Origin of the sequence: Dysgonomonas sp. GY75 (genome assembly GCF_015234155.1) — a bacterium.
Classification (GTDB): domain Bacteria; phylum Bacteroidota; class Bacteroidia; order Bacteroidales; family Dysgonomonadaceae; genus Dysgonomonas; species Dysgonomonas gadei.
Window position 1 is genome coordinate 1 of the sequence record NZ_JADCLQ010000048.1, and the last position, 57,671, is coordinate 57,671.

The following is a 57,671-nucleotide window of genomic DNA, read 5'->3' on the forward strand; positions in this document are numbered from 1 at the left end:
GTGAATTTTACAGGCGCATCAAGGCCAAAAGCGGTGCACCAACAGCCATAAAAGCGACTGCTCGCAAGCTGGCAATTATTTTTTACCGGATGCTCAGGGATAAAAAAGAGTTTTCGCCTTTACCTCTTGACGAGTATAATCACTATTTCAAGGAACGAAGAATTAAATACGTTGATAAACAGGCCGCTAAGTATGGTTTTAGATTAGTGCCTATCGATAGCGTTTCTTAAGAGTTAGCAGTCATCAGTAACAGAATTAGCCATTAGCGGATAGCTTTTAGCTTTTAGCCGTTAGCGGTGCGAAGTGACAAAACCCGTAACTGTCAACTCAAAAAAGGTAACAAAGGTAACACATTTTGCATTCTTTGTAGGTGCCCCCTACAATTCCAAAAAGGTGACAAAGGTTACAAAAGTTACATATTTTCCCTCTCTTCTCTCCTGCTACTTTTTCCCTCTCTGTAAGTCCCCCTTGGGGAAACAACGTTCGGCAGAGCGAAGCGGAGCCAATTAGGGGGCTTATTCATTCCTTCAAAGAGCTATAAGCTAACAGCTAAAGGCTAATAGCTTACTATATAGATAAACTTTTCCGGAAAGATTCAGCTTCGCCTGCTCTAAAATCCTGTTAATCACCATTAATGATAGAATAAAAATAATTATTTCCATTTCTCTTCTAAGACTAAGGTTCCAGCTCCAACAAAATTGATATTGTAAGTCTCGAACTTATTTAAATATTTGTAATAATCTCCTCCGCTCCAATCCGGATCATTAAAGCTTATTGTGACTTGGTTTGGATCATGTTCCCTTACTACAGTCTCGTCTTTTGCGATCAGATCGTATGTAAGGAAAGCCGGCCCGCCATCTCCATTTTCGTTTTCAAAAGTACGTCCGTACACTAAAATATAAGGAGATAATTCCCCTGCTTTAATTTCAAATTCATAGCCAATATCTACCACCTGTTCTTTATCGTATAACCATGAATCGAAGGTATAGAATTTAATTGTATAAGATTCTTCCCTTAAGTCGTCTGTTATGGTGTAGTATACTCTTATCTTTTTATAATCATTTGACTCAGGGTCTTCTTCATCTCCCGGAGGCATAGCTAAAAATTCAGTAGATGACAACTGTAAGAATGTAAACGTTCCATTTGGTTCCACAGTTATTTCCCTGTCGAGTACTAAATTTCCGTCATCTATCTTTTTCAGTTGCAATGAGCCCGTTAGCGCTTCTGTCAATACATAATTGATATTCCCCTGCTCTGTATTTAATTCAGAACCATTAAAAGTTGCTTTATATTTGTCCCGGTCTTCATTTGTAGCCCATTTTATATCCAGGCTGAATTTCGTGTATTTATCATCGGAATAGGTATCTATTTTGTCTCCAAGTTTGATGAATTGAACATTCATATTGCTTGCCAGCTTCAACTCTTCCGTATAAACCGGCTCTTTGCTTCCTTTTTCAAAGACCGTCAATATTCCGGAGGGATTGGCTCTGCCTACATAGTATGTATTCTTTATTGTATCATTATTAAACAATATAGCGTAATTGTTTCTGATATTGGAAGGGGAGACAAAGTCAGCATTTAATGTATAAAATCCATCAACTGCGTCATTTAATTCTTCATCTGTACTACAACTCGTTATTGAAAGAAGGACGAGGCAGATAATACCCATCCATATTTTTTGTCTCATTTGTTTATATTTATTTTCAAACAGGGTACATAACCGATAGGTACCCACCGGTATGTACTCCTGTTTATTTGTTTATTTAATCAGAATTTGATCTTTTCATTATCCGTTATCTCACCCAGCTTCCTTGTGTTAACCAGTTAGCACCGCTACTACCTAAAGCACCTTTATATTGTGTATTGGTAAACCAGGTATCTGTATGTGAATAGTAACTTCCATCTATTGCTGCGCCACCGGTAGGTTGCAGAGCGCTTGATTTGTATGCGCCAAATGGACTAGAGAGAATCAGATTATTCCAGGCTCTGGCAAGATTGCTTACATCAGGAGTAAACGCGTTGAATTCCTGATTAGCAACTGTAGAAGAAACCACATTATTCAATAATGTGAACGAGTTGGTTGTTTCTTTGAGCACGCCTGAAGGGAATCCATAAAGTACACTGTTTACTAAAGTGAACTGTGCATTTCTACGGAAGTTAGCTGCAGACTTTAAAGCATTGGCTGCCGAACCGGATTGTGTACCGCTGATTGTAAGGTTACTTAATGTAGGATGCGTAAAAGGTTCTGCCGCTGATCCGGTTCCGTCATTATCACACTCGATACCATTAGGATCGCTGGAATAGCTCAATGAAGGATCAATAGTGGAAACGGCAAACTGGATACGCCCCCGGTAACCGAAATCGAAGTCAAAAGCATCATCGTCTGTCGCGGTAGAAACCAGATATTTAGCATCTGCAGTCCCTCCGAAAAATTCAAATGCATCATCAGCTCCGCGGTAAGCTTGTAAATGGTCTAATGTTGTTCCGCGGCCTACTCCTCCGAAAGTAAAGGCATTTAATTCATTCGCTTCTGAGATTTTAGCCCCGGCGTATTCCACACGTACATAGCGTAATGTTCCTGAATTGTCGTCAGCATCACCTAGTCCGGCTCCGCCTCCTCCGTAATACACGTCAACGCCTGAAGGCACAACGGAAGGATTAATACCTTCTATCAACTGATCGACTCTGTTAAGAGGAGCTTTCCCAAGAAGAACAAGTCCTCCCCAACCGCCTTCCTGTCCATTTTGGGCAGTCAGGATTACCGGACTGGTTAAAGTACCGATAGCGCTGATTTTTGCTCCGCGTGTTACGACTAAGGCAGAGGCCAGTTCCGGATCGGCATTATATACACCTTTCACTGTAGTTCCTGCCTGAATAGTCAGTGTGGCAGGTGCCTTTACATAGACTTTCCCGTTCAGGATATACTCATTCGTATTACTCCACGTAACATCTGAAGTGATGATTGTATTGTGAGGGATGGTTACCGTCGCTTTCGTTGCCACATTTGCAGGGCCTTCATCCGTTATCTCATTAGAGCATCCTGTAAATAAAACAGATACCACTGTTACAGCCAAGAAAAAAATAAGCTTTTTCATTTTTTTTTACTTTTAAGTGTTTTAAATTTCCCCTTTTAATTAACATTTTCGGTTTTTACTTCTAGCTGGGAAAAACGGATACGCTTTCATTTCCGGTGTAAAATGTCCGTAAAACGACCCTCTGGAAAACGCTGTTTTGTTGCTTTGCGGAAAACGATGAACATGCTTTTTTACGCATCGGTCTTTTCCTTCTTAAAGGTAAAAGCCTTTTATTTTTTTCATTGTATATTCCAGGTTTCGGCAAACGTCAAAACGGTTGATCTATTCTCCCTGCACACGCGATAAGTACCCATCTATTCTTACACCGGTGACGTCTCACCTGATGATTATTATTTACTAAAATTTATAACTTGCGCTTATTGACAGATTTATACCTTTCTTTATCCGGCTCATTATATAATCGCCTTTGTTGTAATTCATATCACCTGTCAGATCGAGGTAGTAAGTACCGCCGGTTCCGGTATCCGGATTGGGATTCTCTGCCGTATAATCTACTACCCGTGTGTTACGGTACACAATAAAATCCTGATTGAAGATGTCGGATATATTGAATTTTAATTCCAGTCGCTGGTCTTTCATCAAACGTGCTGAAAGTTGCAGGTCTAATACATCCCGTGAATTTTCATACTGGTCGTATTTTGTCTCTTCCCCCGCATACACCAGTTTACGCCCGTTGCGGTTATAGTTGACGGCAGCACCGATTATACTTCCCTCATAGGCAATTCCCAGATTGAGGGTATAGGGACTTAATCCCTGTAAGGGACGGTCACGGTCGAAGTCCGGGTTAGAATCTTCTATATTCGGATTTAATAGCTTCTCCTGATTGTACTTTACATTGGCTTCCATCCATGTATAGTTTCCCGTGAAATAGAGGTCATGCAGCAACGGAGAAATAAATCCTAATTCTTTGCGCCAGTTGAGTTCAAAACCTTTGGCCGTAGAGTTATCAAGGTTCATACTATACATTTCAAAGTTCTGCGCATCGCTTAGCATACGCATAACCATCTCCACCGGCTTGATAAATTTCTTCTGGAAATAGCTGACGGACAATACTTCACCCGGATGTGGATACCATTCTACCCGGACATCGTAGTTATGAATGCGGCTTTGTTCGAGGCCGGAACCGTTAATTACCCATACGCGGTCATCCACGTTATAATACTTTGACTGAGACAATTCCCTGAAATCGGGACGGGCAAGGGTTTTACTGTATGAGGCACGGGCATTCAGTTCGGATGTTATGCTGTATATAAGGGTCACAGCCGGCAGCCAGTCTGTTTTTTTGATAATTACGATACTGTCTTTTGGAGTCGCCCCTACTATTTTTTCTAATATCTCGGTAGTTACGGTCATATCTGTTTGCTCCATGCGTACACCTCCGATCAGCCGTAATTTTTTAAAGAAACTGAGATCACCCATCAGATAGCCGGCATGGATATCCTGGCTCCCTGTATAATAATCCGCTCTTGTCGCTTGCATACCGGAAAGCTCATAGACTAAAGGATTGCCGCCGAAGCGCTCCGGAGCATAATACTCTTCTATAGGTAGTCCTATCGCCCTGGGAGCATTGTCTTCTATCATCGCTTTCAGGTATTGTTGCTCAAAACCGGCTCTGCGGAATGCGCCCAGGTATCCGGCTTTGATACTCTGACGGTTGCCATCTATCGTAAAAGGATATTCCAGATTGGCTCCGATATTCTTTTTAGTCTCATGCAACCTGCTGTACATAATGTGTCCACTCCCCACATTAAAGCTATTTCCATAACCAGTAGCCCAGTTCCAATCGGCAAAACTGGCTCCTTCATGCGATTCCCCGACAATAGCGCCCTGAGCCATACGGTCGTCGGGGTTTGTCCGGGTGATATCATTATAAGAAGCATTCCATGAGGCAACCAACTTTCCTCCGAAGAGGTCGTGTTTACCGTCTAACTGAGTTTGCCACAGGCTACTTATCAAGGGTACGCTGTATTGTTCCACAAGCTTTTGACCTTCATAATATTTATGGATAAACCGTTGCTGGTTGGTATGATTAAACCGGTTATTGAACAGGTTGCGCCAGGTAATACTGTGTCCGAACATTCGCCAGCCGGTATTCAGCACAGCCCCTATGCTTGTGGTTGCTTTATAGCGGTATGAACCTTTACCCGATGGCTTAAAAATGCTGTCGCGGGTAATCATATGCGCTTCAAGGATCTCTTCCGTATTTTCTTCGTGACGATAAGCCAGAGCAGCCACAACCCCCAAAGAGCTTTTTCCCAGGTCTACAGGAAGCCCCGCCGTCAGGCTATAGTTCTGAAGCGGCTGCGCTGTATATTTACTTAAACCATATGTGTTTTTCTGCCCTGCATTGATGATATTCTGTGCGGTAGCCGCTTCATCTTTACCGGAATACCATTTCCGCTTATCGATTTCCCCCAGGAACCAGTCGGCTCCGAAACGTTTATTGCTGTAAAAATCTTTTCCGGTACTGATCGTATTCATCCCTGTTCCGATACCAAGGTTCAGGAATTTCTCATCCGGAACGGCCAAAGTATTTACTTCCACCAATCCTCCGGTAAATTCACCCGGCATATCGGGACTGAAAGTTTTGCTGATAGTCACATTATCCACCAAACCTGAAGGGATTACGTCAAAAGCAAAGTTGCGGCGGTTAGGCTCCGTACTGGGTAATGAAGCCCCGTTGAGCTGCACATTATTGTAACGCTCACTCATACCGCGTACAGTCACATACTTTCCGTTGTCGATGGTAACTCCCGATACACGCTTGAGCACCTGAGCCACATTATTGTCGCTGGTCTTTTTAATCATATCGGCACTGACACCATCGCTCATGGCTGCCATGTTCTTTTGTCTGGCATACAGTCCTGTTGCTGACGCTTCATTGTATGTTGCCGTTACCACAACCTCCCCTAGTTGGGTTGTAGCTTCCTTGAGTACGACGTCCAAAGGAGTTATTTTATTTGCTGTTATCTTCACGTCTTTTACCACTAATGTTTCAAAAGACATAAAGCTGATCTGAATATCCGTAGTCCCGGAAGGTATATTCGATAATTTATACTTACCGTCAGCATCTGTAGCCGTACCGATAGTCGTTCCCGGAACGCCGACTGTGGCTCCGATAACAGGTGCGCCTTTTTCATCGAGGACTGTACCTTGCAGGCTGCCTCTTGCCTTGGGTGTCGCAGTCTCAGTTGTTGCATCCTGTCGCTTTTTTATAACAATCGAATTATCCGGCATATTTTTAAATGTGAATCCGGTTGAAACCAGGCTTTTAGTCAATAGTAAATTAATATCCTTGCTGTCTCCGTCTATTGCCGGAACCTGAATATTGCTGAATGATTTGTCGTCATAAATAATATTTTTACCACTATTCGCTGCAATCCTCTCTATACGGGCTTTTAATGATTCTTCCGGTAACCGGATTTTATTATTCTGGGCGTTCAGCCATACTGGTAACCCCGTTGCTACGACCAGTAGTATTATGTACCGGAAAACTTTTACTGTTAGATACTCTTTCATTTGTTATTTTCTCTTCTTTTTTGTTACTTAGCTATATATTAGATATTTAAATTGATTCATTCTTGTATAAAATAAGACAAGGAAATGGCCGTTCTTCTTCTTAGAAAAACTCTGTTTGTAAAAAAATCCAATAATCAAAAGGGGACTATCAACTGTTATATCCCTATTGTGTGTACTATTTGTAAATGATAACTCTTTGTGGGTTTTCGAACTTATATTTCACATCGTATACTTCAGAAATGTTTTGTAAAACATTCCCAATCTGTGCATCTCTTGGATAAGATGCATTGAAATGGTTTTGATTCAGGATTCCTCCTGTAATAACTACATCTATACCGTAAATCTGTTTCAGCCTTAGTTTCAGTTCATCTACATCTGCCTGCTTCAGTACCAACCGGTTTTGCATCCAGGCTGCTGCATCCTGCCAGTTACCGGAGCTTTCATTGTATTCTCCGGTCTGTGTATCATAGGTAATTTGTTGATTGGCAACCAATGTCCCCATTTTTTTATCACCGCAAATCACTTCGACCTTGCCGGAACGTACCGAAACCTCATTTTTCCTGATTCCCTTATATGCTTTTACATTAAAAGATGTGCCTTTAACAGTGGTTTGTATATCTCCGGAATGTATAATAAAGGGTTTTTCAGGGTTCTTAGCGACCTCAAAGAAGGCTTCTCCGTCTTCAATCCATATTTCCCGCTTGCTAAGGTTATATTCTTGTTCGATATATAATATCCTGCTGTTGCGGTTAGCATGCAGGATTGTTCCGTCAGGTAATGTTATTTGTTTTATTTCATAGCTGTCTGTCTGGCAAAGCAGGCTACTAAAGTTATTATTTGAAAGGAGATTACTCTTTTGATTTGAGAATTTATCAATTGTATATATTCCTGAAAAGATAGCAATAATCAGAATAGCCGCAATTGCAGCATATTTATGCAAGTATATAAAAAGGACTGGTGTTTTTCTCTTTTTATCCGGATTATGGATACCAAGCGTTGAGAATATGTTTTCTTTAGCCTGTTTACGCCCCTCTGCCAACAGCTCTTCATTTCCTTTATAATATTCGGTGGTATCTTCCGGATTCCAGTCTTCGACTAACTTTTCACTATCCCGGTCCAATTTACCCTGAGTAAAAAGTTCGAATATGCGAGATATCAGGAGCAGTTTTTTTAAATACTCCAGATGCGATTGCTTCTTTCTGTGATCTATTTTATTCATTTCTTTATTTTGTGGGGCTATATTTTCTTTGCCGGAATTCACCCCCTTCTATAAAGATAAACGAGTCAAGCGTTGTCAGATCGGGCAACAAAACTGTTAAGTGATTGTTTCAAATTTGCAACAACAGCATATCATACTATATTACAATATTTTACCAAACACGTTCTTATCAAAAAAATATTTATTTATAATTTTTGTTTTCTTAACAGTCCCGTAATATATAAGAAATACATTTACATCCGGAATATACCAAATCATTATGACTATGTCTGATAGAGAATTGTTAGAGGCTATCGCTTTAAAAGATGAGCAAGCCTTTAATATATTTTATGATAGGTATGAGCATTTACTTTATAAATGGGCATATAACCGTACTGGGGATATTAATCTGACAAATGAAATCACACAGAATTTTTGGATAAATGTGTGGTCGGAGCCAGCTTTGATAAAAACGAATGATAAGGGATCTGCCCGCAATTTTCTGTTACATCATTATACTTACAGAATGCTTGACTATTTGAAATCTTCTTATTTTAAGCTAACTGGAAGTGAAAACCGAAAAGATATGGACGAAATAGAAACCGTCGTACATTATACACACGTGGAAGAAGAATTTGATTTTAAGGAGGTCAATAAATTGATAAACAACATACTTGAGGTATTACCCGAGATTGATCAGAAAGTTATAACCCTTATTTGGCAGGAAGAATTGTCTATCAAAGAAATTTCCGAATGCTTGAATATTGATGAAAGAACTGTCAATTATAAATCTAAAGCAGCGAATTCATTTATAAAAAAGAGACTTAGGAAACTATATAATATAAGGTATCAACAAAAAAATGAGAATAAAGATCCAGGCTTATTTAATGAAATTTCATCTGGACAATAAATGAAAACCTAAATATGACTATTAAATATAAGGATAGGATGTAATTTTTTTTACGATTACCCTCATCCGTGAAAGGTTAGAAGTACTACAGTCTGACAATAATAAAAATCCAGATAAGTTAGAATCTTTCACGTTCTTTTTAATACTACTATCATTATTAATATAATAAAAATAAATAGTTTTTTTATGAAAAGTATATTACTTATTACATTATCTCTAGCCAGTTTATTAAATTTATCGGCACAGCAAATAGCAAAAGGCTATGTATTTGAAGACGGAAATAACAATGAAACAAAAGAGAAAAAAGAAAAAGGGATTGCAAATGTTGCCGTGTCAAACGGAATTGATGTCGTGTTAACTGATTCCGAAGGTCAGTATAATTTACCTGTAGGCGATGATAATATCATCTTTGTAATAAAGCCAACCGGATATAAAATTCCTGTCAATGAATATAATTTCCCGAAATCTTATTATATGCATAAACCTAAAGGATCACCCGCCTCATTTTATAAAGGAGTAGAACCAACCGGAGAACTGCCAAAATCAATAGACTTCGGCCTTATCAAATACGATGAGCCCGAAATCTATTCTTCATTTATCTTTGGGGATTCTCAGACCTACTCAGAACAAGAAGTTGAATATTTCACAAAAGGTATTGTGGACGAAGCTAAAAACAGGAATGGGCTCAGTTTTGGGATTACATTAGGTGACCTTGTAGGAGACAATCTGAACCTCCATTTGTCATATAAAAAGGCCATACAACAAATGAGATTGCCTTGGTATAACGTCATTGGTAATCATGATATGAATTATGATGCCAAGGAAGATATACTCTCTGACGAAACATTTGAATCTAATTTTGGCCCGGCGAACTATTCTTTCAATTATGGGAAAGCGCATTACATTGTGCTGGATGATATTCTTTATCCTAACCCTGTCACAGGCAAAGGATATCTTGGAGGATTAAGAGAGGATCAACTGAAATTTGTAGAAAATGATCTGAAATTTGTACAGCCGGATCATCTCATTATAATCAGTATGCATATTCCTTTGTTTGATAGGAAAGATAAAGATGCTTTTAGAGAAGCAGACAGGCTACGATTTTACGCATTGTTAAATAATTATCCAAATGTATTGGTTTTATCTGCCCATACACATATTCAGTCTCATAATTTTATAGGAAAAGAAGATGGGCTGAATAGAGTAAAACCAATCCACGAATATAATGTAGGAACCACTTGTGGCGATTGGTATTCGGGGATACTCAATGCTAAAGGTCTGCCAACATCCACAATGCGTGATGGAACTCCCCAAGGATATGCAATTATAAATGTAAAGGGTGATAGATATACATTAGATTATAAGGTAGCCGGACAATCTGACAATTACCAGATATCCATATATAACCCTAAAGTGGTACCTTACAAAGGTAGATGGATTACATCGGGAATATATGCCAATTTCTTTATGGGATCAGATAATGATATCGTCGAATATCGTGTTGATGAAGGGACCTGGACTAAAATGACAAAAATAGAAGATTATGATCCGGCGTATTATCGTTATATGCAAGACTGGGACTACTCAAATGAAGTGAAACCTGTAAGAAGACCATCGAATCCACAGATATGCCGCCATTTATGGCGCGCTAATATCCCAAGCTCTCTTTCTGTGGGAGAACATCGTATAGAGGTTCGGGCAACTGATATGTTTGGACGGGTATTTACTCAAAACAGCAGTTATCAGATAAAAGAGCTTCCTAAATAAAAAACACTATTTAATCCGGAATAAGCGACTAATATTTAGTCGCTTATTTGTTGTATATATAAACATAGTTTATGCTAAATGATTCGACATACTTGCAATTGATATCTAATATCATGTTAAGTTTTTTTGTGTATCAGCAATGTATATTTACTTGGCTGAACTCAAAACGCCGATATTGCTTGATATTAATAATTTAACAACAATTGAATCTATGGTACTATTATTCGTGAATGAAAATTTAAATTCTAGTTTCAAAGCCAAGTTTTTTCTAAAAGAAGCTTGTATAACTCTTTGTAATGTTTTGCTATAATTTTCCAAATGTAGGAGGTACAACCGACCGGAATGACTGTTGTAAATATATTTCTATTTCTTTGTTATTGCCTCTGTCATCCTAGTTGTTACATCTAGAGAAAGATGTAATCGACAATAATCCAATTAGTAATAAGAAAATGTAAATGAAAGCCTGCCGTTTTCTTTTACTTTATATTCTGCATTATCTTTAAAGGTTGTATCTACACTCTTTTTGAGACAGTGTCAAATTTTATAGAAGCCCTTTAATTTTTTCTCAATTAATTTTTAAATAGGCCCTAAGAAAAATATAAAAAAATAGATGTTAATATAAATGAAACCTCTATCTTCGTTCTGTTCTTTAGTTTAAAATGCATCCAGCATTATATATCTTAAATTAACGCCACTAGCCGATGAATGTAGGAGAACACTTTGCTTTCGACGGGGTTGTACAGGACATACGCTCTATAGGCGAAGGACTTATCAACGATACTTTTTTTGTAGAAACTATAGGAAATAGCCCTAACTATATACTGCAGAAGAAAAACAAGAATATCTTCAAAGATATTCCTGCCATGATGGATAACATACATAAAGTTACCAACCACCTCAAAGAAAAGATTATCAAACAAGGTGGAAATCCCTTGCGTGAGGCTCTTTCAATAATACCTACGCTGGATAATAAGCTATACTATCTCGATGAAGACGGAGAATATTGGGCTGCATGTTTATTCATTGATAATACAATTGCTTATGACTACGCAGATTCCCCGGCATTAGCTGCACAAGGAGGACGAGGAATCGGTAAGTTTCAAGCCATGCTGGCCGATATGAAGGATCCGTTAGTCGATATATTACCTGGTTTTCACAATATGAAGTTCCGTTTTCAGCAATGGGATGAGGTCTTGGCGAAAGATCCGGTTGGACGCAAAAAACATGTGCTAAAAGAGATCGGATGGATAGAGAGCCGTCGCGACGAAATGCTTGCTTTATGGAACAAATTCGAAACTGGTGAACTCCCGGTACGGGTTACGCACAATGATACCAAGATCAGTAATATATTGTTTGACAAACAAGGTAATGTATTATGTGTAATAGACCTGGATACAGTTCTTAGCAGTATGTGCCTCAATGACTATGGTGATGCGATCCGTTCATATACCAATGCCGGTAAAGAAGATGATGAAAATCCGGATAATGTGTATATCAAGATGGATATCTTTGAAGGATACACGGCAGGCCACCTATCCGAGGCAATCACCTTCCTTACCCCGGCTGAAATAGAGAATTTAGCCTTTTCCGCCAAATACATTACGTTCGAGCAGGTTCTCCGCTTTCTCATGGATTACATTGACGGAGATAACTATTACAAAGTGAAGAACGACACTCATAACCTGATACGCACACATGCGCAATATAAACTACTGCGGTCGATGGACGAGAACTATGGTAAGATGTGTGAAATCGTGAATAGGCTTGTTGCTAATCTGAAAAGATAGCTTGTAAATTGGATAATAAACCTTCAAATATAACTAATAATGAGAAAAAACAATCCGGTAATCCTGTCTTTATTCTGTCTTTTATTCTGTTATACAATGACAGTCACTGCCCAAAAGCAGTTCGCCCTGAAATCTCCTGATGGCAAGCTGGAAGCCAGTATCAGCGTGGGAAAAACAGTCGAATATTCAGTGTCTCATGATGGAGATATAATGCTGGCTAAATCGCCGGTGTCTATGACCTTAACTGATGGCAGCGCCTTTGGTATTAATACCAAGCTATCCGGCTCATCCGTAAAGACTGTAAATCAAATTATTGACGCTTCTGTTTATAAACGAAATAAAATTGAGGATAACTACAATGAACTTACTCTAAAGTTCAAAGGTGATTATAATATTATATTTCGCGCCTATAATGATGGTATTGCTTATCGCTTTGTCTCTACCTCAAAGAAACCGTTTGTTATAGAAAATGAACAAGCTGAGTTTAACTTTCCTGCCGATCAGAAAGTATTTGTTGCTTATGCAAACAAACCGGAAACCACACCTCTTGAGGGCCAGTTCTCCAACTCGTTCGAGCAGCCATATCACAATATAGCTCTATCTGTATGGAACAAGAAGCGCCTCGGTATTTCACCGTTGGTAGTTGAAGGAGCGAAAGGAAAAAAGGTTTGCATTACAGAGGCTGACCTGATGAATTATCCGGGAATGTTCTTGTATCCGGCTGAAACAGCGAACGGCCTGAAAGGTGTATTCGCCCCTTACCCCAAAGATACGCGTCAGGGAGGACATAACGAACTCCAGATATTGGTCGATTCACGTGAATCATTTATAGCAAAATCCGATGGTCCTACGAACTTCCCATGGAGAGCGGTTATTGTTGCTGAAAAAGATTCGGAGCTCGCCGACAGTGATATGGTATACAAACTTGCGACTCCCTCCCAAGGGGATTATTCCTGGGTAAAACCCGGAAAAGTAGCCTGGGACTGGTGGAACGACTGGAATCTGTATGGTGTTGACTTCCGTGCAGGTATAAACAACGAGACATATAAATACTATATCGATTTTGCATCTGAATATGGCATTGAATATGTAATCCTCGATGAGGGATGGGCTGTCAACAAAAAAGCCGATCTGTTTCAGGTAATACCGGAGATCAATCTTCCAGAGCTGGTAAGTTATGCCAAAGCTAAAAATGTAGACCTTATCCTATGGGCCGGATATCATGCTTTCGACAGGGACTTGGAAAAGGTTTGCAAGCATTATAGCGAGATGGGTATCAAAGGATTTAAAGTCGATTTCATGGATAGGGATGACCAGATCATGGTAGACTTTCACCGCCGTGCAGCTGAAATGGGGGCTAAATACAAAGTACTTATAGATTTCCACGGTACATATAAGCCAACCGGATTGCAACGTACCTATCCGAATGTCATCAACTTTGAAGGAGTAAATGGTCTGGAGCAATTGAAATGGTCCGGTCCCGAACTCGATCAGGTTACCTATGATGTTACTATTCCATTTATACGTCAGGTAGCAGGTCCGATGGACTATACACAAGGCGCAATGCGTAATGCGACAAAAGGAAATTACAAAAATGTGTATAATGAAGCCATGAGTCAGGGCACGCGCTGCCGTCAACTGGCCGAATACATCATCTTCGAATCCCCTCTGAACATGTTATGTGATAGTCCATCTAACTACATGTCGGAACCGGAATGTACAGAGTTTATCGCCACCGTACCCACAGTGTGGGATAATACCATCTCATTGAATGGGGAAATAGGAAAATATGTATCTATTGCCCGCCAAAAAGGTGACACCTGGTATGTGGGTGCTATGACTAACTGGGATGCCCGCAACATGGAACTAGACTTGTCTTTCTTAGGGGAAGGCAGTTTCAAAGGTGAAGTATTCAAAGACGGGATAAATGCCGACCGTGCCGCCCGCGACTACAAGAAAGAAACAATAGATATTCCATCAGATAAAAAGCTGCCGGTATCTATGGCTCCGGGTGGAGGTTATGTAATCAAAATAACAAGGAAATAATTACACAATATACTTTGTTGCAGGGGTAGTCATAATATGGCGCCCCTGTTTTCATCAGGGCTTAAGAGATGTTTCGAAAAGCCGTGTTATCTTATACCTCAAAAAGTAACAAAGGTAACACATTTTTAGCTATTAGCTGTTAGCCGATAGCTTATGTACAAAACCTGACAAACCTGACAGTTTTCACACAATTTTTATTGTCATTTTTTCTTCTAAAAACTCCGTAACTTCATCTTAATCAGGGATGAGAGATAACGCTCGCAAAGATGCAAAGGCGCAAAAAGGTAACAACCAACGGTCACAGGAGCGAGGCGTATGTAAAGGTTACAGATATATCAGTTAACAGTCATCAACTCATAAGCAGGGGAAGCGAAGCATCCCGTAAATAAAAAGACTCCGTGCTACTCCGTTTACTCTGTGGTTAAAAATAAAAGGTAACAAAGGTTACACTATTTCACTCATTTGCTAATATGCTAATTTACTAATTAATTATTTCAAAGAACTACAAGCTAACAGCTAAAGGCTATTGCCTCTATGTATAGATAAACCTCTTATAAAAACATCATCATTTATCCATCCGAATTTAATCTTATATTTGTATAAACATTAAACCATGTCTAAACTCGATAAAGAAGATTTTACCGAAGCCGTCTATGAGATTGTCAGAATGATACCTTACGGGCGGGCAACCAGTTATGGAGCCATAGCTAAAGCCATCAGCTATCCTAATATGTCGAGGATGGTAGGGCGTGTTATGGGTGAATGCGATTCCGTTAAAAGCAGTATTCCTGCCCACCGTGTAGTCAATAGCAGCGGAGTATTGTCTGCAAAAGAAGCTTTCGGTAATTCCGGGGAAATGCAAAAGCTGCTTGAAGCCGAAGGTGTCATTGTAGTCAACGACAGGATAAAGAACTGGAAATCCGTATTCTGGAACCCGATGAAAGAAATAAATCTTTAATTCTTCAGTTTACTCACCCCGAAAGCGAATATCACCGTAAAGCAAACCAACGGAATTATAAATCCGGCAGCCATAGAATACAGATCGGCTATACGTCCCATCAGCATAGGGATAACCGCACCTCCGGCTACGGCCATCACGATAAGGGAAGATCCCTTCTCTGTATTCTCTTTCAATCCGCTTATGCCAATCGCAAATATTGTAGGGTACATGATCGACATAAAGAAATATGAAGCAAACAGGCACACCACCGATATCATGCCTAATCCCATAACCACAACAACCATCAACAAAATATTCATCGTAGCATAGATTACCAGTAGCTTTTTGGGGTTAAAGAATTTCATCATATAACTTCCCGATATTCGACCGACCATAAACATACCCATCCCTCCGAATGCGAGTATCTGGGAAGCCTCCAGATGCGATATATCGGGGCGTACCTCAATTACATAATTGATAAAGAAGCTGCCTATACCGGTCTGCCCGGCCACATAAAAGAACTGCGCCACAACAGCGAATATAAAAAGGGGATGTTTCAACAAGTCTTTATAACAGCTTTTGGCTTTTGTTGTCACCGTATTTTCAGAAATTTCCGTTTCTCCTGCGGCTATTTGCGGCAAAGGAGTGCGTATAAACAGTACGGCGATAAGCAATACAACCACCCCGATACCGATATAAGGTGTCGCCAATGCCGCAAAAGGGTCGCCTTTATCCGAAAAGATAAGTAATCCTCCCACCAGAGGGCCTAATATCCAACCCAGGCCATTAAAGGATTGAGCCAGATTGATACGCCTTGCCCCCGATTGGGCAGGGCCTAAAACCGTTGTATAAGGATTGGCTGCCGTTTCAAGGCAGGTCAGCCCACAGGCAATGACAAACAGGGCTATAAGAAAAGGTAAGAATGTCTTGATCAATGTTGCCGGATAAAAAAGGAAAGCACCGATTGCGAAGACCAGTAGCCCGAAAACAATTCCTTTTTTATAACCGTATTTCTTAATTATCAGTCCGGCGGGGATACCCATCACAAAATAACCGCCATAGAGAGCAAATTGTACCAATGCAGAGCGGGCTTTAGAGATTTGCAATATTTCCTGAAAATGTGCATTCAGCACATCCAGTAAGGCATGAGCGAATCCCCACAGGAAAAAGAGACTGGTGACAAGTATAAATGGAAACAGATAGTTTTGTCCATCCTTCCCCGTGAACAAGGAATTATTTTTTACGTTATTTTGCATGGTATGTATCGGTATTAAAAAGGTTAAGGTCTCAGACCTATTTATTACTTTTTTATCTGCAACAGTAATAGACCATTACGACCAAATAACATTGCATAAATACTTTCTATTACTTAAATTCCAAATTTATTGGAACAGATGTTTTACTTTAACTATTGTATCAGCCCATCTTTTTGTGTTTTCGGGATAATATATTTTTTGTTCAAAACTGTTTTTTACAATGTTGTGTCCTTCTTCTAAGTTCTGTATTTGTTTGTCGGCAATAGCCTGCTGAATAATGTTACCTACTGCTGTTGCTTCGGTAAGGCCTGTTACCACTTCCATATCCAATGCGTCAGCTATATATTGGTTAAGCAACTCATTACGGCTACCGCCGCCCACCACAAAGATATATTTTAGTTCCAAACCTGTACTTTCCTGCAACTTGGCCATTACAAAATAATATTTAATGGCAAGAGATTCCAGTACACAGCGAACTAATTCACCTTTCGATACGGGAATCGGTTGATTGGTGTGTTGGCAATACTCCTGAATAGCTTTTTCCATAGAAGCAGGATGAGTAAATGCAGGATTATCACTGTCTACAATGCTGCGAAAAGAAGCAGCTTTGCCACATTCGCAAAACAAATGATCATACCCACATTCTTCCCCGGCCTTCTCCCATTCGTCGATCAGTCTTTGCAAAAGCCAAAGCCCAGTAATATTTCGCATAAAGAGAATCTTATCATCTACACCGCCCTCATTGGTAAAGTCATTTTTTCGGGCTTCTTCTGTAAGGACAGGTCTGTCTGTTGTCACACCCAACAGCGACCATGTCCCCGAACTCAGGAATGCCCAGTCTTTACCATTTTCCGGAATAGCGGCTATAGCGCTGGCTGTATCGTGCGAGCCGACAGAAAACACATTGATGTTATCAGCCCCTGTCTCTTCCGCAATTTCATTCTTTAATTTGCCAATAAGATTGCAGGGGGATATGATATTTTGCATCAATGGGTATGGCAATTGCAGCTTATCAAAGACAACTTTACTCCAGTGTCGCGTCTGAGCGTCTAATAATTGGGATGTGGAGGCTATAGTATATTCATTACAGGCGACTCCCGTAAGGAAATAATTGATAAGATCGGGCGTAAACAGCAATTTATCGGCGATTGACAATACCGGGTCTTCTTTCTGTTTAAGACTTAAAAGCTGGAAAACGGTATTTATTTCCATCTGCTGAATTCCCGTAATTGCATATAGTTCTTCTACAGAGATAGATATGGATGCCATGGCAGACATACCTTCGGTACGGCGATCACGATAGCAAACGGGATTGGATAGTAAATGTCCCGATTTGTCTATCAATCCGAAATCGACGCCCCATGTATCTATTGCAATACCTTTTAATGAATAGCCTTTTTTTACCGCTAGCCGGATACCCTCCTTTATATTCGAGAACAGCGACAGGAAATCCCAATAGAGCGTATCGCCTAATTTAATGGGAGGATTGCTGAAGCGATGGACTTCATCTAACCGGACTTTTCCGTTTTCAATGAAGCCGACAATTGCCCTGCCGCTTCCTGCCCCGAGGTCTAAAGCCAGATATGCCATGGTAATGATCTAATTGATTAATATGCCAATTAATTAGCAAGTAGTATAACACTTATAACTCAGAACTATTATTTCCCGGATTTTCCCAGGATATAGACCTCCAGATCACGGATTTCTTCATCGCTCAAAGTCTGATAATTGCCTTCACCTGCACGCACAATTATACCGCAGGCAAATTCAAAAAAGACCGCTTTCTGGAAGGCATCATCAAAATCTTTTCCGCAAACTGCCTGACCATGCTTACTCATCAATACACAATCATGTTCTCTCAGAGCGTTTGTCACAGCATCCGCCAATTCTTTAGAGCCGGGACGGAAATAGGGTATTACCGGAATTTCACGACCGCAATAGCAGGGAACTTCGGCTACGACATTGAAATTCTCAGGCTTGTTTTTCATACATGAAACAATTGTGGCATATTCCGATTGGAAATGCAGCACCACATTCATATCTTTCCGCTCGCGCAATACTCCAAGATGGAAAACACTTTCCATTGAGGGTTTCGGGCCATCTATCCGCAGGCCTGTCGATATATCACATACGGCCACACTTTCTTCCGCCAGACGTGGAAGCCACGAGCCTGTACCCGATACCAGTGCTGTATTCCCTTCCACACGCCACGAAAGATTACCGCTGCTGCAAAGTTGCAATCGCTCTTTTCCGACACGATGAGCCTGTTCTATAAATTTTGCAATATGTTCTTTTGTTATCATTTTTATGTTTTATATATGAGTTACTTCAGGGCGTCTGTAAGGGAAAATATACGCTCTACAAGCTGCCATTTCTCTTCCGAACGTTGTCCTTCTCCTACGATCTGAAACTGAGATACAAATTCTTCCCATTCGGCCTGTCTTTCGTATGTAGCCAGTTTACCGAAAGAAGTATCCCAGTCGAAGTCGGGAGCTGCTTCTATTAGCATGAAAGCCATATCGTTTATCACATATATCTCCATATCCAGAATGCCGGCCTTACGGATGCCCAAAGGTATTTCCTTCCATATATTATGGCTGTTATGCCAATATTTATATTGTTCTAAAGTGTCAGGATTCAGTTTGAGAAACTGGCAGAAGCGTTTTGTCGCCCCTGCCGGTTCTTTTTTATACCCTTCTTTCAGGTCTTTCATTGCTTTTATTTTTTATAAAGAGGGCCGTATGTCTGGCATGCACGGTAATCTGCATTTTCTTTATCCATACCAAACGCGTTCCATGAAGACGGACGGTAAATATCATCAACGTTTACATTATGCATGCAAACAGGGATGCGAAGCATAGAAGCTAATGTAATAAGGTCGGCTCCGATATGCCCGCAGCTGATAGATCCATGATTAGCCCCCCAGTTATTCATCACCGAATATACATCTTTAAAATTAGGATCATCTGTCAGGCGAGGAACAAACCATGTTGTAGGCCAGCCCTTATCAGTACGTTCATCGAGTATTTTGTGCACTGCCGGATCGAGGTCTACCGTCCAGCCTTCGGCAATTTGCAATACAGGACCCAGACCCTTTACCAGATTCAGGCGAACCATTGTACAGGGCATTCCCCCACATGTCAGAAATTTGGAAGAGAAGCCTCCCCCCCTGAAATATTCACGATTAGCCGGCATCCATGTTGTCGCATTCAGACAGGCTTTTGCTTCCGCCTCTGTAATATCCCAGAATGGCTTCATCGTAGGTTTTCCATCCTTATCATTCTGGCGGCCGCTGCCATCGAGAGTTGCCGCACCCGAATTAATCAGGTGGATCATTCCTCCGGAAGCCAGACCGTCTAATTTCTTTCCTGTTACACGTTCCACAGATTCAGGACTCCAGTATGTACGTACATCTGCAAATATTTGTGCTGTATTGGTTAGTAAATAACCGAACAACATAGCAGTACCGTTCAGTGCATCATTTTCGGTAGCTAATATATAAGGGGAGCGTATGCCAGTCCAGTCGAAAGATGAATTCAGTATTGCTTCGGTAAAATCACCGTTTGCATAAAAGTCCGTCCATTGGCGTTGCCCCTGAAATCCTGCGGCAATCGCGTTGTGCCCCAGAGCCTCTTCGCCGAATCCCATTTCTTTCAGCTTCGGATTGCCTATCATCAGGTCGCGGACTATCAATGTCATTTTTACGATGAATTCCCAGTCTTTATCCCTTCCGGCCTGATCTTTTTTCAGATCGGTACGGTTGATATTATCTTCGCCTTCTTTGCAGTTAACTTTAGCCCAGACTAATGCTTTTTCATATTCTTCTTTATCGTATATACCTTCGGTCATACGGCGGATAATTTCCACTTCGTCGACCCCTTCGCAACGCATACCCAAATAATCTTCGAAGAAATCGGTATTCACAATAGAGCCTGCGATACCCATACAAACCGCTCCGATAGATAAATATGATTTTCCACGCATAGTAGCCACAGCCAGACCTGCTTTAGCGAAGCGAAGCAATTTTTCTTTCACATCAGCAGGGATTTCCGTTGTTCCTGCATCCTGGACGTCACGTCCGTAGATTCCGAATGCGGGCAATCCTTTTTGTGCGTGTCCGGCTAATACCGCCGCAAGGTATACCGCTCCGGGGCGTTCCGTGCCATTGAATCCCCAAACAGCTTTTACGGTGTGTTGTTCCATATCCATCGTTTCACTACCATAGCACCAGCACGGAGTAACGGTAATGGTAACGCCTACACCTTCTTTCCGAAATTTTTCGGCACAAGCAGCGCTTTCGGCGACACGCCCGATAGTTGAATCTGCGATAGTGCATTCTACCGGAGAGCCATCGGGATATTTCAGCGTTGAAGTCAATAAGGAGACTACGCTTTTCGCCATATTCATTGTCTGGGTTTCGAGTGATTCACGTACACCACCCATACGGCCGTCGATAGTGGGACGGATACCAATTTTTGGCCATTGGCCCTGAAATCTTTCTGTTGTCATGATATCGATTTAGATTTTAAATTATTTGTCCGGTATATCTTAGGTTTCTTCTTGCTAAGAAGGCTGATTCAGGTTATAATGCGAATTTATAAATAAATTATAAGAATGACTTTCACTTTTTCGATAGATGGATAGTATTATATCGACATATTTTATTTAAAATAATATGTTATGTATTATAAATAAGTATATTTATGATTTACTTGAATGACATTAAAGCGACACATATTTATGTACGATATTGGTGATAACCTTGATTTTATACTCCTGAACATTGGCTATTCGGAGCTCAATGCAAACTGGAACTGGAAAAATATCTATAGCCCTTTCGCCAGAATATATTATGTGAAAGAAGGAGAGGCACGTACAAAGATTGGAGGCAAATTATATACACTAAAGCCCGGTCATATCTACCTGACACCGCCTTTTACCCTGCATAATGATGAATGCGACGGCTATTTCTCACTGTACTATATCCATTTCTATGAAAGGGCGATGAATAAGGAATCGGTATTCGACAAATATGATTTTCCGGTAGGGATAAAAGCGGAATCTTTAGATTTATTATTAACAGAGAGGTTGCTAAAAATTAATCCTGAACGCCATTTAAGCAACATCGACCCCGAGTTATATGACAATCTTCCGAATTTTTCACAATATATTGCCGATAATAATAAGATACCCCGGCATTCCATCATTGAAACGCAAGGTATATTATACCAGCTGATAGCTAAGTTTTTTGCGACGGCCAAGGTTAAATCGGATAATAAAGATAGCCGGATAACCAGCGGATTAAAATATATACATGAAAATACGGATAAGGATATATCTATAGACCAACTGGCTGATATAGCCTGTATAACCAAGGATCATTTTATCAGGATATTCAAGAAAGAAATGGAATGCACACCGTTGAAATATATAAATCTGAAAAAGATAGAAAAGGCTCAACTGTTGTTACTTACTACTGATATCTCCATCAGGGATATTGCTCTCGAATTGGCGATAGATAACATTTCATATTTCAACCGGATGTTTAAACTGCATATAGGTAAAACTCCAACCGAATATAGAGCTGAATATAATAAGCAGCAGACTTTTGTAAATATCGGAGATTAACAACAATCCATATATAAATATTGACGTTAATTTCTTCTTATTTATAATATTTTCTTTTCAACCAAAAGGCAATATTTACCAACAGTATAAGTACAGGCACTTCGACAAGCGGACCGACTACGCCTGCAAAAGCCTGCCCGCTATGCAATCCGAAGACACCTATTGCAACTGCAATAGCCAGTTCAAAGTTATTACCTGTGGCTGTAAATGCTATCGAAGCATTTTTATCATAAGATGCACCCATTAATCTTCCTGCAAAGAAGCTGAGGAAGAACATGACTACAAAATAGATTAGTAGCGGTATGGCTATGCGCACTACATCCAATGGTATTTGTACGATCAGTTCCCCTTTGAGACTAAACATTAACACAATGGTAAATAATAACGCTATCAGGGTAATAGGCGAGATGGCAGGGATAAACTTATCCTTATACCATTGTTCTCCTTTGATTTTAACCAATATTAGACTGCTAAGAATCCCCATGAGAAAAGGAATCCCCAAATAGATAGCGACTGTTTCTGCTATTGTGCCTATGGATATATCCACTATCGCACCTTCAAAGCCGAATAATGGGGGTAATTTGGTAACGAATATCCAAGCGTAAAAACTGTAAAAGAACACTTGAAAGATACTGTTCAGGGCGACAAGCCCTGCACCGTATTCAGTATTGCCTTCTGCCAGATCGTTCCATACAAGCACCATTGCAATACACCGTGCAAGACCTATCAGGATAACCCCAACCATGTATTCGGGATAATCATGTAAAAAGAGAATGGCAAGTAAGAACATTAAGACAGGTCCGATAATCCAATTTAGTACTAACGAGACAGTCAGTATTCTGACATTCTTGAAAACTTTCGGCAGTTGTTTGTAATCTACTTTTGCTAATGGCGGGTACATCATCAGGATTAGACCGATTGCCAGAGGAATATTTGTTGTTCCGCTCGACATGGAATCTATGTAGCTGCTGAAAGACGGGATAAAATACCCCAATCCTACACCGATAGCCATTGCAAGGAATATCCAAAGTGTTAAGTTCTTATCTAAGAAACTCATTTTCTTTTTACTCATGACCTTTTATCTTATCGGTGTATAATTTATAAAATGCTGTTTTGATTTCATCCCTTACCCTGATATACTCGGATTGAATAAACTCGGGTGTTCCCGTAGCTTCGGACGGATCATCAAAACCGATATGCAGACGGTTCTTTACTTTTCCCGAGAATGCAGGACAGCTTTCATTTGCACCACCGCAAACGGTTATCACATAATCCCATTCATCATTCATATATTGCTCTACACTATCGGATGTATGGTGCGAAATATCCACCCCTGCATCCTGCATGACTTCTATTGCCTTTGGATTTACTTTTCCGCTTGCTTTTGTCCCTGCCGAATAAACAGACAATGAAGGATCGAATGATTGTAAAAATCCGTGTGCCATCTGGCTACGGCAACTATTTCCTGTACACAGAATTAAAATTCTCATATTGTTTATAATTTCGTGTTTATACTAACAGTTCCTATTTCGTCGAATAACGAATGCTTATCTTAAAAAAAGATCAGGATAAAACTTTTGACATTTTATAGTTTGTCATGGAAATACCAATGCAAACGGTCTGTTGTTCCAAAATAACATAGCCTTTTTTTGAGAAGAAAGGTTGGGCTGTAATACTGACATCAGCAGTTATTTCTGAAATATCTTTTAACCGTGCATATTCTTCAATCTTTTTAAGTAAGAATGTTGCAATGCCCTTCCCCTGATAGTCCTTATGGACAAACATAGAATTTAAATACCCTGACAATTTTAGGGCAGCAAACCCTAATATTGTATTGTTTTCCTCGGCAAGTATAAAGTATTGCTCATTTATCCGTTCCTCCCATACACTCACGTCTTCTCCCCTTGCAGCCCAGCATCCGACCTGTTCGGGTGTATAGTCTTTCAAATTGACCGCAAGGATAGTTGAACGGAATAACTCTTTAATAGCAGGGATATCCTTTTTTGTTGCAAACCTGATGTCCATAATATCAGCAAATATCGTCTGTTTTCTGTAATTGAGTAAAAAAAACACCAAATAGTTCTTTAGCTTTATTCCAGTTCTCGTTATTGATACAATATTTCACGGTGGGTAATGTAATTGTCCCCTGAATTAATCCTGCATCTTTTAGTTCATTCAAATGCTGAGACAGCGTGCTTTTGGCAATGGGCAAAACCTCTGACATATCGCCATGATAGCAGCATGATTGATTGGCAAGCATTTCAAGTATGGCAATACGAATAGGATGTCCTAATGCTTTAGCAAAACGGGCTAATTGTTCCTGATCGGCTGTTAATTCTTTCTTTGACATAGACTCAATATTTATTGTTCGTAAATATACGAATGTATTTTTAATCCGCAAATTAACCGACGAATTTTTATTCGAATATGGATCAATACAACTATTCTGACTTGAAATATACCATGTTTATGGTATGAAAATACCTTACTTTAGCGATTTCATAAATGCAGAATACCATATACCTTTGTATTATTGAAAATCAGATATTAAAATTATAATCTTATGGGAAAAATTGCTAAAAAATTAACAGACCTTATTGGTAACACTCCATTACTGGAGCTTTCAAATTATAATAAAAAACACGGGCTTGAAGCCTCTGTGATCGGAAAGCTGGAATATTTCAATCCTGCTTCGAGTGTAAAAGACCGTATTGCCAATGCGATGATAGAAGATGCTGAGGCATCGGGTGTTCTAAAATCTGACAGCGAACTGATAGAGCCAACCAGTGGCAATACAGGTATCGGGCTTGCTTTTGTCGCCGCAGCTAAAGGGTATAAGCTGACATTGACAATGCCGGAGACGATGAGTATCGAGCGTCGCAATTTACTGAAAGCATTAGGTGCTAATATTGTTTTAACGCCTGGTCCTGAAGGCATGAAAGGCGCTATTGCAAAAGCTGAAGAATTGCAGAAGGAAAATCCGAAAGCAGTGATCTTGCAGCAATTTGCTAACCCCGCTAACCCCGCGATTCACAAACGTACTACAGCTGAAGAAATTTGGCGGGATACGGACGGGAAGGTCGATATTTTTGTATCCGGAGTAGGTACAGGAGGTACAGTGAGCGGAGTAGGAGAAACATTGAAAAAATACAACCCGAATGTAAAGATTATAGCAGTTGAACCTGCTGATTCTCCTGTTCTGTCGGGGGGCACACCGGGACCACACAAGATACAAGGTATCGGAGCCGGTTTTATACCCAAAACATATGATGCTTCTTTTGTGGATGGAATAATTCAGGTTAGTAATGATGATGCAATACGCACAAGCCGTGAGTTGGCCAGAGAGGAAGGTCTGCTAGTCGGAATATCTTCCGGAGCGGCAGCTTATGCAGCAACTCTGTTGGCAAGGAAACCTGAAAATAAGGGTAAGAACATAGTTGTTATCTTACCTGATACAGGCGAGCGCTACTTATCTACAGTGCTGTATGCCTTTGAAGAGTATCCCCTTTAATCATGTATATAGTTAAATTGTTTGGTTATTAGATTTAGTTGAGTAATTGGCCTTATTGCCGGTTACTCATACTTATTATAGTAACTGTTATCATTGTATAAGATATTTATCTATATCTAAGTTATTAGTGCAAGGCTTTTTGATCGTTGATCATTGACTGTGAGAAGTGTTACTTTTTTAATAGTTATCGGTTACAGACTCAAAAGCTAACAGCCAATCCCGTGTTACTTTTATTACTTTTTTAATAATATATATCATATAAAAAATTATAGAGATGAGTAAGTATAAATTTGAAACCCTTCAAGTACATGCCGGACAGGAAAAAGAGCCGGTGACGCGTTCGCGTGCAGTTCCTATATATCAGACAAGTTCATATACATTCGACGATGCACAGTATGGAGCCGATTTGTTCGGTCTGCGCAAGTTTGGAAATATCTATACCCGTCTGATGAATCCGACTACAGATGTTTTCGAAAAGCGTATTGCTGCTCTTGAGGGTGGAGCCTCGGCTCTGGCTACTTCTTCCGGTCAGTCTGCACAATTCATTGCGTTAAATAATATATTGTCGGCAGGAGATAATTTTGTCACTACATCTCATCTTTACGGTGGTACATATAACCAGTTCAAATCGCAATTCAAACGTTTGGGAGTAGAAGCACGTTTTACACCGGATGACGAACCTGCTTCTTTCGAAAAGCTGGTAGACAGCAATACAAAAGCGATCTATCTGGAAACAATAGGTAATCCCGATTTGAATATACCCGATTTTGAGGCTATTGCAGCTGTGGCTAATAAACACGACATTCCATTGATTGTAGATAACACTTTTGGGGCAGGAGGCTACTTGTTCCGTCCTTTGGAACATGGGGCAACCATTGTCGTAGAAAGTGCTACCAAGTGGATTGGCGGACATGGTACTTCCCTGGGAGGTGTTATTGTAGATAGTGGAAAGTTCAACTGGGGTAATGGTAAGTTCCCGGAATTTACAGCACCTTCCGAAAGCTATCATGGTTTGGTGTTCTGGGATGTCTTTGGGGCAAATGGCCCGTTCGGTAATATTGCCTTTACTATCCGCGCCCGTGTAGAGGGGCTTCGTGATTGGGGCAATACAATCAGCCCGTTCAACTCCTTCCTCTTGTTGCAAGGTTTGGAAACATTGTCTTTGCGAGTTGAGCGCCATGTAGAAAATACGTTGGCTATTGCAAAGTGGTTGGAACAGCACCCTAAAGTGGAATATGTGAACTATCCGGGACTTGAAAGCAGTCCTTATCATAGTCTGGCTAAGAAGTATTTCAAGAACGGATTTGGCGGAGTTCTTTCCTTTAAGGTAAAGGGCTCAGGCGAAAATGCCGACAAAGTGATAAACTCTCTTGAACTGATAAGCCATTTAGCGAATGTAGGGGATGCCAAATCTTTGATAATTCATCCTGCAACGACTACCCATGAACAGTTGTCGGACGAAGAGAAAGTGGCTACGGGAGCAATACCGGGCTTACTTCGTATCTCTGTCGGCATTGAGAACGTCAATGATATAAAGGCCGATTTGGAACAAGCTTTGGCTAAGATATAAAGATAGTCAGCAAGCTAATATAAGAATAGGCTAATCCTTATCGGGTTAGCCTATTCTTATTTTATGTATGTGACTTACTAGTCTGTAATTCCTAACTTAGTTTTTACCATTTTGCTCGCATCTGTTGCATGTGAGCCTATATGTAACAACGTTGCAGCATCTAAAATATATGCATAGTTGTTCTCATCGCCAACATCTTTGATAGCTTGTCTCATTTTTTGCTGAATAGGAGTGATTAGCGTTTGTTGTTCTTTCTCAAATTCCGCTTGGCTTGTTTGAACAAAGTTTTGATACCTATCTCTTAGTCCATCCAATTGAGTTTGTCTGTCGAGAAGAATGCTTTCTGTTAAATTTGTAGTGTCCTTTTGGAACTCTTCTACTTTCTTTGTGTATTCAGCTTCTATAGCTGCTGCATTCTTTTTAATTGTTTCGCTTTTTGCTGCAAGTTTAGTTTCAACGTCTTTTAGTTCAGGCATCTTGGAAAAGATCTCATTTGCATTGATATATGCAATTTTATCCTGAGCGAACATTGACATTGGAGCTATTACTATAAGCAATAGGATTAGCTTTTTAAACATAGTTATAAGTTCTTTTAAGTGGTTAATTCTATATTATTGAGGACAAATATAAATAATTATTTTGAATATCCGAGTTTTGCCAGAACTTCATTGCTAATGTCTATTCTGGGAGAAGCAAAAATAACACTTTCTGCCGATGCCCTGTCGAGAACAAGCTGATAGCCTTTGGCTTCGGATATTTCTTTTATAGCATTATATATATCATCCTGAATGGGTTTCACCAAGGCTTCCCTCTTCTTGAAAAGTTCTCCCTCTGGTCCAAAATATTTCTTGTTCAGTTCCTGCAGGCTTTTTTCTGTCTCCACGATTTCATTTTCCCTTTTTGTCTTTTGTTCTGCAGATAGGAAAACAAGATCGGCCTGATATTTTTTGTACATGTTCTTTACGTCGAGTTGCACTTTCTCTACTTCGCCCTGCCATTTTTTAGACATTACGTCAAGTTGTTCCTGTGCGGTCTCATAACTACTTATATTTTTCAATATATATTCCATATCTATAAGAGCAAACTTTTGAGCATAGCTTCCTGCGGTTATTCCTATAAATAAAGCTAATAGTAAAAATATTCTTTTCATAACTGTTGATTTTTGATGATATATATTAGACACACAGTTTATGCATTTGTTTATTCCGGTTCCTATAAATAATGTTAATTTCCGGTTGATTAAAACTCTTGTCCGATAATAAAGTGGAATTGGCTGCCACTCTTCTCAGTTGAATTGTTGGGTGCATCAAATCCATATGCCCAGTCTATACCCATAAGTCCGATCATTGGGAGCATGATACGTGCTCCTACACCGGCAGAACGTTTAAGGTCGAATGGATTGAATTTCTTCAGGTCGTTCCATGCATTACCGGCTTCAACAAATGTCAGCAAATAGATTGTTGATGATGGTTCCAGAATAAGAGGGTATCTTAACTCAAGTGCTAAACGTGAGTATGCACTTGCCTGTGTACCTAATGATCCGTTTTCGTAACCCCGTAGTCCGATCGTTTCTGTAGCATATGTACTTGAATATCCTGACATACCATCACCTCCCATATAGAATGTTTCGAATGGAGATTTCTTATTTTTGTTGAAATATCCGACAAATCCATATTCTGTGCGGGTCATCAACACCGGTGTCTTTTGTGTATCATATAAGGAGGTAAAAGTTTTAGCTTTAAATTTCCACTTATGATATTCTATCCATTTGAATTTTTCACCCGGTTCATAGCCATATTCATCCGATTTCATGTTAGCATAATCTTTACCGTCAAAAGCAGAGAAAGGAGGAGTTATCTGCAAGCTAAGGGATATATCCGTACCACGACGGGTATATACCGGATTGTCGATAGAGCGCCTGTTCAATGAAAGATTCACACTTAGGTTGTTACAAACCCCATCTTTTACAATAAAGTATGCCCAGTCTTTCATTCTATATAACTGATAAGATAATTCGGCTTGTACAAAGAAGTAGTCATCCGGCCAGCTCAGGCGTTTACCATATCCTACCGAGGCTCCGATCATCTGGATAGATTTATTAGGGTCGGCTGCGAAACTATAGTCGCTATATCCGCTTCCGTATCCGCTTCCATACCCATATCCGTAACCATATCCATATCCGTAACCTGAGCCGTAACTATTGTTGATATAGCGGCTATTGATGTCCGTTTGTCTTGAATAATATACTCCTACCGATAAAGAGTTTGGACGCTTGCCACCAAACCAAGGATCCATAAAGGATGCGGAGTATGATTGATAGTATTTAGCATTTGTCTGAGCACTCAATGTAAGTGTCTGACCTTCTCCCTGAGGAATAATCCCTTTATATGATTTAGGATTTAACATATTCTTTAATGAGAAGTTCGAGAATTTCAAACTTAATTTTCCTATAATACCAGTCTGTCCCCATCCGGCAGAGAATTCTACCTGGTCATTTGCTTTAGACACTAATGGCAGGTTGATATCCACCGTTCCTGATTCGGGATCCGGTACAATACCCGGATTTAAGTTTTCAGGATCGAAGTGCCCTGTTTGTGCGATTTCACGCAGCGAACGCACAATGTCGTCGCGGCTATAAAGTGCTCCCGGCTTAACCCGTAATTCGCGACGTACAACATCTTCATATACACGGTCATTACCAGCTATAGTTACTTTCCGGATCGAAGCTTTCGGGCCTTCAGAGATACGTATTTCCAAATCAATAGAGTCATTGGCTATATTTACTTCCACTGGATCGGCATTAGAGAATATATAACCGTGGTTTTGATAGAAGTAGTTCATCACAGACTCTTCATTAGCAGATAATTGCTCTGTCAATTTCTTTTGATTATATACATCACCCGGCTTCATATTTAGCAATTGCTGTAACTGCCATGTAGGATAAACAGTGTTTCCAACCCATTTTACATCTTTAAGGAAGTATTGTTTCCCTTCATCCACCTTGATTTCTATATCCACTTTGTCCGGTTTCTGGGCATCAGCATAGACGGTGTCCCATGTGATCACAGCGTCCCGGTAACCAAGTTCGTTATATTTTTCTATGAGGAGTTCTTTATCTTCTTCATAGCTTTCGGATACGAATTTGGTAGAACGAAGGAAGTTTGCTATCCAAGCCTGAAAATTACTCTTGTGGCGAGTCTTTTTCATTGCTTTCTCCAGCGTTCTGGCCTTTACTTCAGTATTACCTTCTATCGTGATCTTGTTGACTTTTGTCTTGTTCTTCTTAACTACATCAATATTAAGGATAACGTGATTTTCTTTAGATAAGTCAGGCTTGTCACTTAATGTGATTTCGGCTTTGGTAAACCCTTTTTCATCGAAATATTTCTTTATGATAGTTTTAGCCCGGTCCATTTGGTTCGGTGTGATTTGCAGGTTCTTCACCATACCTATCTTGGCTTCAATATCCTGCCGCTCACTTTTTTTCATTCCGGTATATACTATGTCTGATATACGAGGACGTTCTTTCAGGTTTATCTCTAACCATATCTTATTTCCTTCAATCTTTGTAGCCAGAATTTTTACATCAGAGAATAATCCTTGTCTCCAGAAGCGTTTTACCGCATTTGTTATTTCCGGTCCCGGGATCTCAATCTTGTCTCCAACTTGTAGCTGGGCAAATCCGAATAATGTGAAGTCTTCGTACATAGGATTTACGATGCCGGAAAGCTTCATGTCTGCTATTTCGTATTTCTTACTGGTATTGTATGAGATAACGGGCAGGCTGTCCACATTCACCTGAAGGGCTTTATTCACATTTTTAATTTCTGCACTGTCTGTAATTCCCTGAGCTTTTACGGCTGTTGAAATTGAGCAGAAGAAGATAATGAATAGAAAAAATAAACTTTTTTTGAACATATTTTGTTTCGTAGTTACTTTCTAATATTTAAACCTGTTTTTATTATCTATAGTATAGAGTTGACATAGAATGATCATGATTTTCCTGAAATTTGTTCACTCGTCTTTCCGAATCGTCTTTCTCTGTTCTGGAAATCAACAATCGCTTTATATAAGGATTCTTCATTAAAATCAGGCCATAATTCATCGGAGAAAAAGAGCTCGGAATAAGCAATCTGCCAAAGAAGGAAATTACTTATGCGTAACTCTCCTCCGGTCCTTACCAATATATCAGGATCTGGAATACCTTTTGTTTCCAGATAAGATGAGACAAGGTCTTCTGTTATTGCATCTAGTTCTATCTTTCCGGACTTAACGTCAATCACTATATTTTTCATTGCTCTGGTCAACTCCCATTTAGAAGAATAGCTTAAAGCTAAGATAACGGTTGTGCCAGTACATACAGATGTGGTCTCAAGGCAATAGTCCAATGCTTTTTTAGTATCTTCAGGTAACCGGTCAATGTCTCCGATAACTTTCACCCGGACATTATTCTTAACCAACTCCGGTGTTTCATTTGCTACAGCCTGTACCATCAGGCTCATCAGTGCTTTCACTTCTTCTTCCGGACGTTTCCAGTTTTCGGTAGAAAATGTATAAAGCGTAAGATAACGGACCTCTGCTCTTGATGCGCCTTCAATAGCTCTGCGTACGGCGGAAATTCCTTCCTTGTGACCGAATGTACGGTCCAAGTCCTGCCGTTTAGCCCATCGCCCGTTACCGTCCATTATGACAGCAATGTGCTTAGGTACCCGCGTTTTATCTATTTGGTCAAGATATGACATCTGTATTTTGGTTTAATAATTAATCAATATTCAGGCAAGGACATATTCTTGCTCCAAAATCCCATGTTAAACTTATCATAGTAAGAGAATACCAGTCGTTGTTCTTAAAGGCACCTCCATTTATTTTGTAAGGTGCATCCAGACTCAGTCCATCTCCATCCTTTGTAACATCGAACGAATCACTGAATAGTTTTCTGAAAGAGAATTCAAATCCAAGATTCAGTCTGTCCTTCAATTTATATTTTACTCCAATCCCGATTGGAATATTAGCGTCAAAAAAAGTTTTGCTACCCGAGCCTAATGTAAACCCTATTCCCGTAAATATATAAGGAGATATGCGTTTAGCTCCCAAGTAACCGAATTTATCACTGTAATTGAAGAAGTTGAACTCTATCTGACTGCCCAGTTCATAAAACATACGGCTAAAAGATATTTCTTGCCCGAATGGATATTTATTCCCCGAATCACGGGTGTCACCCGAAACTTTTCCAATTACAAAATTACTCTTTACAGACCATCTCAGATCTTTGTTATATCTGAAGACAACTCCTGCCGACAGTCCCGGGTTCTGATACAATTTACTCTTATTGGCATCCCCCATATAAAAGGATGTACCGGCCATTCCTCCTATCTCATACTTATAATCATCTTGCGCTTTCAGTTCGATGAATGAGAGGGAAGAATAGATAATAATCAATAGTAAAGTAAATAATATCTTTCTTTTACCCATTTATTAATCTGTATCTGTTCTTATTTATCTAACGCAGAAAGCAGGACTAAAAGTATATCACTCAAATCTCAGAGATCTAGAGTTTTGTTCTAAGTTTATTTATTCTGCCTATCCAAACCTTTTGTATAGGGCTTGTTCCCGAATCCGGTACTCCGCCGAATACCCAGATATAATTTTCGTCATCTACAATAACCGATTGTCCCGAAGCTTTAGGTATCCTTGTGTCTAAGATCTCCTTGTTAGGAGCTGTAGTCCATTTATAACCATAGCTTAGCGTTTTGTAAAAACTATTTCCTGTCAGGGCATACATATACCCGTTGTATAAGAAAGTTACAACTCCGTCTTTTTTAGGGATTACCGGATTAGACTGATTAGATGCAACCTGAAGGCTATTGCCACTTGCTATCTTTATAGACCATGTCTTCACATAGCCCGGACTGATATTTTTCGTAACAGCTAATATGCAATTATTCAGATTACTTCTATCGTTATGAGTCAGTGATGAATATCCTGTTGTTGGGAAATCGCTATCTATCGTACCCTTAGCTACCAATGTTTTCAAATCCGTAGTTGTCGCGAACTGGTCTCCGGTGACAACAAGGAGTAAGTCAGTTGCAGCATCCAATGTAGGTATTACACCAACAATGTTTGTCACATTATTGCTTATTCCCTCTTTGCTCCATGACTTGCCGTTTATATCAGCAACATATCCTTGTTTGTTCTGATCTACAGCATAGAATTTATTGTTGAAGAATGTTATACTTTCGAGAACAAGCGTAGAAGCATCGAGTGTAGAAACAGCCTCTTTATTACCATAAGACAGGGCGTCTTCTGCTTTTTCAGGCTTGTCTGCTTTGGATAGATATACTTTATTATCAGAGCCGGTAGTGAATGTATAGAAAACAGTGTCGCCTATAAGTATCGTTTTTTGTTTATTGAAAGAAGCAGGGTAGTTAGTTACAACTTTTTCTTTCCAAACCAATGTATCCGGATCAACCTTATGTACCAATATTTTTACTGTATATTCTCTTGGATCTTGACCATTATAAGGAGTTATCCTGAATTTAGGATAGAGATAAGTAGAGAAATCTACCGAATCGGTAGTATTCCAATCAACTACGGAGTCCTTAGGGTATACCAACTCCACTTTTCCAATACCCCCGGCAGCATACGAAAGAGTAACTGCACATTTCCTCAAAGTAGTCTGGTAGGGTAGTGAGTCGGCATTGTATATCAGCCGGCTGAACTGGTCTATAGAGAACCTTGTTGTTGCCAGTGACGGATAGTTTACCGTATCTATAGCAGTATAGGGCAATGCCGCTATTTTGAAACTCGAAATCTGTGAGTCTCCCGATAATGCGGAAGTATCGTATTCAGATGAACTGTCATTACATGAACTTAGTGCAAAGACAGATAAAAAGATGAATAATAATTTAGTAATTTGCTTCAATCTCATTAGTTTAAACAGATTTATTCAGTATCAATGTGCAAAAATAGAAAGAATTTCGGCTTACGCGTCAATAAATCTAATATTTATATAATTTTATAAGTATCTGTAGTGCTTAAATGCACATATTCAGACGTCCCCCAATGCCCTTTGTTTAAGACATATCCCCTGATGTCGGGCGCCTTTACTCCTTTGCCAAAACAGGCATTTGAAGTCTCGATATATGCCTCGTCCCACATTTGTATATCTATCAGGCTTTGCAAGAGTTCACGTCCGCCTTCGACAAGGACCGAGTCTATTTTGTGACTTTTCAATATGGAGAATATATTTTCAAAGAGGCTTTCGTTAAAGTCCGTCCGGATATAAATAACGCTGTCGGATTGTTTTTCGTATAAATCCTTCTCTGTAAATATGATTGTTTTTACTTTTCCATCAAATAATTGGTAACCGGAAGGTATTCTGCCCTGTCTGTCTATGATGATCCGCACAGGGTTTTTCCCGTACCAGAAACGTGTTGTCAGAGATGGATTGTCGTTTACTGCAGTATTAGTTCCTATCATAATACCTGCTGTCTCCGCTCTTTTCTTATGAACAAGCATCCGTGAAAATTCATTCGAAATAGGGGTCGGCTGTGGCTTTTCACCATCACATCGTTCTTTATCTATAAAGCCGTCCTGGGTCTGTGCCCATTTCAGGTATATGTAGGGGCGGTTTCGGGTTTGCGCGGTAAAAAACGCTCTATTGAGAGCCTGCGCTTCTTTCTCCAATACTCCTACAGAAACCTCTATTCCTCTATCTTGCAGCATTTTTATCCCTCGTCCCGATACGGCAGGGTAAGGGTCGAGGCATGCAACAACAACCTTAGGTATCTGATTGTCTATAATTAGTTGGGCACAGGGAGGTGTCTTTCCATGATGAGAGCATGGCTCAAGGGAGACATAAATTGTAGAATCTTTTAGCAAAGCCTTATCTTTAACGCTGTTTACCGCATTTACCTCAGCATGAGCCTTGCCATACTGACGATGATAACCTTCGCCAATAATTTTGCCCTGATGGACTATAACCGCGCCTACCATCGGATTGGGGCTTGTAAAGCCTCTCCCGTTCTGAGCCAATTGCAGGCAGCGGTACATATATTTCTCTTCAACAGTCATTTTTCTGAGTTTCTACAAAATGAGAAACGCAATAATCAAAAGTATATTTTATTTCAACTATCTTTTATTCCACGATCACCGCGCAGCAATTACTTCTATCTCTACCAAAGCACCTTTAGGCAGATCCTTTACAGCAAACGCCGAACGGGCAGGAAATGTTCCGGTAAACTGTGCGTTATACACCTCGTTCATCCCGGCAAAGTTTGCTATATCATTCAACAATACAGTTGTTTTTACTATATTATCTGTTGTAAGCCCTGCTTCGGCAAGTATAGCTTTGATATTCTCGAAGGACTGTGCTGTCTGCTCTTTAATGTCTTCGGATGGAAAATCCCCGGTAGCCGGATTGATCGGTAGCTGCCCCGAAATAAATATCAAACCATTCGTTTCTATCGCCTGGCTATATGGGCCTATTGCTGCAGGAGCCTTATCTGTGGCTATTACTTTTTTCATCACTTTATATTTTAAGATTTTGTTTTTATTTCAGTCCTTTCTGGCGGATAACTTCATAGATGAGTACTCCCGCAGCCACCGAGACATTCAGTGAGCCGATAGTGCCGAATTGAGGGATTTTTACCAGATTATCGGCTATGCGAAGATTTTCGTTCGCTACACCGACATCCTCAGCACCCATCACAAATGCTATAGGGCCTGTATAATCTATCTCGGTGTAGATATCTGCTCCTCTTTCGCTGGCTGCCACAACTTTTATTCCGCTGTTTCTCAGGAATTGAATTGCTGAAGTAAGATTTGGTTCTTTGCAAACCGGGATTTTGAGCAAGGCTCCTGCCGATGTTTTCACCGCATCCGCATTTACCGTCACACTCCCTTTTGCGGGAATAACAATCGCATTAACGCCTGCCACTTCGCAGGTGCGGGCAATGGCTCCGAAGTTACGGACATCGGTGATACCGTCCAGTACGAGAATGAAAGGATCTTTTCCGTTTTCGTAAAGGAAAGGAACGATATCTTCAATCTTTTCGTAAGTGATAGCCGAAAGGAATGCGATAACACCCTGATGGTTTTTGCGTGTAAATCTGTCTAGTCGTTCGTTCGGTACACGTTGTACGGCGACATCATGCGATTTCAGCAGGGCAAGAAGTTCTTTCGACAAGTCGCCTTGTAGTTCACGCCTGATTATTACTTTATCTATTTCTTTTCCGGCTTCGATCGCTTCTATTACAGCACGTATGCCGAAAATCATTTCCTTTTCCTTCATTCTTCTTATTCTTTTATATGTGTTGCTTCTGTTTTAACAGTGGCCAGTTTACTCTTATGATATCCGTATCCCAGATATATGACTAATCCTATTGCCAGCCAGATGATGAACATGACCCAGTTGGACCAGCCAAGCTCTGTCATCAGGTATAAGTTGGTAAGAATCCCCATTACAGGCAGTAGCGAAAACTTATACTTGAATGCCGCCACCGATAATCCCAGCCATACAGCCCAGAAAACGATCAACAGCGGTTTTTCGCTTATGACTGTCCCGAAATCGGTCTTACTGACGAACAAATATACTGCAACTATGAGTAATATGAAAATGATATACTGTCCATTTATATAAGGCACCTTGAATTTCGCCTTTTTACTGTCCCCTTTATGATCGAGGAACAACACTCCGGCGCATACAAGGATGAAAGCAAAGAATGTGCCCACACTGGTAAGGTCTACAACAAACTGCATATCCAGAAATAGGGACGGCACACAAACAACTATTCCTGTAATAATAGTAGAGAAAGCAGGAGTCTTGTATTTCGGATGAATTTTTCCAAACTTAGGCCAAAGGAGCCCGTCTCGGCTCATATTCATCCATATGCGCGGTTGCCCTATCTGAAAGACAAGGATAGCGCTTGTGATCGCAATAATTGCAGTAGCGGAAATTACACCTGCAACAAAGTCCATATTCACTACCTGAAATACATATGCCAGAGGATCGTCCACCCCTAACTCTTTGTAGTTGACCATTCCGGTCAGTACCAGTGCTATTGTTACATAAAGTATGGTGCAGATACCCAGGCAGTAGAGCATGGCACGTGGCATATCTCGTTGCGGATTTTTACTTTCTTCGGCAGTGGTAGATATAGAATCGAATCCGATAAAGGCAAAGAATACAGCAGCTACTCCTCCCAGTACTCCTTGCAGACCGTTAGGTGCGAATGGCGACCAGTTTTCAGGCTTTACGAAGAAAACCCCTACTCCAATGACTAATAGTATGATGCCGATTTTGAGGTACACCAACAGGTTATTCACAAACCTGGATTCCTTAATGCCTATGAAAACAAGGAATGTGAGGGCTGTAACTACTAATCCGGCAGGTAAATTTATTAGTATTTTTGTGCCGAAAAGCTCGGGCGCATTCTGGTATGTCTGCGCTGCTTTGATGGTGTGATATGGTAAATCTGTTACACCTTGCGATACTATATTATATGCTTTATAGGCTGTGGAATACCCGATGCCAAGCCAGTCGGGCCACATGATGCCAAAACCTTCGAGCAGGGTAGTGAAATATTCCGACCAGGAAATGGCAATTACCATATTAGATACGGCATATTCCAGTATCAACGCCCACCCGATCACCCATGCGAATATTTCTCCCAATGATACATATGTGTAGGTATAGGCACTGCCGCTGACCGAGATCATGGACGCAAATTGTGCGTAACACAAGGCTGTAAACACACAGGCGATAGCTACAAATACAAAGAGAAGCGATACCGCCGGCCCTCCATGAAATGCCGCCCGCCCGATAGTACTGAAAATACCTGCGCCAACAATGGCGGCTATACCGAAAAGAGTAAGGTCCCTTACGCCCAATACTCTTTTCATTCCTGACCCGATAGAGTCTCCATCTCCGGATATACTATCGATACTTTTCTTTCTAAAAAAAGAATTTAAACTCATTCTGTTTATGTGATAATTCTAAAGAGAGTTTTCTATTCATTATAAAAGTTGACAAACTTGACACTTTTTACATAATTTCTTATTATTACTATTTTTCTGAAAACTCTGTATTACTCTTTTTTGTGTGTTTAAAAATCTCTCCCAAAACGCAAAGACACAAAAAGGTAACAAAGGTAACACATGATTCAGTTAACAGTCAACAATTAGAGTTTTACTTATTAACTCAATACTTACTACTTTAAAAAGTAACAAAGATTACACTTTTACTTTACTTTTCTAATCAATCTTTAAATCCTTAAACATTGAATCTTAAATGTAAATACAAAATATCAAAGAGCCGGCTATCGGCTAAAAACGATAGCTACACTATATAGATAAATCAATCGTATAAATATTATATACAGTTCCCCGTGTCCCAAATCCTTCCTTTTGGTGTATCAGATTTTCGTTCAGGTGCCAGCCTCCGTTTTCTGTCGATGTGCCATAATCGAAGTATGTTTTGTGAGCGAATGCTGTATTTATTATATGGTCGATAACCAAATCTATGGCTCCGAGTCTTTTACCTTCCTCTGTTGCTGCTACATACTGGACGTGTGCTACTCTTTCTGTCTCGAAGACAAGGCAGCCGCCTATTATGCTGCTACTATCTGTATTCCCGATAGTGAACAGATGTATGTTACGCGGAAATTTACTTTTCAGATAATTTATTTCAGCTAAAGAATGAACAGGCTCTGTTTCGTATTTATCTTTCAGATTCCGGGAAAGTATTTGCCAGAAACCGGAATAATCTGTAGTTTTTTTTACGGCCAAATTGTTCTTTTGGGCTTTTTTTACACCCCGTTTACGCAAGTCCGAAAATTTTGTTCTGTCCGCAAGTAATAGGGTAGAAGATATATTACACGATGTGAGTGTCGCCTTATATCTGAACAACGCGTATAAATCCTCTTCGGCAGGACGAATATGATAGATATGCGGAACAGCCTTATATATAATCTTCCTGATTCCCTGATGGCGGAATGTCGTTGTAAGATACTCGAATATGGAAAGTACATTTGCAGCAGTAGTCTTATCACCCATAATAAGACCTCCGTAGGTAAGTCCTTTGTGCGAATAAAATATCCTATCCTCCATATGTCCTGGCATTAAAGCCACCAAAACATCGTTCAGATAAAACATCAGGGAGTAATCTCTAAAACGGTCGGCATGGTATTCAATAAAGTCGCGATAGAAAAGAAATGTACCATTTTTAGAGGTGCGTACAAATTTATCCCATGCGTCCTTATATTCCGAACTATAAAGCTTAATTTTCATGCTGCCGGTATTTTTTAAATTCCGAATAGGTATGTATATAATTTTCCGCGTCATATACATCAGAGGCCAGAACAAGACAAACAACTCCGGACGAATATTCTGTTTCCGTTGCCCATATACCGGGTGGTATATACAGGCCATAGTCTGGCCGGTCGAGCACTACGTTTTTTTTAGTTGTCCCGTCATCCAGTTCTACCCGAAAACTTCCGTTTGTAGCAACCAGTACTTCGTGACAATACTTATGGGTATGCATACCCCTTGTCTGCCCCGGCGGAATATTGTATATATAAAATATGCGGTTTATACTGAACGAAATATTTTCGGCGCGATTTTGTGCTAGTGGGAGCTTAACGAGTGTACAATCTTCTACAGAGAACGTCTTTAACTGATTTTTCTCTGTTTCACCGGATAATCCGGCAGGAGAAGACGCCGATGAAATAACCAGATATACCGAGTCAGGTGAAAAGCCTTCAAACCTGCAACTCACTAGGGCTGGAATATAAAGGCCCTGAGATGGATTGTTTAGGATGTAACTTCGTTCATCGTTTCCATTATCAAGCAAGATGGTAAACTTTCCCGAGAAAGCCACTATTATCTTATCCTGGACTTTGTGTATATCGCTGTCACTGTGCTGACTGCCATATTTCCAACAGATAGATGCAATAGGAAAAGGAATATGATCTCCGGCTTGGATGAAAGAGAGACTTCCCCTCTGATCCGTGACTCCCGGTAATTCTATAAATTGTTCTCTTTTCATAGCAGTCCGGTTACGTTATCTCAACCAAGGTTCAGGATTGAGCTTGTTGGTCCCCTGCCACAACTGGAAATGCAGCTGAGAAAAGCCTGTATCCGCATCTGTATATACTTTGCCGAGCGACTGGCCTGTTTTTACCTTGTCACCTTGCTTTACATATATACTTTGTATATTTCCGTAGAATGTATAATAGTTTCCGTGACGCACAATAATACAGGTGTTGTATCCCGGTATGGCCGCGACATAAGTCACTTCGCCATTGAAGACGGATTTGGCCTCGGCTCCCGATTGCGACTGAATATCTATCCCGCTGCTCGATGTGGTAACGAAACGGCTGTGCTGATGAGAACCGAATCGTGTGGTTATGGTATAATTGCCTGTTATCGGATAAGGGAGTCTTCCCCTGTTCGAAGCGAAGTTGTTTGACAAAGCTATGTTTTCGGGTGTTGCTACGACTTTAGCTGCATCCTCTTTAGGCGGTGTCACAGTGGTTGTGGTAGATCCGCTTTTCTTCGAGGTTCTTTTTGCAGCTTCAGCGCGGGCTTTTTCAGCGGCTATACGTTTTGCTTCCCGCTCCTGACGGGCAACCTCTTCGGCTATCAATTTAGCTATCTGCCTGTCGAGGGCCTCTGCCTGCTGGCGTTTTTGAGTCAGTATTTTTTGCAGGTCTTTTTGCTTTTTCTGTGCTTCACTGACTTCTGTCTGGTAGTTTGTTTCTTCCTTCTTTAAGTTTTCCTGCTCCGTATTGCGCTGTCCTAATAAGGCTGTTTTTTCCTGTTTCGTTTTTATTAGCGCTTCTTTTCGCTCTTTTAATTTTGCACTTTTATCTTTAATTTCTGTGGCCTGTTCTTTTCTCCATTCCGAGTAGTCGCGCAGGTAACGGAGCCTCCGGTACGATTCTGTCAAAGATTTTCCGGAAAGAACAAAAAGCATTTTATTCTCGCTTTGGCGGTTTTGAAGCATTCCATCAATAGCTTTCGAGTAGTTTTTCTGCTTGTCTTTAAGCTCGGCTTCAAGTATCGTTATTTCGGATTCGATCCGTTTTTCTTCTGCATTTATACCTGTTATTTCCTGCCCCAGAAGGTCTAATACTTTTTGCCGTGAGAATATCTGGTTGGATATAAGCTGTATTCTGTCCAGTAAGGTAGTAGTGCTTCTTTTAGTCTCTTTCAGCAGTTTGTCGGTGTTCGATATTTCACGCAGGGCGTTCTTCCTTTGCTGCTCGAGTTCTTTTATTTTCGAATTTTGAGCGAAAGAACAAATGCTGATAAGGAGAATAAAGAGAAAAGCTGCTACTCTCATTTCTTTTTGATATATGTGCCTATAAGATCAGAGAAATCCACTTTGGTATATTTAGGCGATATGGAATTATCTATACTGAAACTCTTGTCTATTTCCAATTTGTCATATGTGATATTAATGTCGACACGCCTTTTTGCAACATCGACCTTAGCCTGCATGTTAGTCGGATATACCAGATTGTTGTCTTTGATGAAATCATTGTAAGACCATTGCAGGGTTATCTTTTTCTTTTCATTGTAGATCAATGTTGAAGCCACATGGTTGGTGGCATCTACAGCAAAGTTGTATAACAAATCGCCTTTTCCTTTTGTCTTCAGCATGTATACATCGTTTGCCGACGATATATCATACTTCTGAAAGTCTTTTTCAGTTACCTCCCGATTGCCCGGAATAAATAATTTGTTGGTGAATAAAGCCTGTAAATTATAAAAGTTGAAGTCGAAACCGGCTATAGCTTTCGAATCTTTGAAACGTTCTGCAATATATTGTTTTTTCATCCTGTCTACCATAAAGATACTATCAGGAGTGATGGTCAATCTCATGGCTTCTCCACCGAGTATAGGAATCCGGATCGACACCTGTAATATACTGTCCTTTACCATTTTGAATACGGCAGGTACTTTTTGGGAAGAATTACCGGCTTTGAATTCGACATTCCCTTTGGTGGTTAGCGTTTTGAACTTAACTTCCGAGAATAATGCGTCTTCAATTATACGGTTATGCGACTTTTCTTCCAGAGTTCCACCTGTGGTAATTATTTTTTTCGATTTACAACTGCTTCCTGCAAATAATGCGGATATGATGAACAGTAGTACAGCTATTTTATTTAATCCGTTTAGTCTCATTATTCAGCAATAAAAGTTTTTGTTTCTATTTTCTTCTCAAGGGTTTTAGACTTGCTATCCCCTTTTTCCTTTGCTTTTTCCCAATATTCCAAGGCTTTATCGGGTTCATTCGTTTTGTATAATACATCGCCATAGTGTTCCAGAACTTCGGCGCTAACCTCTTCCTTCTTTTCCTGGCTGTACTTTATGGCATTCTCGATATAAATTTTAGCGATGGTATAAGCTCCCTGCTCAAATAATACCCAGCCGTATGTATCCAGATATGTTGGGTTCGAAGGTTCGGCTTTTACAGTGATACTACTCATTCGTTCCGCTTTGTCGAGATCTTTTTTTACTAAAGACAAATAATAACTATAATTGTTCAGCACACCCAGGTTATTCGGATCGTAGGAAAGAGCCTTATCGTAGATAACAAATGCACTGTCGCGTTTTTCCATCTGATAATAAAGGTCTCCTATCTGTCCGTAGAAATCAGCCAAAAGCTTTGTATTGTTCTCATCTACATATACTACTCCTTTTTGCAGAGCCGCGAGCGCGTCCTTATAATTCTCTTTCATATATTGGGAGACTCCTAAATAGAAATAGAACTGTGGCTGGTCGGTGATATAGGTGAGTGCTTGTTCGCATACCTTTATGGATAAATCGATGCTGTCAGGGAAAGTGGTATATAGCATCTGTTCCCATCCAACAGGGTTGGTCGGGTTGGCTTCTGCAAACAGCTGATATTGAAAACGGGATTCCTCCTTTTTATTTTGCATCATCAAAAGATTGCCGTACATCAGGTTGAGTTTCGGTTCTTGCGGATGCTGTATCATCAGTGTATCGAACAAGGCGTTAGCTGCCTGCGTATCTTTTTGCGTCCTTTGCAGCGTACCTACATACTGCGCTAGGATTGACAGTTTAGTATCGATGTCCATTTTAGGACTAACAAGAGCTATATGTAATTCGTTTTCTGCAGCATCCTTGTTGCCCATCTGCTGGTAGTATTCGGCCATAGACGAAATGAGGTAGGGGTCGTCAGGGTCGATTGATTTGGCACGGCTGTATACCATGTACGCTTCCTGCGTTTTCCCTGCCTGTAAATATAAATCTCCGAGAAGTATTTGATACTTGATTTCGTGAGGATATTTGTCTATATACTTCTGTATTTCAGCAAAAGCTTGTTTTTCCTGCTTCATCATTGTATATAGCTGATATTTCTGGAGGCTTATTTTTTCGTTCATTCCTACTATCTGCTCCAGTTTGTCCAGTGTCGATATGGCGTTTTTCAAATTGCCGTCCATACGGTACGACTCAGATAGGTAGATATATAAATCCGTATTGTCGGGGTCTTTGGCTACTAATTTTTCGAATTGTTCTATGGCATCGCTATATTGCTTAAACTCGAGACACATGCTTCCATATGCCATATTGTAGTAATAGTTGTCGCTATCATATACTGTGGCCCTACGATAATAATCGATAGCTTTATTCTTACTTTCAATAGAATTATAGTAATTGCCGAGTTCATACAATACATTGGCATTTGTAGAATCGATAGCCATACAGTATTTGAGATAGTCAAAAACCGCATCGTATTGATTGGTCGCTTTGGCATTCATTGCCTCATAAAAGAAATAGTCGAATTTACGACTGTTGTCGACAGAAAGTTTCTCTGCAATCGGGCTGGGTATTTGACTGTTTTGAGCAAAAGAGGTAAGATTGCCTGCGATGACAAGTAAGATTAAATAAAAAACACGTACTTTTTTATGCATATCAAAAATGACGTTTCTGAATATTACTGTTTTCCTGTATGGCCAAAGCCTCCGGCTCCGCGCTCCGTTTCGTTAATTGCCTCCACCTCTTCCCAGAGTACTTGCTCATGCGAAGCTATAACCATTTGGCAAATGCGCTCACCATCGTTTATAACAAACTCATCATTTGATAAGTTGACAAGGATGACACAAATCTCGCCACGGTAGTCTGCATCGATAGTGCCAGGGGAATTTAATACCGTGAGTCCGTGCTTGAAAGCCAGCCCGCTGCGGGGACGTATCTGAGCTTCGTATCCTTGCGGTAATTCCAAATACAGGCCGGTTGGAATAAGAGTGCGTTCCAACGGCTTCAATGTTACAGGTTCCGTAATGTTTGCTCTCAAATCTACTCCGGCAGAATAAGGTGTTGCATATTCGGGTAGCGGATGGTGTGATTTATTTATAATTTTTACGTTCATCGTTTTAAAGTCATATATTTATAGTTGCTGCGAAATTAGTTAAATCTTTGCAATCTACTTAGCTAATTGATAAAAATTAAGATTTTAAAATGCTTGAAGTCATTTCGTTTCAAAATATTTTTCAAAAAAAGATTTCAAATGTTTTGTAATATTGAAAAAAGCTATATCTTTGCATCGCATTTGGGAGAAAATGCATCCCCAATAGGGGCGTTTAGCTCAGCTGGTTCAGAGCATCTGCCTTACAAGCAGAGGGTCGGCGGTTCGAATCCGTCAACGCCCACTTGAGAATCAAAGATTTACGAGAAATCGTGAGTCTTTTTTCTTTTTATACTCTCCGATTTTTCCATGGTTTTTAAAGTCAGACTTAAACCGAAAAACCATTATAAATGCTACTATTAATGCGGTTTGTTACAAGTCAAAGGCATTAAAAAACGGAGAATATCCAACTATGCTACGTATCTGCAAGCAAGGAAAGATGAAATATCTTAGTCTTGGCATATCTTTAGATCCCAAATATTGGGACTTTAAAAAGAATGCACCGAAATTCAATTGTCCCAATATCTATTATATTGAGAAAATTATTCTTGATAAGCAAATGGAATATCAAAAGCAGATATTGGAACTTCGGGCAGAAGACAAAGAATTTACAGCATCTACCCTTATCGAATCTACAAAGAGAATCTATAAGACTAAAACGATTCAAGATTTTTTTTGCAGAATTAATCGAAGAATACAAGTCTGCAAACAGGTTAGGAAATGCAAAGGTCTATAAAGACACTTTAGCTACCCTTAACTCCTTTAGAAATAATAATCTGGATATTCTATTCTTGGATATAGATACCTCATGGCTTATACAATTTGAAAAATGGTTTTTAGATAGAGGCTATACAGAAACCAGTGCTAGTTTGCGGTTTAGAACATTGCATAGTGTATTTAATAAAGCTATTGAAAGAAAGATTGTCAGAAAAGATATTTATCCGTTCGACACATTCAAAATATCAAAATTCAGCACAAAGACTAAGAAGAGAGCAATTTCTAAAAATGAAATCAAAATTATCCTACATTTAGATTTATCCAAAGAATCTAAACTGATACAATTAAGCAGAGATATTTTTACTTCCCATTCTTTGAACAAATGCGGTTAGCAGCAAAATTGTAATTCCGATGACAGAGGGTAGTCTGCAAACAGCTTTTTCGGATCAGCTTTTAAAGCCTGTTTAAATTAATGAATATTACTTGATTGGCAACAATTTTGTATTCCACTCATAATCCGATTGCCGATAGGCCTTAGGAGACTGTCCTACTGTCTTTTTAAAAATACGGCTAAAATAATAGGGATCATCAAATGCCAACTTTAAGGCTATCTGACTAATTTTCATGTTAGTACTTTTTAGCAGCTGGCAAGCTCTTTGGATCTTCAACTGATTGAAATATTCCACCGGGGCATATTGAATTTCCTTAAAAAAAAGACGATAAAAATAAGATTCTGAATAACCAAAATACGTTGCCAGATCTTTTAATGTCAATTTATTTTCTATATTTTCATACATATAGTGGGTTGCCAAACTGATAAAAAAAGTTTTCTCGGCTTTGGTATTTGAATATTTAGCCAGCCTGTAAATCGGAACATATAGAAAAGTGCTGATCAAATGATTAAAACCCAGATTGATATAAACTATAGTGCTTTCTGTAATCTCACTTTCCATCACATTTAAAAGTTCATCAAAATAGCTGATGCGGTCATTTATCCTGGAATTACCTTCTATACCAATAGGCAAAACACCTTGTAATTTTTCACAGATAGTTTCAGATTTCTTCCCTTTAAAATGTACCCAGTAGATAAACCATGGATTATCCTTACTTGAACCATATTGATGAGGTGTCTCGGCAGGAAGTACAAAAAAATGATTTTCCGGCACTATATGTTTTTCCCCATTTAATATGAACCAGCCTTCACCTTTGGTACAATAAATAAGTATATACTCTCCACACCCGGACTCTCTGGATATAAAATGATTCCCAGCTTTTGGAAAATAACCCATAGAATGTACAACCAGATCAGACGTTAAGGGATTATTTAAAGCGTCTTCCACCACAAAAAAAGGATATACAACAAGTCTTTGCCCTGTGAAGCCATGCTTTATTTTGATCATAGATTATTTATTAAAGCGACACTATAAAAATAAAAATAAAATTTATCCATATAACTCTTTATTCATATTTTTTTTTAGGGCTGTACTGAAAGTCCGAACTATTCAATTCGGAAGAACCAATTATTTTCACAGGAAAACATTCTGTTATATAGTTTGTATTCAAAGTTTATATAAAAAGATCGGCTTACACATGCTTCGTCCCCTGCGACTATCAGTTCAACCCCCGGTCGCAGTAATAGTTAATGCTTACTGGTTTCAGCTTCTCTCCAATTGTCCTGATAACCACTCAGCAGATCCACAAAGCGCTTGGTTATAAGATGAGGGCGAGTAATGGCGCTTCCCACGACCACAGAATGAGCACCGAGAAACAGCACCTTCATCGCGTCTTCGGGTGTATAAATATGACCTTCCATAATTATATAAGCTTTATCTTTAAAATCACGGCACATACGGGCAAATTCTCTCAGATCGGGATATTCTATATGTTTGGTGTCGGCTGTATAGCCATACAGGGTCGGCCCTATAATATCTGCTCCCATTTCTAAAGCCCTTAGAGCTTCATTGTAATTAGCTACGTCGGCAAATATTATAGCCTCCGGGATCTCTTTCTTTACTATCGGCAGCAACTCATAGGCGCGCCGGCCTTCGTGTGTTATTTGTTCGGTACAGTCCAATGCAATTATTTCTGCCCCCGCCTCCCATACTTGCTTTGCGGCTTCCAGAGTCGGAGTAATAAATACGTCTGTATCATCGTGCCATATCTTATAAAGTCCGATTACAGGCAGAGCGACTTCTTTCTTGATAGCCCTGATCTGATCCGGCGAATTAGCCCTGATCCCTACTGCGCCACCCCATTGGGCAGCTTTTGCCATTTTTACAACAAAATCGATAGAAAAGGTCGGATCATCATGCTGAACCTGACACGACACGATTAATCCACCTTTAAAAGATTCGATAAGTTCTCTTTTTCTTGCATCCATAATACTATATTTATCTAAGGTCTCAGACCTTTCTTTTACTTAATCACATGATTCTCTCCAGAAATGCAGCACCGATGATGCCCGCATCATTTCCTAACGAAGCGCATACTACAGGCGGAACCCCGATCTCATCCCCAGCGTGAGTATATATCCTTAGCTTTTCGTTTACCGGCTTTAAGATCAAATCTCCGGCGTGGGCAATACCCCCTCCAAGCATAATCACTTCGGGACGAAAAATAACAACAAGACTCGAAATACCCGCCGCCAGATAACTCGTATAATCATCCAATAACCTTACAGCAAGAGGATCTCCGTCAATAGCGGCTCTACATATGACTTCTCCGTTTATGTTGTTCTCATTGTTCTTTGCCAGGCTAAGAATCAGGCTTGACGGCTCTTCCTTTACAGCCTCATTTGCTGCTTTTATAAGGGCTGTTGCAGAACAATATGCTTCTAAACAACCTTTCTGGCCACAAGTGCACAGCGCCCCATTATATATAAGCTTGGTATGTCCTAATTCTGCACCCATATTATCTGCGCCCGCATATATTTTATTATCGATGATTATTCCCCCACCTACACCTGTGCCAAGCGTCAGCATCAAAGCAGTACTGTATTTACTGGCAGAACCGGCTAAGATCTCACCATAAGTAGCTCCGTTAGCATCATTTGCTATATAGATAGGAAGCGGTATATGTTTCTTTAAATAGTCGTAAATCGGTATATTCTTCCATCCGAAGCAATTAGCGTGCACAAGTAAATTTGTTTTAGGATTGATATTGCTCGGCATACAGATTCCCCATGAAGATATGTCATCGAGGCTCAAACCTGCTTTTTGTACAGCTATTTTACTAACATCGGCCATATTATAAACAAGTTCATCTACTGTGCTTCCTATTTTCGCGGATATTCTTTCTTTAGCGATAATATTATAGTTTTCATCAACAACGCCTGCGACAAAGCTCGTTCCGCCGACATCCAGTCCTAAATAATACTTTTGGGAAATTTTCATTTGGTTAACTATTATAGAGTTTGATTTAACACAATACAAAAGTAGATATTGCGGTATTGAATAAAAATGTAATATAATTGATAAAAAGAATGGAGTATTATTGCATACGTTTCCAACTTCCGGTCGAACTGCCGTTTTGTGATATTTGCATGCAAATATAATCCATCTTTTTGAGCGATTCTCTGCATTGTTCACAACTTGCATCTTTACTATTTTTGCTTAAAATTCAAATTAACAACCGGTTATACATTTATTGATCACAGGATATTATGGCAAAATTTGATGTGGAGACAGTACAAAATGTAGAAATCAGCAAAAAACTGGCTAGTGAGAAGTCGTTGCCCGGACAGTTGGAAATTATGGAACGATATACAGCTGTTCACAAAGAGAAATCTGACTTCTCAAAAGAAATACGGGAAGTGGAATGCCTGAAGGTGCTATATCCCGCCCTGTTTCGAAAAATAGCCGACACAGATCTGATTGCCGGCAGATTCGATGTGCTTCCCATTGGTTTCGGAGCGGTGACATCTTTGGGGGGAGTCGGGCATTTTTGTGTATTCCGTAAATTGCGCGATTTTCAAAAAAAGCTTGAGGAAAAAGATAAATTCCGTATAGACACCTTATATAATTATTGGCTGGATCACGACCTGAAAACTCAGTATAATCGGGAAGTGATTACAGAAGATACCGTCGGCATGTTTATAGACTGTGAATATCCAATGATTGCTACAGCCCGTTTGTCAGGGATGATGCTCGACTATCCGAAATTGCTGGATAACGGGATCGGCGGACTTCGCAGGATATTGACGGAGCATCTGAAAAAACAGCCTGATAATGACTTTTATAAAGCAGGACTTCAATGCCTCGATATTTTTGTGGACTGTGCGACAGCTCTTCAGCAAGATGCCCTTCAACAGATGACCTCGACAGGTAATAAGCAAAGATACAATGAGCTGAAACGGATGCACACAGCACTTGAAAACATCAAAGAAAACAGTCCTCAGACATTTCACGAAGCCATGCAACTCTTTTGGCTGTATGCCATGCTGGCCGGAGTTATCAACTATGGACGACTGGACGATTACCTTGGCCCGTATCTGGTAGCAGACCTCGAGGCCGGACGCCTGACTATGGATGAGGCATACAACTATATCTATTCGCTTTGGACAATGATCGAAAACCGTCGGACGACAGTGAACGGACGTGTTATTGTGGGAGGAAAGGGACGTAAGCATCCGGAAGAAGCCGATGTATTCCTGCATCTGGCAATGAAAGTCGCTAAAAATTCGAAGTATGTAGAACCTCAATTTACACTGCGTGTAGATAATGATACACCGGAAGAAATATGGAATGAAGCGCTCGATGCTTTAGGAGCCGGCGCGACATATCCTACTTTGTATAATGATGAAGTTAATGTTCCTGCTGTTGCTTATGGAATGAGAGTAGATGAAAAAACCGCGGAACAATACGTTCCTTTCGGCTGCACTGAATTTGTAATACAAGGACAGAGCACAGGAACACCCAACATCTGTATCAACCTACTTAAAATTCTGACTATCTTTATGAATGACGGGATCGACCCTATGGACGGTAAAAGAAAAACAGGTTCGATGAAGGTCAAAAAACTGGAGGAATACAACACATTTGAGGACTTCTATAATGATTTTAAAAAGTTCCTCGATTATTATCTGGATTTATCAGTTCAGGCACAGTACCATTCTTATGAAGTAATGAACAGGCACGTTAGTTTTTTGTTTGCCAGCCTGCTTACCGACGATTGTATCGAAAGGGGAAAGGCATTACTGGATGGTGGCGTCCGTTATCTCGGAGGGACAAACGAAACTTACGGAAATATCAATACCTCCGATTCGCTGTGGGCTATAAAAGATCTGGTATTCGACCGCAAGAAATATACCTTACGCCAACTGAACGACGCGATGCTTACCAATTTTGCAGGATACGAACAAATACGAAAAGATTGTTTGGACTGCGATAAATATGGTAACGATCTTGATACTACCGACACTATAGCAAACGACCTGTACGAATTTGTAGCTAAAGGAGTACGCGACAGGGGAATTGCAATCGGCATGCAGTATTTTCTTATTGTAATAAGCAATAACCAATTAAATACAGAATGGGGAAACAGAACAGGGGCGTCTCCCGACGGGAGGCTGGCCGGTATGTATATGAACCCTGCAAATAACCCACAGGGGGGAGCAAATAAAAGCGGACCGACAGCCATGCTGAATTCGTTAGCTAAATTTGATGCCAGGTATCACGGAGGATCTGTTCAGAATATCAAATTCTCTCCATCCATGTTCAATGAACACAGAGACCTGATAAAAGTATTGTTCAAGACCTACTTCGCCAAAGGAGGATGCCATCTGATGGTAACGGTCGTAGACAAGGGTATATTGGAGGATGCGGTTAAACACCCGGAAAAATATCCCGATCTGATTGTACGGGTAAGTGGTTTCTCTGCCATTTTTGTCGATTTATCGCCTAATATTCAAGAAGAATTGATGAGTCGTGTTTTATACGATAAGTAAAAGATGGAAAAGAGAATATCTATAATGGAGATTGAGCGCTTTGCCATTCACGACGGTCCGGGAATCCGTACAGTCGTTTTTCTTCAGGGATGTCCGTTACGTTGTTCATGGTGCTCGAATCCCGAATCACAAATAATCGGGTCTCATCTGTTGCATATAAAAAATAAGTGTGCAGGTTGCGGTACATGTGCAAAAACATGCGTTCATGGCAATATTAGGATGGAAGGACGCTACCCCGTATTCGACAGGAAAAAATGTGTCGCGGACAAAGCTTGTGCCGAAGCCTGTGCCTATAATGCCATAAAGTTTGCCGGTGAATTTGTCTCTGCATCCGGAATTATGCAAGTGGTATTGCGTGACCGGGATTATTATGAAACTTCGGGGGGCGGTGTTACATTTTCGGGAGGAGAACCTTTTGTCCAGTTCGATGGATTAATGGAATTGCTGATTATGAGTAAAAAAGAAAATCTGCATACAACCATAGAGACCTGTGGACAAGTTGATATGGAAAAGATAAAAAAGGCTCTTCCACTGACCGACCTGTTTTTGTTCGACATTAAGCACACAGACAGCTATATGCTGAAAAAAGAAACGAAGGCTGATTTGGATACAATACTGACTAATATGCGTTTTATAGCCCGGCAAGATCCGGATAGAATTATTATCAGGATTCCAATTATTCCGGGATATAACTTTGACGAAAAAACTATCGGGAAGATATTTGATCTGGCAAAAGAAAATAATATAAAACAAGTGAGTTTATTACCTTACCACACATTAGGAAAGGACAAATACAAACAATTGGGAATTAAATATGCATATTCTTCCGGGCATATGCTATCAAAAGAAGATTTGCTACCGCTTAAAGAAATGGGAGAAAAGACCGGCTTAATGATACGGATAGGAGGATAAATTTTATTTATATCCGGGGAAATTACAAAAAAAGTCTATCTGTCCGAAGGACAATGGCATGATCTTTTTATAATAGACAATCTAACAGGTGGTAAAAAGAAAATAAGAGAAAAGAGAAATTGATACAGAATAATCTTAGCCTCAATCTAAAAGACCGTAAAAAGCAAAAATAATCCATTCTTTTGGCAGAATTAATCTATCTAATTTGTTGTCGATATTGACTATTTTTGTTTCAGAATACCATGGAAAATCAATTCTGCCTTACACGCAGAGCATTTTGTCTTTTAATTTAAATTATCTGTTGTTTTTATTTTTCCACATTTGCTCTGATTTAACTATAATTGAAAATAATATAAAGAATGAACCGTAAGCAATTTATATCACGTTTAAGTTCTATTGGAGTTGCAGCAGTTGCAGCACCTATCATAGGTACATCTTCCCTTGAAGCTGCTACCTCGTTTACAGACACCCCTCCACTTTCTGCCGACAAGAGAATACGTGTTGGTGTCATCGGATGTGGAAGTGTATCGGGAATGTATCTGCCACATTTAACAAAATGCCCTTATGCTGAAGTTGTAAGTGTCTGTGATATTATACCACAGAGGGCGCAAGAAGCTGCTAAAAAATATAATGTCAGGAATTGGTATCCCCACATTGACAAGATGTTGGCAGGAGTGTCTTTTGATTTATTGGTCAACCTTACCGATATGCAGGAACATGGACGCTTGAACCGTATAGCTCTAATGAAAAACATCAATGTATGGAGTGAAAAGCCGATGGCAAATACTTATGAAGAAGGGTGTGAATTGTATAAACTTGCTAAAGCTCAGGGAGTACGTATATGGGGGGCGCCGGCTGTTGTCAACAGTCCCCAGTTTGCCTTTATGGCAAAACAAATTAATGAAAACAAACTGGGGCGTATAGCTGCGGCGCATGCGCATTATGGCCATCAGGGGCCTAACTGGTCTGCATTCTTCTTTGAAGAAGGTGGAGGTAGTTTGCCGGATCTGGGTGTATATAATATATCCACGCTAACAGGATTGTTTGGTCCGGCCAGGTCTATCGTAGCAATGACCAATGTGGTAGACCCTACCCGTAATACAGGGAATAAAGGTCATATTCAGGTTGTGGCGGAAGATAATGCCATGATTATTATGGAGCATCAAAATAACGTACTTACTCATATCCAGTGTGGTTTTAACTATTTCGATCCGTACGGGCATGAGGGTACGGGGCAGGAACGCCCTACTATATCAGTAGTCGGTTCTACAGGTAATATGCACATGATTGGTTACGACTGGAAACCATTTGCCATAGATATGGCAACGGTAGCCAATGAAAATACACAACGTTTTGCTACAGACCGAGGCACTTTCCTTTGGGAAGAGGGCGCCTCTGTTATCTGCGAATCGATGGCGACAGGAAAAGACCTGTTAATAAATGCAGAACATGCATTACATGTCCTGGAAATTATAGAAGCTGCGCGGCTGTCGCAGAAAGAAGGGCGCAGGATTTCACTGAAGTCATCTTTCAAATGGCCGGTTGTAATATAAAGGGTAGTGTTTGAACGCTATTCATAATGAACTAAATAACTAAGAATAGAATAATTATGAAGAATGTTTTTTATTTTTCACTTCTTATTGCCGCATCATTATATGCATGCAGTGGCAAAAAAGCAGAACAGCAAACCGCTGATCCTGACAAACCAGTGACTGACCCGATTACATTATACAATGAAATAGATCGGACATCAGCACCTAATACTATTACGGAGACTGAAAAAACGAAAGGGTGGCAACTTTTATTTGATGGAACTACCGCGAAAGGATGGCACGGTTATAACCAGGAAGGGGTTCCTGACTGCTGGGCTATAGAAGATGGAACGCTGACAATGAAGAGTGTAGGTGCTCAGGAAGAACAGGATCTTATTACCGATAAGCAATACAAGAGTTTTGTCTTATCTTTGGAATACAAACTGACAAAGAGTGCTAATAGCGGTGTATTGTTTCATGTCAAAGAAGATCCGAAATATAAATTTGCATACGAAACCGGTCCGGAATTTCAGGTGATAGACCATGAAAACTGGCGGGATAAACTGGAAGATTCGCAAATTAATGGGTCTAACTATTCCATGTATCCACCTAAGTCAAAGCCATATAAAGCATTGGGTAAGTGGAATCAGTTGATGCTGGTGGTGAATGGTAATGATGTAACTCAGATACTTAACGGAACAGAGACTGTACAATACACTAAATATTCGGACGAATGGACTAAATTACGCAATAGCGGCAAATGGACTTCATTTCCGGATTACGGTAAATTTGACGAAGGGCATATCTCCTTGCAAAACCACGGGACAAAGGTGTGGTACAGAAATATCATGATTAAAGAACTCTAAAAAAGATATCCGATTATGACTACTCGTAGAAACTTCTTAAAGAAATCGGCCGTGGCCGCTGCCGGTTTATATATATTTCCATCGAATGTAATAAGTGGGCTGGGGCATAAAGCCCCGAGTGACAAACTGAATATTATAGGTGTGGGTATTGGAGGGAAGGGGCATCCCAACCTCGTAGGAATGAATACAGAAAACATTATTGGCCTGTGTGATGTAGACTGGGCCTATGCAAAAGGCTGTTTCGACGAATTCCCTAAAGCCAAACGATACAAAGACTGGCGTAAAATGTTTGACGAGCTTGGAAAAGAAGCAGATGGTGTGATGATAGCTACTCCCGACCATACACATGCCATTATCGCTGCTACCGCTATTACTATGGGAAAACATGTATATTGCCAGAAACCTCTTACACACTCTATATATGAGAGCCGCCTGTTGACACGTCTGGCTGCAAAATACAAAGTAGCGACACAGATGGGAAACCAGGGCAACTCCGGTGACGGCGCACGCCAGGTATGCGAATGGATATGGAACGGAGAGATTGGTGAAATCCGTGAAGTACATGCCTGGACCGATCGCCCTATATGGCCTCAGGGGCTACAACGTCCGAAAGAAGCAGTGAAAGTCCCTTCAACTCTGGATTGGGACAATTTTATAGGTCCGGCGCCATTCCGCCCCTATAATCCTGTATATACGCCGTGGAACTGGCGCGGATGGTGGGATTTCGGAACCGGAGCATTCGGTGATATGGCATGTCATGTGCTGGATTCTATCTATCAGGCATTGAAACTGGGCTATCCTACTAAGGTACAGGGTAGTTCGTCTCTGATCAACACAGAATCACCGCCTCAGAGCGAACAGGTGGAATTTACATTTCCTGCACGTGATAACATGCCTAAGGTTGCTATGCCTGAGGTAAAAGTGTATTGGTATGACGGCGGATTATTTCCTCATCGTCCGGATTTATTGCCTGACGGAACCGACCTTATGCGCGACGGACTCGGAGGTTGCCTTTTTATCGGCTCAAAAGATACATTGCTTACCGATTGCGGAGGTTTCAACCCTCGCTTACTATCGGGGCGTGTGCCGAATGTACCTCAGACCCTTCGCCGTGTTCCGGGTGCTACAGGCTACTTTGATGGCTTTCATGAACAGGACTGGGTGAGAGCTTGTAAAGAACCGGTTGAAAACAGAGTGGAAACATCCAGTAATTTTGCGTATGCAGGGCCATTTAATGAGATGGTATTACTCGGTGTACTTGCCATTCGCCTGCAAAGTCTGAATAAAGTATTGAAATGGGACGGACCAGATATGAAATTTACAAATATAGGGGCAAATGAAGAGCTGAGAGTTGTGTCGAAAGACCGTTTCTGGGTTAAGGATGGCCATCCTAACTTTGACAGGGAATATGCAACATTAAATGCACAATCATCTGTTACCGAATATATAAAACATGCATACAGAGATGGCTGGTCTTTACCTGCCATGCCTTAAACGGAAGTGTAATCAGAAGGGAGTGTGAAAAATTTCAGGCACTCCCTTATCCGGAACAGTGATCTTATCGACTCGTATAAAATAAAACCTTGATCTTATAACCTTCTGAATATAATAATTATGAAATTCTTTAAATACTTATTATCGGTTATCCTATGCTTTACAGCCTGTAAAGAAGAACCCAGGCAACCTGAATGGAAGCTAGGTATCCAGACATATACATTTCACAAATTTACATTGATGGAGACACTTGACAGGTCAAAAGATCTAGGTCTTCACTATGCTGAAGCTTTCTTTTTCCAGACATTAGGAAAAAATTTCACGGACACGGCTTATCTCAATTTTGACATCGCAGATAATGTGAAGAAGCAATTAAAAGAAGAATTTGCGAAACGGGATATCACACTTTATGCATTTGGGGTGGCATTCTATGATACGACAGAGGAGTGGGAACGCTTCTTCAGCTTCTCTAAGGATATGGGAATACATACCGTAACGTGTGAACCCAAGCTCGAGCATCTTGATTTTGTTGAAAAACTTGCACTGAAATATAATATAGAGGTTGCTATACATAACCATCCGGCTCCCTCTATTTATGCTAATCCTGATGTATTGTCCGACACACTTGAAGGACGTGACCGGATAATGGGGGTATGCGCTGATATAGGTCATTGGAAGAGAACCGGTAACGACCCGGTAGAAACACTGAAAAAATTTGACGGCCGCATAAAGGTAGTACATATAAAAGACCTTGATGAGAAAATGGGAGACACAGCATGGGGTACCGGAATTTTACAGGTAAAAGAAGTACTGAATGAATTGAAAAGGCAAAGGTTCAATGGCCTCATCTCTGTAGAATATGAAGACTTCGGAGATTCGCAACTGGATGATATTAAAAAAAGTCTGGAATATTTTAATAAGAACTCAAATTAGAATATAAAGAATAAGACTTATATACCGGAAGTCCTTTTATAGTCCGGTCTGTTTTTCGGTTGGTTTGGTCCTATCCGCTGTCGGGCTTGTATCTATAAACAGTCATTTAAAAACTTAATATAATTTTTTCTTCAGTGAGGATACCTGAAAAGATACAACTCTAAAATAAAAAGTAAAATTTTTCAAATGGTATTTGTAGTCTATCGATGTTATTAAAACGACTACATAAGCTTATCGCGGTCTGACTTTCACAAACATTTTATAACTGTTATTTACGTCTAACAAGAATCTAATATCAAACGAACAGAACCTGCCTACTAAGATAGGATCCGGCTATCATTGTGTGAGAATAGAAACTGTAAAAAGCTCGTTTTCTGATGTTCTGCCGTTCATAGAAGATCTATTTAAAAAGTGTATGTTTAAATAAAAAGCTTAAAAACTATGAAAATCAAATTAAAAAAGACATTTGTTAAAAAGGCTTCAAATTCAACTTTGCGAAGAAGCCTGTTAGTCTTTACTTGCCTTTTATTAGTGAGTATAACTAATATTTATGCGCAAACAAAAACGCTCACAGGTACTGTAACAGACGTTGCTGGCGAACCTCTTATC

At 40.1% G+C, this 57,671-nt stretch carries 49 protein-coding genes, 1 tRNA gene and 1 pseudogene (1 of these 51 running past the window's edge); 19 read left to right on the forward strand and 32 right to left on the reverse strand.

Annotated elements, in window-relative coordinates; all coding sequences use genetic code 11:
* Nucleotides 1-230 (forward strand): annotated as a pseudogene (locus tag IR083_RS17725) (hypothetical protein); the annotation flags it as partial.
* 422 nt (nt 231-652) lie between these two features.
* On the opposite strand, the gene IR083_RS17730 reads toward IR083_RS17725, so the two are convergent.
* From IR083_RS17730 to IR083_RS17745, 4 genes are all read right to left on the reverse strand, one after another.
* Entirely contained in the window at nt 653-1,687 is a 1,035-nt protein-coding gene (locus IR083_RS17730; RefSeq protein WP_194225294.1) for a hypothetical protein, read from the reverse strand.
* Between the two features lie 106 nt (nt 1,688-1,793).
* Nucleotides 1,794-3,095: a hypothetical protein gene (locus IR083_RS24685; protein ID WP_148401917.1), complete on the reverse strand. Its 1,302-nt coding sequence runs from the start codon at nt 3,093-3,095 to the stop codon at nt 1,794-1,796.
* Between the two features lie 336 nt (nt 3,096-3,431).
* Nucleotides 3,432-6,614 (reverse strand): TonB-dependent receptor, encoded by a 3,183-nt coding sequence (locus IR083_RS17740; protein ID WP_194225295.1) that lies wholly within the window; start codon nt 6,612-6,614, stop codon nt 3,432-3,434.
* A gap of 175 nt (nt 6,615-6,789) precedes the next feature.
* Nucleotides 6,790-7,833, reverse strand: coding sequence for a FecR family protein (locus IR083_RS17745; protein WP_194225296.1), 1,044 nt, complete (start codon nt 7,831-7,833; stop codon nt 6,790-6,792).
* 265 nt (nt 7,834-8,098) lie between these two features.
* Here IR083_RS17745 and IR083_RS17750 point away from each other — a divergent pair, with 265 nt between their 5' ends.
* The 5 genes from IR083_RS17750 to IR083_RS17770 all read left to right on the forward strand — a co-directional run bounded on the left by IR083_RS17750 (nt 8,099) and on the right by IR083_RS17770 (nt 15,280).
* Nucleotides 8,099-8,722, forward strand: coding sequence for an RNA polymerase sigma factor (locus IR083_RS17750; RefSeq protein WP_194225297.1), 624 nt, complete (start codon nt 8,099-8,101; stop codon nt 8,720-8,722).
* A gap of 186 nt (nt 8,723-8,908) precedes the next feature.
* Nucleotides 8,909-10,489, forward strand: coding sequence for a calcineurin-like phosphoesterase C-terminal domain-containing protein (locus IR083_RS17755; protein WP_194225298.1), 1,581 nt, complete (start codon nt 8,909-8,911; stop codon nt 10,487-10,489).
* A 701-nt stretch (nt 10,490-11,190) separates the two neighbouring features.
* Nucleotides 11,191-12,276 (forward strand): phosphotransferase enzyme family protein, encoded by a 1,086-nt coding sequence (locus tag IR083_RS17760; RefSeq protein WP_194225299.1) that lies wholly within the window; start codon nt 11,191-11,193, stop codon nt 12,274-12,276.
* A 39-nt stretch (nt 12,277-12,315) separates the two neighbouring features.
* Nucleotides 12,316-14,322 (forward strand): glycoside hydrolase family 97 protein, encoded by a 2,007-nt coding sequence (locus IR083_RS17765; RefSeq protein ID WP_194225300.1) that lies wholly within the window; start codon nt 12,316-12,318, stop codon nt 14,320-14,322.
* A 613-nt stretch (nt 14,323-14,935) separates the two neighbouring features.
* Nucleotides 14,936-15,280, forward strand: coding sequence for an MGMT family protein (locus IR083_RS17770; RefSeq protein WP_194225301.1), 345 nt, complete (start codon nt 14,936-14,938; stop codon nt 15,278-15,280).
* On the opposite strand, the gene IR083_RS17775 is transcribed toward IR083_RS17770, so the two are convergent.
* The 5 genes from IR083_RS17775 to IR083_RS17795 form a co-directional block, all read right to left on the reverse strand.
* Entirely contained in the window at nt 15,277-16,518 is a 1,242-nt protein-coding gene (locus IR083_RS17775; protein ID WP_194225302.1) for a sugar MFS transporter, read from the reverse strand. The genes IR083_RS17770 and IR083_RS17775 overlap by 4 nt on opposite strands.
* Nucleotides 16,519-16,644: 126 nt before the next feature.
* The gene (locus IR083_RS17780) at nt 16,645-18,108 is read right to left on the reverse strand and encodes a rhamnulokinase (RefSeq protein WP_194225303.1); all 1,464 of its coding nucleotides are present in this window, start codon (nt 18,106-18,108) and stop codon (nt 16,645-16,647) included.
* Between the two features lie 68 nt (nt 18,109-18,176).
* Complete coding sequence (locus IR083_RS17785) at nt 18,177-18,821, reverse strand: class II aldolase/adducin family protein (protein WP_194225304.1); 645 nt, start codon at nt 18,819-18,821, stop codon at nt 18,177-18,179.
* A gap of 20 nt (nt 18,822-18,841) precedes the next feature.
* Nucleotides 18,842-19,231 (reverse strand): L-rhamnose mutarotase, encoded by a 390-nt coding sequence (locus tag IR083_RS17790; RefSeq protein WP_194225305.1) that lies wholly within the window; start codon nt 19,229-19,231, stop codon nt 18,842-18,844.
* 5 nt (nt 19,232-19,236) lie between these two features.
* Nucleotides 19,237-21,027: an L-fucose isomerase gene (locus IR083_RS17795; protein ID WP_194225306.1), complete on the reverse strand. Its 1,791-nt coding sequence runs from the start codon at nt 21,025-21,027 to the stop codon at nt 19,237-19,239.
* Nucleotides 21,028-21,258: 231 nt separating this feature from the next.
* On the opposite strand from IR083_RS17795, the gene IR083_RS17800 reads away from it, so the two are divergent.
* The gene (locus tag IR083_RS17800; protein WP_194225307.1) at nt 21,259-22,146 is read left to right on the forward strand and encodes an AraC family transcriptional regulator; all 888 of its coding nucleotides are present in this window, start codon (nt 21,259-21,261) and stop codon (nt 22,144-22,146) included.
* A gap of 37 nt (nt 22,147-22,183) precedes the next feature.
* Here IR083_RS17800 and arsB read toward each other — a convergent pair whose 3' ends face one another.
* The 4 genes from arsB to IR083_RS17820 all read right to left on the reverse strand — a co-directional run bounded on the left by arsB (nt 22,184) and on the right by IR083_RS17820 (nt 24,496).
* The gene (arsB, locus tag IR083_RS17805; RefSeq protein WP_194225308.1) at nt 22,184-23,218 is read right to left on the reverse strand and encodes an ACR3 family arsenite efflux transporter; all 1,035 of its coding nucleotides are present in this window, start codon (nt 23,216-23,218) and stop codon (nt 22,184-22,186) included.
* Complete coding sequence (locus IR083_RS17810) at nt 23,211-23,636, reverse strand: arsenate reductase ArsC (protein ID WP_006800932.1); 426 nt, start codon at nt 23,634-23,636, stop codon at nt 23,211-23,213. The genes arsB and IR083_RS17810 overlap by 8 nt, the downstream gene beginning before the upstream one ends.
* A 73-nt stretch (nt 23,637-23,709) precedes the next feature.
* Complete coding sequence (locus tag IR083_RS17815; protein ID WP_199343246.1) at nt 23,710-24,171, reverse strand: GNAT family N-acetyltransferase; 462 nt, start codon at nt 24,169-24,171, stop codon at nt 23,710-23,712.
* A 4-nt stretch (nt 24,172-24,175) separates the two neighbouring features.
* Complete coding sequence (locus tag IR083_RS17820) at nt 24,176-24,496, reverse strand: ArsR/SmtB family transcription factor (protein WP_006800930.1); 321 nt, start codon at nt 24,494-24,496, stop codon at nt 24,176-24,178.
* A 213-nt stretch (nt 24,497-24,709) separates the two neighbouring features.
* On the opposite strand from IR083_RS17820, the gene cysK reads away from it, so the two are divergent.
* On the forward strand, nt 24,710-25,657 hold the full coding sequence (cysK, locus tag IR083_RS17825; RefSeq protein ID WP_006800929.1) for a cysteine synthase A: 948 nt from the start codon (nt 24,710-24,712) through the stop codon (nt 25,655-25,657).
* Nucleotides 25,658-25,931: 274 nt separating this feature from the next.
* Nucleotides 25,932-27,227 (forward strand): O-acetylhomoserine aminocarboxypropyltransferase/cysteine synthase family protein, encoded by a 1,296-nt coding sequence (locus IR083_RS17830; RefSeq protein WP_194225309.1) that lies wholly within the window; start codon nt 25,932-25,934, stop codon nt 27,225-27,227.
* A gap of 77 nt (nt 27,228-27,304) precedes the next feature.
* On the opposite strand, the gene IR083_RS17835 is transcribed toward IR083_RS17830, so the two are convergent.
* The 16 genes from IR083_RS17835 to dut all read right to left on the reverse strand — a co-directional run bounded on the left by IR083_RS17835 (nt 27,305) and on the right by dut (nt 44,628).
* Nucleotides 27,305-27,805, reverse strand: coding sequence for an OmpH family outer membrane protein (locus IR083_RS17835; protein ID WP_006800927.1), 501 nt, complete (start codon nt 27,803-27,805; stop codon nt 27,305-27,307).
* Nucleotides 27,806-27,861: 56 nt separating this feature from the next.
* The gene (locus tag IR083_RS17840) at nt 27,862-28,377 is read right to left on the reverse strand and encodes an OmpH family outer membrane protein (RefSeq protein WP_006800926.1); all 516 of its coding nucleotides are present in this window, start codon (nt 28,375-28,377) and stop codon (nt 27,862-27,864) included.
* 89 nt (nt 28,378-28,466) lie between these two features.
* Nucleotides 28,467-31,145, reverse strand: coding sequence for an outer membrane protein assembly factor BamA (bamA, locus tag IR083_RS17845; protein WP_194225310.1), 2,679 nt, complete (start codon nt 31,143-31,145; stop codon nt 28,467-28,469).
* A gap of 74 nt (nt 31,146-31,219) precedes the next feature.
* A complete protein-coding gene (locus IR083_RS17850) occupies nt 31,220-31,969 on the reverse strand; it encodes an isoprenyl transferase (RefSeq protein WP_194225311.1) in 750 nt (249 codons plus the stop codon).
* Nucleotides 31,970-31,988: 19 nt separating this feature from the next.
* Nucleotides 31,989-32,699 carry a DUF6089 family protein gene (locus tag IR083_RS17855; protein WP_006800923.1) on the reverse strand — a complete coding sequence of 237 codons (711 nt, stop codon included), beginning with the start codon at nt 32,697-32,699 and terminating at the stop codon, nt 31,989-31,991.
* A gap of 76 nt (nt 32,700-32,775) precedes the next feature.
* Entirely contained in the window at nt 32,776-34,155 is a 1,380-nt protein-coding gene (locus tag IR083_RS17860; RefSeq protein ID WP_006800922.1) for a DUF6242 domain-containing protein, read from the reverse strand.
* Nucleotides 34,156-34,232: 77 nt separating this feature from the next.
* Nucleotides 34,233-35,300 (reverse strand): bifunctional diaminohydroxyphosphoribosylaminopyrimidine deaminase/5-amino-6-(5-phosphoribosylamino)uracil reductase RibD, encoded by a 1,068-nt coding sequence (gene ribD / locus IR083_RS17865; RefSeq protein WP_194225312.1) that lies wholly within the window; start codon nt 35,298-35,300, stop codon nt 34,233-34,235.
* Nucleotides 35,301-35,375: 75 nt separating this feature from the next.
* Complete coding sequence (locus IR083_RS17870) at nt 35,376-35,753, reverse strand: RidA family protein (RefSeq protein ID WP_006800920.1); 378 nt, start codon at nt 35,751-35,753, stop codon at nt 35,376-35,378.
* Between the two features lie 25 nt (nt 35,754-35,778).
* Nucleotides 35,779-36,519 (reverse strand): 23S rRNA (guanosine(2251)-2'-O)-methyltransferase RlmB, encoded by a 741-nt coding sequence (rlmB, locus tag IR083_RS17875; RefSeq protein WP_006800919.1) that lies wholly within the window; start codon nt 36,517-36,519, stop codon nt 35,779-35,781.
* Between the two features lie 5 nt (nt 36,520-36,524).
* Complete coding sequence (locus IR083_RS17880; RefSeq protein WP_006800918.1) at nt 36,525-38,204, reverse strand: amino acid permease; 1,680 nt, start codon at nt 38,202-38,204, stop codon at nt 36,525-36,527.
* Nucleotides 38,205-38,570: 366 nt separating this feature from the next.
* Nucleotides 38,571-39,515 (reverse strand): hypothetical protein, encoded by a 945-nt coding sequence (locus IR083_RS17885; protein ID WP_006800917.1) that lies wholly within the window; start codon nt 39,513-39,515, stop codon nt 38,571-38,573.
* A complete protein-coding gene (locus IR083_RS17890; protein WP_006800916.1) occupies nt 39,505-40,272 on the reverse strand; it encodes a WxcM-like domain-containing protein in 768 nt (255 codons plus the stop codon). The genes IR083_RS17885 and IR083_RS17890 overlap by 11 nt, the downstream gene beginning before the upstream one ends.
* Nucleotides 40,273-40,287: 15 nt before the next feature.
* Entirely contained in the window at nt 40,288-41,571 is a 1,284-nt protein-coding gene (locus tag IR083_RS17895; protein WP_006800915.1) for a murein hydrolase activator EnvC family protein, read from the reverse strand.
* Nucleotides 41,568-42,416, reverse strand: a complete 849-nt coding sequence (locus IR083_RS17900) for a DUF4292 domain-containing protein (protein ID WP_006800914.1) — start codon at nt 42,414-42,416, stop codon at nt 41,568-41,570. Before IR083_RS17900 ends, IR083_RS17895 begins: the two co-directional genes overlap by 4 nt.
* A complete protein-coding gene (locus tag IR083_RS17905; RefSeq protein WP_006800913.1) occupies nt 42,416-44,170 on the reverse strand; it encodes a tetratricopeptide repeat protein in 1,755 nt (584 codons plus the stop codon). Before IR083_RS17905 ends, IR083_RS17900 begins: the two co-directional genes overlap by 1 nt.
* Before the next feature lie 23 nt (nt 44,171-44,193).
* On the reverse strand, nt 44,194-44,628 hold the full coding sequence (gene dut / locus IR083_RS17910) for a dUTP diphosphatase (protein WP_006800912.1): 435 nt from the start codon (nt 44,626-44,628) through the stop codon (nt 44,194-44,196).
* A 205-nt stretch (nt 44,629-44,833) separates the two neighbouring features.
* On the opposite strand from dut, the gene IR083_RS17915 reads away from it, so the two are divergent.
* From IR083_RS17915 to IR083_RS17920, 3 genes are all read left to right on the forward strand, one after another.
* Nucleotides 44,834-44,908 (forward strand) — tRNA-Val (locus IR083_RS17915).
* Between the two features lie 168 nt (nt 44,909-45,076).
* Nucleotides 45,077-45,400, forward strand: coding sequence for an Arm DNA-binding domain-containing protein (locus tag IR083_RS24920; protein ID WP_317174763.1), 324 nt, complete (start codon nt 45,077-45,079; stop codon nt 45,398-45,400).
* On the forward strand, nt 45,351-45,773 hold the full coding sequence (locus IR083_RS17920; RefSeq protein WP_317174764.1) for a phage integrase SAM-like domain-containing protein: 423 nt from the start codon (nt 45,351-45,353) through the stop codon (nt 45,771-45,773). The genes IR083_RS24920 and IR083_RS17920 overlap by 50 nt, the downstream gene beginning before the upstream one ends.
* A gap of 87 nt (nt 45,774-45,860) precedes the next feature.
* Here IR083_RS17920 and IR083_RS17925 read toward each other — a convergent pair whose 3' ends face one another.
* From IR083_RS17925 to IR083_RS17935, 3 genes are all read right to left on the reverse strand, one after another.
* Nucleotides 45,861-46,781: an AraC family transcriptional regulator gene (locus IR083_RS17925; RefSeq protein ID WP_194225313.1), complete on the reverse strand. Its 921-nt coding sequence runs from the start codon at nt 46,779-46,781 to the stop codon at nt 45,861-45,863.
* A 239-nt stretch (nt 46,782-47,020) separates the two neighbouring features.
* Complete coding sequence (locus IR083_RS17930; protein WP_194225314.1) at nt 47,021-47,761, reverse strand: N-acetylmannosamine-6-phosphate 2-epimerase; 741 nt, start codon at nt 47,759-47,761, stop codon at nt 47,021-47,023.
* A gap of 43 nt (nt 47,762-47,804) precedes the next feature.
* The gene (locus tag IR083_RS17935) at nt 47,805-48,773 is read right to left on the reverse strand and encodes an ROK family protein (protein ID WP_194225315.1); all 969 of its coding nucleotides are present in this window, start codon (nt 48,771-48,773) and stop codon (nt 47,805-47,807) included.
* A gap of 269 nt (nt 48,774-49,042) precedes the next feature.
* Between IR083_RS17935 and IR083_RS17940 the strand changes: the two genes are divergently transcribed.
* From IR083_RS17940 to IR083_RS17970, 7 genes are all read left to right on the forward strand, one after another.
* Nucleotides 49,043-51,325: a pyruvate formate lyase family protein gene (locus IR083_RS17940; RefSeq protein ID WP_194225316.1), complete on the forward strand. Its 2,283-nt coding sequence runs from the start codon at nt 49,043-49,045 to the stop codon at nt 51,323-51,325.
* Nucleotides 51,326-51,328: 3 nt separating this feature from the next.
* Nucleotides 51,329-52,237, forward strand: coding sequence for a glycyl-radical enzyme activating protein (locus IR083_RS17945; RefSeq protein WP_242052472.1), 909 nt, complete (start codon nt 51,329-51,331; stop codon nt 52,235-52,237).
* 359 nt (nt 52,238-52,596) lie between these two features.
* Nucleotides 52,597-53,790 carry a Gfo/Idh/MocA family protein gene (locus tag IR083_RS17950; RefSeq protein WP_194225317.1) on the forward strand — a complete coding sequence of 398 codons (1,194 nt, stop codon included), beginning with the start codon at nt 52,597-52,599 and terminating at the stop codon, nt 53,788-53,790.
* Nucleotides 53,791-53,846: 56 nt separating this feature from the next.
* A complete protein-coding gene (locus IR083_RS17955; protein ID WP_194225318.1) occupies nt 53,847-54,635 on the forward strand; it encodes a DUF1080 domain-containing protein in 789 nt (262 codons plus the stop codon).
* 15 nt (nt 54,636-54,650) lie between these two features.
* On the forward strand, nt 54,651-56,129 hold the full coding sequence (locus IR083_RS17960; protein ID WP_194225319.1) for a Gfo/Idh/MocA family protein: 1,479 nt from the start codon (nt 54,651-54,653) through the stop codon (nt 56,127-56,129).
* 120 nt (nt 56,130-56,249) lie between these two features.
* Nucleotides 56,250-57,062, forward strand: a complete 813-nt coding sequence (locus IR083_RS17965) for a sugar phosphate isomerase/epimerase family protein (RefSeq protein ID WP_194225320.1) — start codon at nt 56,250-56,252, stop codon at nt 57,060-57,062.
* Nucleotides 57,063-57,503: 441 nt separating this feature from the next.
* A protein-coding gene (locus IR083_RS17970) for a SusC/RagA family TonB-linked outer membrane protein (RefSeq protein ID WP_194225321.1) crosses the window boundary here: on the forward strand, nt 57,504-57,671 show its beginning. The gene runs 2,913 nt beyond the window's last position; 168 of the gene's 3,081 nt are visible here — the first part of the coding sequence; its start codon is at nt 57,504-57,506; the stop codon falls past the right edge of the window.

Bases quoted from the DNA above. Each gene is read 5' to 3' on its own strand.
- IR083_RS17730 (WP_194225294.1), bottom strand. From the start codon at position 1,687: ATGAGACAAAAAATATGGATGGGTATTATCTGCCTCGTCCTTCTTTCA.
- IR083_RS24685 (WP_148401917.1), bottom strand. From the start codon at position 3,095: ATGAAAAAGCTTATTTTTTTCTTGGCTGTAACAGTGGTATCTGTTTTA.
- IR083_RS17740 (WP_194225295.1), bottom strand. From the start codon at position 6,614: ATGAAAGAGTATCTAACAGTAAAAGTTTTCCGGTACATAATACTACTG.
- IR083_RS17745 (WP_194225296.1), bottom strand. From the start codon at position 7,833: ATGAATAAAATAGATCACAGAAAGAAGCAATCGCATCTGGAGTATTTA.
- IR083_RS17750 (WP_194225297.1), top strand. From the start codon at position 8,099: ATGTCTGATAGAGAATTGTTAGAGGCTATCGCTTTAAAAGATGAGCAA.
- IR083_RS17755 (WP_194225298.1), top strand. From the start codon at position 8,909: ATGAAAAGTATATTACTTATTACATTATCTCTAGCCAGTTTATTAAAT.
- IR083_RS17760 (WP_194225299.1), top strand. From the start codon at position 11,191: ATGAATGTAGGAGAACACTTTGCTTTCGACGGGGTTGTACAGGACATA.
- IR083_RS17765 (WP_194225300.1), top strand. From the start codon at position 12,316: ATGAGAAAAAACAATCCGGTAATCCTGTCTTTATTCTGTCTTTTATTC.
- IR083_RS17770 (WP_194225301.1), top strand. From the start codon at position 14,936: ATGTCTAAACTCGATAAAGAAGATTTTACCGAAGCCGTCTATGAGATT.
- IR083_RS17775 (WP_194225302.1), bottom strand. From the start codon at position 16,518: ATGCAAAATAACGTAAAAAATAATTCCTTGTTCACGGGGAAGGATGGA.
- IR083_RS17780 (WP_194225303.1), bottom strand. From the start codon at position 18,108: ATGGCATATCTGGCTTTAGACCTCGGGGCAGGAAGCGGCAGGGCAATT.
- IR083_RS17785 (WP_194225304.1), bottom strand. From the start codon at position 18,821: ATGATAACAAAAGAACATATTGCAAAATTTATAGAACAGGCTCATCGT.
- IR083_RS17790 (WP_194225305.1), bottom strand. From the start codon at position 19,231: ATGAAAGACCTGAAAGAAGGGTATAAAAAAGAACCGGCAGGGGCGACA.
- IR083_RS17795 (WP_194225306.1), bottom strand. From the start codon at position 21,027: ATGACAACAGAAAGATTTCAGGGCCAATGGCCAAAAATTGGTATCCGT.
- IR083_RS17800 (WP_194225307.1), top strand. From the start codon at position 21,259: ATGTACGATATTGGTGATAACCTTGATTTTATACTCCTGAACATTGGC.
- arsB (WP_194225308.1), bottom strand. From the start codon at position 23,218: ATGAGTAAAAAGAAAATGAGTTTCTTAGATAAGAACTTAACACTTTGG.
- IR083_RS17810 (WP_006800932.1), bottom strand. From the start codon at position 23,636: ATGAGAATTTTAATTCTGTGTACAGGAAATAGTTGCCGTAGCCAGATG.
- IR083_RS17815 (WP_199343246.1), bottom strand. From the start codon at position 24,171: ATGGACATCAGGTTTGCAACAAAAAAGGATATCCCTGCTATTAAAGAG.
- IR083_RS17820 (WP_006800930.1), bottom strand. From the start codon at position 24,496: ATGTCAAAGAAAGAATTAACAGCCGATCAGGAACAATTAGCCCGTTTT.
- cysK (WP_006800929.1), top strand. From the start codon at position 24,710: ATGGGAAAAATTGCTAAAAAATTAACAGACCTTATTGGTAACACTCCA.
- IR083_RS17830 (WP_194225309.1), top strand. From the start codon at position 25,932: ATGAGTAAGTATAAATTTGAAACCCTTCAAGTACATGCCGGACAGGAA.
- IR083_RS17835 (WP_006800927.1), bottom strand. From the start codon at position 27,805: ATGTTTAAAAAGCTAATCCTATTGCTTATAGTAATAGCTCCAATGTCA.
- IR083_RS17840 (WP_006800926.1), bottom strand. From the start codon at position 28,377: ATGAAAAGAATATTTTTACTATTAGCTTTATTTATAGGAATAACCGCA.
- bamA (WP_194225310.1), bottom strand. From the start codon at position 31,145: ATGTTCAAAAAAAGTTTATTTTTTCTATTCATTATCTTCTTCTGCTCA.
- IR083_RS17850 (WP_194225311.1), bottom strand. From the start codon at position 31,969: ATGTCATATCTTGACCAAATAGATAAAACGCGGGTACCTAAGCACATT.
- IR083_RS17855 (WP_006800923.1), bottom strand. From the start codon at position 32,699: ATGGGTAAAAGAAAGATATTATTTACTTTACTATTGATTATTATCTAT.
- IR083_RS17860 (WP_006800922.1), bottom strand. From the start codon at position 34,155: ATGAGATTGAAGCAAATTACTAAATTATTATTCATCTTTTTATCTGTC.
- ribD (WP_194225312.1), bottom strand. From the start codon at position 35,300: ATGACTGTTGAAGAGAAATATATGTACCGCTGCCTGCAATTGGCTCAG.
- IR083_RS17870 (WP_006800920.1), bottom strand. From the start codon at position 35,753: ATGAAAAAAGTAATAGCCACAGATAAGGCTCCTGCAGCAATAGGCCCA.
- rlmB (WP_006800919.1), bottom strand. From the start codon at position 36,519: ATGAAGGAAAAGGAAATGATTTTCGGCATACGTGCTGTAATAGAAGCG.
- IR083_RS17880 (WP_006800918.1), bottom strand. From the start codon at position 38,204: ATGAGTTTAAATTCTTTTTTTAGAAAGAAAAGTATCGATAGTATATCC.
- IR083_RS17885 (WP_006800917.1), bottom strand. From the start codon at position 39,515: ATGAAAATTAAGCTTTATAGTTCGGAATATAAGGACGCATGGGATAAA.
- IR083_RS17890 (WP_006800916.1), bottom strand. From the start codon at position 40,272: ATGAAAAGAGAACAATTTATAGAATTACCGGGAGTCACGGATCAGAGG.
- IR083_RS17895 (WP_006800915.1), bottom strand. From the start codon at position 41,571: ATGAGAGTAGCAGCTTTTCTCTTTATTCTCCTTATCAGCATTTGTTCT.
- IR083_RS17900 (WP_006800914.1), bottom strand. From the start codon at position 42,416: ATGAGACTAAACGGATTAAATAAAATAGCTGTACTACTGTTCATCATA.
- IR083_RS17905 (WP_006800913.1), bottom strand. From the start codon at position 44,170: ATGCATAAAAAAGTACGTGTTTTTTATTTAATCTTACTTGTCATCGCA.
- dut (WP_006800912.1), bottom strand. From the start codon at position 44,628: ATGAACGTAAAAATTATAAATAAATCACACCATCCGCTACCCGAATAT.
- IR083_RS24920 (WP_317174763.1), top strand. From the start codon at position 45,077: ATGCTACGTATCTGCAAGCAAGGAAAGATGAAATATCTTAGTCTTGGC.
- IR083_RS17925 (WP_194225313.1), bottom strand. From the start codon at position 46,781: ATGATCAAAATAAAGCATGGCTTCACAGGGCAAAGACTTGTTGTATAT.
- IR083_RS17930 (WP_194225314.1), bottom strand. From the start codon at position 47,761: ATGGATGCAAGAAAAAGAGAACTTATCGAATCTTTTAAAGGTGGATTA.
- IR083_RS17935 (WP_194225315.1), bottom strand. From the start codon at position 48,773: ATGAAAATTTCCCAAAAGTATTATTTAGGACTGGATGTCGGCGGAACG.
- IR083_RS17940 (WP_194225316.1), top strand. From the start codon at position 49,043: ATGGCAAAATTTGATGTGGAGACAGTACAAAATGTAGAAATCAGCAAA.
- IR083_RS17945 (WP_242052472.1), top strand. From the start codon at position 51,329: ATGGAAAAGAGAATATCTATAATGGAGATTGAGCGCTTTGCCATTCAC.
- IR083_RS17950 (WP_194225317.1), top strand. From the start codon at position 52,597: ATGAACCGTAAGCAATTTATATCACGTTTAAGTTCTATTGGAGTTGCA.
- IR083_RS17955 (WP_194225318.1), top strand. From the start codon at position 53,847: ATGAAGAATGTTTTTTATTTTTCACTTCTTATTGCCGCATCATTATAT.
- IR083_RS17960 (WP_194225319.1), top strand. From the start codon at position 54,651: ATGACTACTCGTAGAAACTTCTTAAAGAAATCGGCCGTGGCCGCTGCC.
- IR083_RS17965 (WP_194225320.1), top strand. From the start codon at position 56,250: ATGAAATTCTTTAAATACTTATTATCGGTTATCCTATGCTTTACAGCC.